Source organism: Amphibacillus xylanus NBRC 15112 (assembly GCF_000307165.1).
Classification (GTDB): Bacteria; Bacillota; Bacilli; order Bacillales; family Amphibacillaceae; genus Amphibacillus; species Amphibacillus xylanus.
Genome location: NC_018704.1, coordinates 2,364,528 through 2,422,198, shown reverse-complemented (window position 1 = coordinate 2,422,198; position 57,671 = coordinate 2,364,528). Strand labels below are relative to the sequence as shown.

50 protein-coding genes and 4 pseudogenes (2 of these 54 cut by a window edge) are annotated in these 57,671 nt (G+C 36.6%); 42 read left to right on the top strand and 12 right to left on the bottom strand.

Annotated elements, in window-relative coordinates:
* From AXY_RS11515 to AXY_RS11460, 13 genes are all read left to right on the top strand, one after another.
* Positions 1 to 1,081: the end of a beta-glucosidase gene (locus AXY_RS11515; RefSeq protein WP_015010998.1), read on the top strand. Its footprint begins 1,340 nt before the window's first position; 1,081 of the gene's 2,421 nt are visible here — the last part of the coding sequence; the start codon falls outside the window, past its left edge; its stop codon occupies positions 1,079 to 1,081.
* 31 nt (positions 1,082 to 1,112) lie between these two features.
* Positions 1,113 to 1,739: a GtrA family protein gene (locus AXY_RS11510; RefSeq protein WP_015010997.1), complete on the top strand. Its 627-nt coding sequence runs from the start codon at positions 1,113 to 1,115 to the stop codon at positions 1,737 to 1,739.
* Between the two features lie 11 nt (positions 1,740 to 1,750).
* A complete protein-coding gene (locus AXY_RS13120) occupies positions 1,751 to 2,284 on the top strand; it encodes a family 43 glycosylhydrolase (RefSeq protein ID WP_015010996.1) in 534 nt (177 codons plus the stop codon).
* A 13-nt stretch (positions 2,285 to 2,297) separates the two neighbouring features.
* Positions 2,298 to 3,200 carry a family 43 glycosylhydrolase gene (locus tag AXY_RS11505; protein ID WP_015010995.1) on the top strand — a complete coding sequence of 301 codons (903 nt, stop codon included), beginning with the start codon at positions 2,298 to 2,300 and terminating at the stop codon, positions 3,198 to 3,200.
* Between the two features lie 80 nt (positions 3,201 to 3,280).
* Entirely contained in the window at positions 3,281 to 4,297 is a 1,017-nt protein-coding gene (locus tag AXY_RS11500; RefSeq protein ID WP_015010994.1) for a glycosyltransferase family 2 protein, read from the top strand.
* Between the two features lie 83 nt (positions 4,298 to 4,380).
* The gene (locus tag AXY_RS11495) at positions 4,381 to 6,126 is read left to right on the top strand and encodes a methyl-accepting chemotaxis protein (RefSeq protein ID WP_015010993.1); all 1,746 of its coding nucleotides are present in this window, start codon (positions 4,381 to 4,383) and stop codon (positions 6,124 to 6,126) included.
* A gap of 246 nt (positions 6,127 to 6,372) precedes the next feature.
* Entirely contained in the window at positions 6,373 to 7,095 is a 723-nt protein-coding gene (locus tag AXY_RS11490) for a LytR/AlgR family response regulator transcription factor (RefSeq protein ID WP_015010992.1), read from the top strand.
* A 413-nt stretch (positions 7,096 to 7,508) separates the two neighbouring features.
* On the top strand, positions 7,509 to 8,396 hold the full coding sequence (locus AXY_RS11485; protein ID WP_015010991.1) for an ATP-binding protein: 888 nt from the start codon (positions 7,509 to 7,511) through the stop codon (positions 8,394 to 8,396).
* Positions 8,397 to 8,629: 233 nt separating this feature from the next.
* Positions 8,630 to 11,755 (top strand): beta-glucosidase, encoded by a 3,126-nt coding sequence (locus tag AXY_RS11480; protein ID WP_015010990.1) that lies wholly within the window; start codon positions 8,630 to 8,632, stop codon positions 11,753 to 11,755.
* Complete coding sequence (locus AXY_RS11475) at positions 11,752 to 12,183, top strand: hypothetical protein (protein WP_015010989.1); 432 nt, start codon at positions 11,752 to 11,754, stop codon at positions 12,181 to 12,183. Before AXY_RS11480 ends, AXY_RS11475 begins: the two co-directional genes overlap by 4 nt.
* Positions 12,184 to 12,263: 80 nt before the next feature.
* Positions 12,264 to 14,627 (top strand): glycoside hydrolase family 2 TIM barrel-domain containing protein, encoded by a 2,364-nt coding sequence (locus tag AXY_RS11470; protein ID WP_015010988.1) that lies wholly within the window; start codon positions 12,264 to 12,266, stop codon positions 14,625 to 14,627.
* Positions 14,590 to 15,303 (top strand): hypothetical protein, encoded by a 714-nt coding sequence (locus AXY_RS11465; RefSeq protein WP_231841354.1) that lies wholly within the window; start codon positions 14,590 to 14,592, stop codon positions 15,301 to 15,303. The genes AXY_RS11470 and AXY_RS11465 overlap by 38 nt, the downstream gene beginning before the upstream one ends.
* Positions 15,304 to 15,388: 85 nt before the next feature.
* Positions 15,389 to 16,405, top strand: a complete 1,017-nt coding sequence (locus AXY_RS11460; protein WP_015010986.1) for a glycosyltransferase family 2 protein — start codon at positions 15,389 to 15,391, stop codon at positions 16,403 to 16,405.
* 180 nt (positions 16,406 to 16,585) lie between these two features.
* Here AXY_RS11460 and AXY_RS11455 read toward each other — a convergent pair whose 3' ends face one another.
* Entirely contained in the window at positions 16,586 to 17,257 is a 672-nt protein-coding gene (locus tag AXY_RS11455; protein ID WP_231841352.1) for an RpnC/YadD family protein, read from the bottom strand.
* A 328-nt stretch (positions 17,258 to 17,585) separates the two neighbouring features.
* Between AXY_RS11455 and AXY_RS12855 the strand changes: the two genes are divergently transcribed.
* The 5 genes and pseudogenes from AXY_RS12855 (at position 17,586) to AXY_RS12935 (ending at position 20,894) form a co-directional block, all read left to right on the top strand.
* Complete coding sequence (locus AXY_RS12855; RefSeq protein WP_015010984.1) at positions 17,586 to 17,744, top strand: tRNA-specific adenosine deaminase; 159 nt, start codon at positions 17,586 to 17,588, stop codon at positions 17,742 to 17,744.
* Between the two features lie 483 nt (positions 17,745 to 18,227).
* Positions 18,228 to 18,922 (top strand): annotated as a pseudogene (locus tag AXY_RS11445) (RluA family pseudouridine synthase).
* A gap of 34 nt (positions 18,923 to 18,956) precedes the next feature.
* Positions 18,957 to 20,396: a polysaccharide deacetylase family protein gene (locus AXY_RS12370; protein WP_015010981.1), complete on the top strand. Its 1,440-nt coding sequence runs from the start codon at positions 18,957 to 18,959 to the stop codon at positions 20,394 to 20,396.
* 15 nt (positions 20,397 to 20,411) lie between these two features.
* Positions 20,412 to 20,537, top strand: a complete 126-nt coding sequence (locus AXY_RS13115) for a hypothetical protein (protein ID WP_015010942.1) — start codon at positions 20,412 to 20,414, stop codon at positions 20,535 to 20,537.
* Positions 20,538 to 20,669: 132 nt separating this feature from the next.
* Entirely contained in the window at positions 20,670 to 20,894 is a 225-nt protein-coding gene (locus tag AXY_RS12935; RefSeq protein WP_015010941.1) for an IS3 family transposase, read from the top strand.
* A gap of 60 nt (positions 20,895 to 20,954) precedes the next feature.
* Here AXY_RS12935 and AXY_RS11425 read toward each other — a convergent pair whose 3' ends face one another.
* Positions 20,955 to 21,866 carry a hypothetical protein gene (locus AXY_RS11425; protein WP_015010980.1) on the bottom strand — a complete coding sequence of 304 codons (912 nt, stop codon included), beginning with the start codon at positions 21,864 to 21,866 and terminating at the stop codon, positions 20,955 to 20,957.
* Positions 21,867 to 21,976: 110 nt separating this feature from the next.
* Here AXY_RS11425 and AXY_RS12955 point away from each other — a divergent pair, with 110 nt between their 5' ends.
* The 9 genes from AXY_RS12955 (at position 21,977) to AXY_RS11400 (ending at position 28,682) form a co-directional block, all read left to right on the top strand.
* Positions 21,977 to 22,237 (top strand): helix-turn-helix domain-containing protein, encoded by a 261-nt coding sequence (locus AXY_RS12955; RefSeq protein ID WP_155835511.1) that lies wholly within the window; start codon positions 21,977 to 21,979, stop codon positions 22,235 to 22,237.
* Positions 22,158 to 22,616, top strand: coding sequence for a hypothetical protein (locus AXY_RS12950; protein WP_015010979.1), 459 nt, complete (start codon positions 22,158 to 22,160; stop codon positions 22,614 to 22,616). The genes AXY_RS12955 and AXY_RS12950 overlap by 80 nt, the downstream gene beginning before the upstream one ends.
* Before the next feature lie 9 nt (positions 22,617 to 22,625).
* On the top strand, positions 22,626 to 23,033 hold the full coding sequence (locus tag AXY_RS13225) for an IS30 family transposase (protein ID WP_155835543.1): 408 nt from the start codon (positions 22,626 to 22,628) through the stop codon (positions 23,031 to 23,033).
* 382 nt (positions 23,034 to 23,415) lie between these two features.
* Complete coding sequence (locus tag AXY_RS11415) at positions 23,416 to 24,282, top strand: ROK family protein (RefSeq protein ID WP_015010977.1); 867 nt, start codon at positions 23,416 to 23,418, stop codon at positions 24,280 to 24,282.
* Between the two features lie 100 nt (positions 24,283 to 24,382).
* The gene (locus AXY_RS11410) at positions 24,383 to 25,174 is read left to right on the top strand and encodes an aldo/keto reductase (RefSeq protein WP_231841449.1); all 792 of its coding nucleotides are present in this window, start codon (positions 24,383 to 24,385) and stop codon (positions 25,172 to 25,174) included.
* A 209-nt stretch (positions 25,175 to 25,383) separates the two neighbouring features.
* Entirely contained in the window at positions 25,384 to 25,785 is a 402-nt protein-coding gene (locus AXY_RS12360; RefSeq protein ID WP_015010975.1) for a hypothetical protein, read from the top strand.
* A 36-nt stretch (positions 25,786 to 25,821) separates the two neighbouring features.
* A complete protein-coding gene (locus AXY_RS12355; RefSeq protein ID WP_015010974.1) occupies positions 25,822 to 26,259 on the top strand; it encodes a HAMP domain-containing protein in 438 nt (145 codons plus the stop codon).
* A gap of 24 nt (positions 26,260 to 26,283) precedes the next feature.
* Positions 26,284 to 27,102, top strand: a complete 819-nt coding sequence (locus AXY_RS12350; protein WP_015010973.1) for a methyl-accepting chemotaxis protein — start codon at positions 26,284 to 26,286, stop codon at positions 27,100 to 27,102.
* Between the two features lie 155 nt (positions 27,103 to 27,257).
* Complete coding sequence (locus AXY_RS11400) at positions 27,258 to 28,682, top strand: 6-phospho-beta-glucosidase (protein ID WP_015010972.1); 1,425 nt, start codon at positions 27,258 to 27,260, stop codon at positions 28,680 to 28,682.
* Positions 28,683 to 28,851: 169 nt separating this feature from the next.
* On the opposite strand, the pseudogene AXY_RS13220 reads toward AXY_RS11400, so the two are convergent.
* The 3 genes and pseudogenes from AXY_RS13220 to AXY_RS11390 form a co-directional block, all read right to left on the bottom strand.
* Positions 28,852 to 29,052, bottom strand: a pseudogene (locus tag AXY_RS13220) (IS3 family transposase); the annotation flags it as partial.
* A gap of 9 nt (positions 29,053 to 29,061) precedes the next feature.
* Positions 29,062 to 29,163 (bottom strand): annotated as a pseudogene (locus AXY_RS13215) (hypothetical protein); the annotation flags it as partial.
* Positions 29,164 to 29,246: 83 nt separating this feature from the next.
* The gene (locus AXY_RS11390; RefSeq protein WP_015010970.1) at positions 29,247 to 29,756 is read right to left on the bottom strand and encodes a helix-turn-helix domain-containing protein; all 510 of its coding nucleotides are present in this window, start codon (positions 29,754 to 29,756) and stop codon (positions 29,247 to 29,249) included.
* 361 nt (positions 29,757 to 30,117) lie between these two features.
* Between AXY_RS11390 and AXY_RS11385 the strand changes: the two genes are divergently transcribed.
* Positions 30,118 to 31,836: an IS1182 family transposase gene (locus tag AXY_RS11385; protein ID WP_015010969.1), complete on the top strand. Its 1,719-nt coding sequence runs from the start codon at positions 30,118 to 30,120 to the stop codon at positions 31,834 to 31,836.
* Here AXY_RS11385 and manA read toward each other — a convergent pair.
* Positions 31,799 to 32,755: a mannose-6-phosphate isomerase, class I gene (gene manA, locus AXY_RS11380; protein WP_015010968.1), complete on the bottom strand. Its 957-nt coding sequence runs from the start codon at positions 32,753 to 32,755 to the stop codon at positions 31,799 to 31,801. The two genes, AXY_RS11385 and manA, sit on opposite strands and share 38 nt — an antisense overlap.
* Positions 32,756 to 33,168: 413 nt before the next feature.
* On the opposite strand from manA, the gene AXY_RS11375 reads away from it, so the two are divergent.
* On the top strand, positions 33,169 to 36,705 hold the full coding sequence (locus AXY_RS11375) for a glycosyl hydrolase (RefSeq protein WP_015010967.1): 3,537 nt from the start codon (positions 33,169 to 33,171) through the stop codon (positions 36,703 to 36,705).
* 66 nt (positions 36,706 to 36,771) lie between these two features.
* Here AXY_RS11375 and AXY_RS11370 read toward each other — a convergent pair whose 3' ends face one another.
* The 5 genes and pseudogenes from AXY_RS11370 to AXY_RS11350 form a co-directional block, all read right to left on the bottom strand.
* Entirely contained in the window at positions 36,772 to 38,718 is a 1,947-nt protein-coding gene (locus AXY_RS11370) for a BglG family transcription antiterminator (RefSeq protein ID WP_015010966.1), read from the bottom strand.
* Between the two features lie 115 nt (positions 38,719 to 38,833).
* A complete protein-coding gene (locus AXY_RS11365) occupies positions 38,834 to 40,219 on the bottom strand; it encodes a glycoside hydrolase family 1 protein (RefSeq protein WP_015010965.1) in 1,386 nt (461 codons plus the stop codon).
* Between the two features lie 12 nt (positions 40,220 to 40,231).
* Positions 40,232 to 40,540 carry a PTS lactose/cellobiose transporter subunit IIA gene (locus tag AXY_RS11360; protein ID WP_015010964.1) on the bottom strand — a complete coding sequence of 103 codons (309 nt, stop codon included), beginning with the start codon at positions 40,538 to 40,540 and terminating at the stop codon, positions 40,232 to 40,234.
* A gap of 219 nt (positions 40,541 to 40,759) precedes the next feature.
* A pseudogene (gene celB, locus AXY_RS11355) lies at positions 40,760 to 42,052 on the bottom strand (PTS cellobiose transporter subunit IIC).
* A gap of 44 nt (positions 42,053 to 42,096) precedes the next feature.
* Positions 42,097 to 42,453 carry a PTS sugar transporter subunit IIB gene (locus AXY_RS11350; RefSeq protein ID WP_155835509.1) on the bottom strand — a complete coding sequence of 119 codons (357 nt, stop codon included), beginning with the start codon at positions 42,451 to 42,453 and terminating at the stop codon, positions 42,097 to 42,099.
* Between the two features lie 187 nt (positions 42,454 to 42,640).
* Here AXY_RS11350 and AXY_RS11345 point away from each other — a divergent pair, with 187 nt between their 5' ends.
* The 4 genes from AXY_RS11345 (at position 42,641) to AXY_RS11330 (ending at position 46,920) form a co-directional block, all read left to right on the top strand.
* Positions 42,641 to 43,819, top strand: coding sequence for an AGE family epimerase/isomerase (locus AXY_RS11345; RefSeq protein ID WP_015010960.1), 1,179 nt, complete (start codon positions 42,641 to 42,643; stop codon positions 43,817 to 43,819).
* Entirely contained in the window at positions 43,806 to 44,987 is a 1,182-nt protein-coding gene (locus tag AXY_RS11340) for a glycoside hydrolase family 130 protein (protein ID WP_015010959.1), read from the top strand. Before AXY_RS11345 ends, AXY_RS11340 begins: the two co-directional genes overlap by 14 nt.
* Positions 44,988 to 45,267: 280 nt before the next feature.
* Positions 45,268 to 46,287: a substrate-binding domain-containing protein gene (locus AXY_RS11335; protein WP_041450191.1), complete on the top strand. Its 1,020-nt coding sequence runs from the start codon at positions 45,268 to 45,270 to the stop codon at positions 46,285 to 46,287.
* 48 nt (positions 46,288 to 46,335) lie between these two features.
* Entirely contained in the window at positions 46,336 to 46,920 is a 585-nt protein-coding gene (locus AXY_RS11330; RefSeq protein WP_015010957.1) for a hypothetical protein, read from the top strand.
* 380 nt (positions 46,921 to 47,300) lie between these two features.
* Here the strand turns inward: AXY_RS11330 and AXY_RS11325 are convergent, their stop codons facing one another.
* Positions 47,301 to 48,554, bottom strand: a complete 1,254-nt coding sequence (locus AXY_RS11325; protein ID WP_015010956.1) for an IS4 family transposase — start codon at positions 48,552 to 48,554, stop codon at positions 47,301 to 47,303.
* 340 nt (positions 48,555 to 48,894) lie between these two features.
* On the opposite strand from AXY_RS11325, the gene AXY_RS11320 reads away from it, so the two are divergent.
* From AXY_RS11320 to AXY_RS11280, 9 genes are all read left to right on the top strand, one after another.
* On the top strand, positions 48,895 to 50,274 hold the full coding sequence (locus AXY_RS11320) for an ABC transporter substrate-binding protein (protein ID WP_041450190.1): 1,380 nt from the start codon (positions 48,895 to 48,897) through the stop codon (positions 50,272 to 50,274).
* 92 nt (positions 50,275 to 50,366) lie between these two features.
* Positions 50,367 to 51,245: a carbohydrate ABC transporter permease gene (locus AXY_RS11315; protein ID WP_015010954.1), complete on the top strand. Its 879-nt coding sequence runs from the start codon at positions 50,367 to 50,369 to the stop codon at positions 51,243 to 51,245.
* A gap of 1 nt (position 51,246) precedes the next feature.
* Positions 51,247 to 52,080 (top strand): carbohydrate ABC transporter permease, encoded by an 834-nt coding sequence (locus tag AXY_RS11310; RefSeq protein ID WP_041450379.1) that lies wholly within the window; start codon positions 51,247 to 51,249, stop codon positions 52,078 to 52,080.
* Between the two features lie 30 nt (positions 52,081 to 52,110).
* Positions 52,111 to 53,136, top strand: a complete 1,026-nt coding sequence (locus AXY_RS11305; protein WP_015010952.1) for a glycoside hydrolase family 130 protein — start codon at positions 52,111 to 52,113, stop codon at positions 53,134 to 53,136.
* A 75-nt stretch (positions 53,137 to 53,211) separates the two neighbouring features.
* Positions 53,212 to 54,141 (top strand): glycoside hydrolase family 113, encoded by a 930-nt coding sequence (locus tag AXY_RS11300; protein WP_015010951.1) that lies wholly within the window; start codon positions 53,212 to 53,214, stop codon positions 54,139 to 54,141.
* A 24-nt stretch (positions 54,142 to 54,165) separates the two neighbouring features.
* On the top strand, positions 54,166 to 55,140 hold the full coding sequence (locus AXY_RS11295; protein WP_015010950.1) for a glycoside hydrolase family 113: 975 nt from the start codon (positions 54,166 to 54,168) through the stop codon (positions 55,138 to 55,140).
* Positions 55,121 to 56,134, top strand: a complete 1,014-nt coding sequence (locus AXY_RS11290; RefSeq protein ID WP_015010949.1) for an aldo/keto reductase — start codon at positions 55,121 to 55,123, stop codon at positions 56,132 to 56,134. The genes AXY_RS11295 and AXY_RS11290 overlap by 20 nt, the downstream gene beginning before the upstream one ends.
* Before the next feature lie 23 nt (positions 56,135 to 56,157).
* On the top strand, positions 56,158 to 57,117 hold the full coding sequence (locus tag AXY_RS11285) for an acetylxylan esterase (RefSeq protein WP_015010948.1): 960 nt from the start codon (positions 56,158 to 56,160) through the stop codon (positions 57,115 to 57,117).
* 441 nt (positions 57,118 to 57,558) lie between these two features.
* Positions 57,559 to 57,671, top strand: the beginning of a protein-coding gene (locus tag AXY_RS11280; protein ID WP_015010947.1) for an ABC transporter ATP-binding protein. 1,675 nt of this gene lie beyond the right edge of the window; 113 of the gene's 1,788 nt are visible here — the first part of the coding sequence; its start codon is at positions 57,559 to 57,561; its stop codon lies off the right edge, out of view.

Genomic DNA, 57,671 nt, shown 5'->3' with positions numbered 1-57,671 from the left:
GTCAAGTGGCGCTGTAGTAGAAATGCCATGGATCGATAAAGTGAAAGGCTTATTACATGGACAACTTAGTGGACAAGCAGGTGCAAAGGCAATCCTCAGAATTTTGACGGGAGAGGTAAACCCGTCAGGTAAGTTAGCTGAATCTTATCCAATTCGTTATGAAGATACGCCTTCTTATCACCAATTCCCAGGAAAAGAAGTCAGTGTTGAATATCGAGAAGGGTTATTTATTGGCTACCGTTACTATGACACGGCAAACGTGGCTGTCAGATTTCCATTTGGGTATGGCCTAAGCTACACAACATTTGAATACTCTGATCTTGAAGTTGACCGAGCAGGCGCTACATTTACAATCACAAACACTGGTAATCTACCGGGTATGGAAGCTGCTCAATTATATGTCGGTTGTCAGTCTAGGGCAATTTTTAGACCTAAAAAGGAGTTAAAAGGATTTGTTAAAGTCAGTCTACAACCAGGGGAATCTAAAACAGTAACAATTCCATTTGATGATAAAACTTTTAGGTATTTTAATGTGAAAACAAATCAATGGGAGATTGAAGAAGCAGATTATGAGATTATGATTGGATCATCCAGTGTGGATATTCAGCTGAGTGGTGTGTTGTTTGTTGAAGGAACAGGTGCGCCATTACCATATGATCAAACAGACATACCAAGTTATTATTCAGGTCAAGTGAGCAATGTTGGATTAGAAGAATTTGAAACATTATTAGGAAGAAAAGTCCCCGATGCTAAATGGGATCGGACGAAACCACTTGGCTACAATGATACGATTGCACAATGTCAGTATGCAAAAGGGTTGTTTGCTAGATTTGCTTATCAGCTGATTAAGTTTTCTCATTGGTTTTTAAGAAAGATTGGCAAACGATCGACAGCCAATCTAATCATGATGTCAGTCTATCATATGCCATTTAGAGGATTGGCGAGGATGACTGGTGGAATCATGAATATGCCAATGGTAGACGGTGTGTTAATGATTGTAAATGGTCAATTCTATAAGGGCTTGAAGCATGTGTTACGTGAAAGAAAACAGATGATTAAAGCTGCTAAAGTAAACAATTAACACTATCGTTCGCTTGCGAAGGAGGAGTATAATGAGTAGTGAGATAAATAAAACAACTGTGCCAAAGTTAAAATTTTGGGCTAACTTTAAAGAGAAACACCCTAATCTAGCACAATTCTTAGTCTTTTTTCTGCTGAGTAATGGTGTGACGGTACTACAATTAGTATTAATGCCTGTTTTAAGAGGTCTATTTGAACAAACGTCATTAATAAACATCAATTTTCAGATCTTACAATTTGGTCAGAACTTTGATGGTAGCTCTTATTTTGTGTTTGATTATGCAGCAGGACCGCTGTCGTCTGGTGGTGGAGGTGGGCTAGCTTACTTCCTTGCTGTTCAAATAGCGATTGGGGTTGCACAGATTATTAACTTTTTTGCCCAAAGAAGTATCACATTTAAATCGAACTCTAATATTTGGAAAGCTGCCATGTGGTATGTGATTGCCTATTTTGTCATTACAATTGGAGCAGCAGCAGCTCAAGGCTTCTATAAAGCGCCTATTTATAATTTATTAATGAACACATGGGGTATGGGTTCATTTGGTGAAACAATGGCAGATATGGTAACGATGATTATTAACAGTGCGATTTCGTTCTGGGTTTTCTATCCTATCTTCAAAGTGATTTTCAAACAAGAACCTGAGAATCAAACAAAATAAGGATGTAGTTTATGAATCGACAAGTTTTCAACCCTTTTTTACCCAATTACGAGTATATTCCTGATGGTGAGCCATATGTATTTGGAGATAGATTATATATTTTTGGTTCCCATGATCGATTTAATGGTAAGTTCTTCTGCATGAATGACTATGTATGTTGGTCTGCTCCAATTGATAATTTAGCTGAATGGAAGTATGAAGGTGTTATTTACCGTAAAACACAAGACCCGATGAATAAACTAGGGCTATTTCATATGTATGCACCAGATGTAGCTCAAGGTGCTGATGGTCGGTTTTACTTATATTATTCTTTAAATTTCTTTGGTGTGATGGCGATTGCTGTGAGTGATACACCTGCGGGTCAATATGAGTTTTATGATTATGTTAGTCATTTGGATGGAACTAAATATTCAAGTAGGAAAGGTGATCCGTTTTTATTTGATCCTGGAGTTTTAGTAGATGATGATGGTGCAGTATACCTATATTTTGGATTTGCTCCTAGCTCTTCCAGCGTTAATTACCGGTGGGAAAAAGCGCAAATTTGAGGGTGGCTATGTGGTGCAACTCGCATCTGATATGAAAACTGTCATTGGAGATACGAAACTCATTATGAATAAAGTTGATGAGGCTTTCGGTACTGGATTTGAGGGGCATGAGTTTTTTGAGGCGAGTTCAATTAGAAAGATTAATGAAGTGTATTACTTTATTTATTCTTCAATTAACGGTCATGAATTATGTTATGCAACCAGTAAAAATCCTACAGGGCCTTTTAAATTTGGTGGAACAATTATTAGTAATGGCGATCTATATATCAATGGCTATTCTTCAGATCACGCTGCTGATAATTATATTGGCAATAATCATGGGAGTATCGTAGCGATTAATGATCAGTGGTATGTATTTTATCATCGACATACAAATAGACATCATTATTCTAGACAAGCTATGGCAGAACAAATTGAAATTAATAAAGATGGTTTTATTCCGCAAGTAGAACTAACCAGTCACGGTTTAAACAATGGACCGTTGAGGGGAAAGGGAGAGTATGGGGCCTATATTGCGTGTCACCTAAGATCAGCTGATGGTGCAGGTAGATATGGTACGTACTTTGGTAATATTACTTTCAGAAAACACCCATATTTTACTCAAACGGGTAAGGATCGTATGGGTAGACCAGATCAGTATATTGCTAATATGAGAGACGGCGCGTCTGCAGGGTATAAGTATTTTATGATAGATGATATAGAGGAAGTTGGTGTTTGTGTAAAAGCTAGTGGCTCAGGGATAATGCTGGTGGCTGAAAAACTCAATTCAAAGCCAAATGCAAAAATTAAGATTAGTCCAACGAAGGAATATAAATACTTCTATACAAAGCTACAGCTGGATAAAGGCAAGCAGGCGCTATACTTCACTTATCGTGGAACAGGGAAATTAGATTTCAAATCATTTATCTTAAATTAACAATATAGTACCATTTAGCTTTACAGGCAGATGCATCCCCAATAATCTGACAAACAAGCATAATAAGAGGTGGTGTAGCTATGAAATTATTATCAGTCATTATTCCTTGTTATAATTCTCAAGATTACATGAGAAATTGTATAGAGTCTCTATTATTAGCGAGAGATGACGTTGAGTTAATTATAGTCAATGATGGTTCTGTTGATCAAACAGCAGAAATTGCTGATAATTATGCAAACATGAATCCGAGCAAAATTAAAGTTATTCATCAACCAAATGGTGGTCATGGACAGGCGATCAATACGGGGCTTAAACATGCAACAGGTTTATATTTTAAAGTGGTCGATAGTGATGATTGGGTAGATACCCGGGCGTATTTAAAAATATTAGATACACTGAGTGGTCTGATTGATAGAAAGCAATATATTGATTTATTAATTAGTAATTTTGTCTATGAAAAAGAAGGGGCAAAATATAAGAAAGTTATGAAATATACGAGTGTCATCCCTAAGGATAAGATTTTTACTTGGGATGATACTAAGCCTTTTCGTAAAGGACAATATCTAATGATGCATTCACTAATCTATCGAACACAATTATTAAGAGAAATGCACCTGAGATTGCCAAAGCATACATTCTATGTTGATAATCTTTATGTCTATCAACCATTAGCACGTGTAGAGAGAATGTACTATTTAGACGTTGACTTCTATCGTTATTTTATCGGAAGAGACGACCAATCAGTTAATGAAAAAGTAATGATTGATCGAATTGATCAGCAACTAAAAGTGAACAAGTTGATGATCGACTATATCGATTTGGAGTCGATTCAAAATGAGAAATTACAACAGTATCTATTTCACCAGTTAGAAATAGTCACAACTATTTCTTCAATCTTACTCATACGTTCTCGTAAAAGGGAAAATCTGAAAAAGAAAAAAGAGCTGTTGCAATATATCAAAGAAAGAGATCGAAAGCTATTTCGTAAATTAAGGTATGGATTTTTAGGCCAATTGACTAACTTACCAAGTTGGTTTGGTCGTCAAATCTCTATGGGTGCCTATAAAATATCAAGAAGGATTTTTGGTTTTAATTAAATGGATCGTTAGAAGTAGTGAGAATATCATTTAGATGTTCTCACTGTTTTAAATTAACAAATGGGGTTGTTTAAGGAGGAAATATGCGCCAGTCAATAGCAAAACGAATACTATTTATTCTATCTTTACTTACATTCATTTTTATTTTAAACACGATTTTAAGCGGAATTACCAATTCGCAAATTAAATTATCAACAAGTTTAGTGGCAGACTCTTTTGTCACCTTAGAGTATGAGCAAGTAAAGTTAGCGAAAGAAATTGGTCAAGTAAATTTAGAAATCCAAGAATTCGTGTTAAGTGACGAGTCTGAACATGAAACCATTTCTGAATCAATTATTAATAGTGCGGGGGTGATAGAGACTAGTGTTGCTGAGATTGCCAAAATAACTGAAGACTTTTCAGATAAAGCGATGAATCAAGTACTGAATGATGCCTTTCTCCCTTATCAAACAGCTATGCAGGCATATTTGGATCAAATCTATACAGTTACCGAATATATTGAACAAAACAATCAAGTATTAGCGGCTAGTAATTATCAAACTTTACAACAATTAGCTGAGGAAATGGTGAGATCTGAAAGTGATTTTCAAGAAGTTTTAGATGCGAGTATTAATCATGAAGTCAATCTGATTAATTCGAGAGTCGATCGTTCAACAATGATTATCTGGATTATAGCTATTCTTTTTGTTCTATCAGCTATGGCTGCATTCTGGATAACTGTCAAGACAATCATTAGTCCGTTAGTGAGTGGAAACCGAAAATTAACAGAGATTATTAAGACGCTTGAAGATGAAGAGGGAGATTTAACTGTTCGAATTGAGACTTCATCTCAAGATGAAGTCGGTCAGATGATCGCAGGCATTAATCGTTTTCTTGATATATTGCAAGACTTAATGATTTCAATAAAAACAAGTTCCAGTTCAATCTATCAATCAACAGGAAACATAAGAAATAACATTGTCGACAGCAAGGATTCTACGGCTAATATTTCTGTTTCTTTAAACGAGTTATCCGCAGGTATGGAAGAGATAAGTAGCACGATACAGAGTCTTGAAGATGGTGCTCAAAGTGTATTACAATCGGCAAATCACATTTCAGAAGATGCGAAATCAAATGTTATTCGGGTTGAATCAATTGTTGAAAGAGCAGATACTGTTCGAAATCAATCACTTCAAAGTAAGAGTCAAACCGAGGAGATTATTCGCCAGATTAAACAGACAACAGAATCCTCGATTGAAAATAGCCGTTCGGTTCAAAGAATTAATGAATTGACTGCAGATATTTTAGAGATTTCAGAACAAACCAATCTTTTGGCTCTTAATGCATCGATTGAAGCGGCCAGAGCAGGTGAAGCTGGTAAGGGCTTTGCAGTTGTTGGTAATGAAATAAGAAAGTTAGCAGAGAGCACAAAAGAGACAACAAGTGCGATTCAAGCGATCAGTGCAACTGTCACAAATTCTGTAGAAGAGTTAGTTAGCAATGCCGAACAGATGATTAGTTATATAACAGGCAATGTACTTGATGATTATGATGAATTCGTTGAAGTGACAAACGCTTATCAAGAAGATGCTGAGACGCTTAAGGTGATTCTAAATAGATTTGCAGACAGTTCAGGTGAGCTTAATCTAATAACGAATAATATGGTCGAAGGCATGAAAGAAATATCGTCAGCTGTTGAAGGAAGTGTGATTGAAGTTGTAAAATCTAGTGAGAACACAAATGATTTATTGGATTCATTAACAGATATCACAACTGACACAGATCAAAACCAAGAAATTGTTGATCACCTAAACAAACAAGTACAAAAATTTAAAAAAGTAGAAGTTTAAGCTAGCTATTTGTTGCTGGAAGGTCATATGAAATCCCTTAATGTTCATGTTTGGAGAATCAGACATTTGAATTTGGAAGGGTTTCATATGGTCCTTTTTTATTATATGTGGGTAGTTAATACACTTATTAATAGTGGTTTATTCATTTTAAATTGCAAATCAAGAACTAGTGGTATTATAATGCATGTGAAAGCTATTGGTTTGTTTAACACTTTCAAACAGTAAATGAGAGAAAGGAGCAGATTAATGATAAGCATTGCAATTGTAGAAGACGATAATCGTGAAGCTAATATATTAAAAGCTTATATAAAAAAATACGGAAGTGAAACTGCACAATCATTTCAGATTACTTTGTATGATGATGGCTTTAAGTTGTTAGATAATTATAAGCCTATCCATGATATTATATTTATGGATATTGAGATGCCGCATCTTGATGGGATGGAAGCTGCAAAAAAGTTAAGAAAATTGGATGATGTAGTAACTCTGATATTTGTTACAAACATGGCGAATTATGCAATTAAAGGCTATGAGGTAGATGCCCTTGATTTTATTGTTAAACCAGTCAGGTATTCTACGTTTAGGATGAAATTCAAGAAAGCCATAGAAAGAATATCTACTAATGAGGATATTGAAATCGTAGTTTCACGGAGATCTGGGATAGTACGATTAACATCTAGGCAAATTATCTATATCGAAGTAGTTGGTCATAAACTCACATACCATTTGACCGATGGAGTTATAGAAGGACACGGATCGTTGACAGATTTAGAAAAACAATTGCATAACAACGATTTTTTAAGGTCTCATGCTAGTTATTTGATTAATCCCCAATATATTTCTCACGTTCAAGGATATACAGTGACTATGACGAATGGCGATGAATTACGAATTAGTCGACCAAGAAAGAAAAAATTTCTGCAACAATTAGCAGAAATATTGGGAGAAGGGCGGGATATGCAATTATAAACGTAATTGAAAACATATTTGAATTTCGTTTTATAATCGAGCTATTTATTTTAACTCTCTTATTTACGACATCATTTCAAAAACGGAAAAATTTTTCTGTTCGAGTTCTTATTCTCATTTTTCTATCATTAGTTTCGATAGTTGTGTTCTTAAATGTTGATGCAGATTACTGGATACATACGATACCATTTACTATCGCTCGTTACATCCTTTTGTTCTTTGTAGTCATGACTTGTATTCTTTTTTGCTATAAAATATCTACGTTAACTAGTATTTTCTGTGTTACTGGTGTATATGCTATTCAGCATTTAGTTTACAATTTTCACGAGATTATGATAGAGGGCCTTAATCTAAGCCAGTATGTTCTTAAGAATAACAGTACTTATATTATCTATATAATTCTTTATATTATTATGGTCAGTATAATCTATACATTATTATACTATTTCTTTATTAAGCAATTTGAAAAACCGGAAGGTAATAACTTCGAAAATAAGTTTATTCTTGTGTTATGTGTTTTTGTTAATTTATACGCAACAGTCTTCTCTGTTGTTTTTAGAATTACTCAGGAAAATGCACAAACTGAAATCTTTTTGATATGTGTATTTTTGGATATTTTGTGTTGTTTATTCACGCTGTACCTTTTATCCTATATTTATCGTACAAGTATATTAAAAGAAGAGTTAAATATTATTCAATCACTGCTAAAAAAAGAGAAAACACAATTTACAATTTCTCAGAATAATATTGAAATGATGAATATCAAATTTCATGATTTAAAGCATCAATTGACACATTTATCGAATCGAATTGACGAGACAGAAATGGAGGAATTAAGAAAGATCATATCAATTTATGATATTCCTCCGACAGGAAATGCTGTGCTTGATGTGGTAATGACTGAAAAAAAACTGCAGTGTGAACAAGAAGGTATTGAATTAACCTATATGGTGGACGGCAAAAAACTAAATTTTATGCGTGAAACAGACATCTATTCTCTATTTGGTAATGCATTGGATAATGCAATTAACTCTTTAAGGAATATTAAGAATAAGGAAAAGCGTGTAATGAGTATGATCGTTAAAGAAACAATGGGGTTAATCTCAATTCATATTGAAAATTATTATCAAGGTGATTTGCAATTTCAAGATGGATTACCTGTAACGACGAATACAGATCAGGACTTTCATGGCTTTGGTATGAAAAGCATGAAGTATATTGTTGAAAAGTATGGCGGGGAGTTGTCAATCAAACTAGATGATGATGTATTTAATTTAAATATTGCCTTTCCAAGTCAGTAAAGTCATTTTATGATGTTAAAATGACAATTTAGGAAAGTTGTATTGTCGAAAATCATGTAAGCACTTACACTTAGGCTAGTTTTCTATTTGAGGAAACTAGTCTTTATTATTTGGTTAAATTGTTATTAAACAGAAAAGGTTATCGTTAGGGGGGATAAGGGAGATCGATAATGTACAATGAAACGTCTCAATTAAAGTAACAAATTAGAAAACTTTTTTTAAGGAGGATGAAGATGTTTAAAAAAACTAAAATATGGCGGGGATTAGCTCTAGTATTTATTCTATTCTTTGCAATATCTGCAATAGCTGGAGTAACTTTAGAAACTTATCGTACAGCAGTTGATGCTTTTTTTGGGACGAATAGTAGTAAAACAGTAACGGAAGAAGTTGATGATTTAGAAGACACATGGACTTACAAATCTAAATTTACAACTGCTGAAGAAGCATTTGAAGGCTTAAAAGAATTTGCGATAAGGGAATCACAGGAAACGATTGTGTTATTAAAAAACGAAGGAAACGTTCTACCAATCTCTAATGAAGCTAAACTTACATTATTCGGTGTACGTAGTTATGCTCCTGTTTACGGGAGTAATGGTGGAAGTATAACTGATGGATACGCAACCGTAGAGATCTTTGATGCATTTGAAGAAAGGGGCTTTCAGCTTAACCCTTCTATGCTCGCTACCTATGAGCAGTATTTTTCAAATAAGGAATGGACAGTTCCGAGGTATGGTAGTGGTATTATTCCAGAATATGAAGAAATAACTTCATATTCAGATCCTTCTGAACTGACTCTAAATGAGTTGCGAGACCTAAATCCAAATTTTGATCAGGATTACGCAAAGTACAATGATGCAGCAATTGTTGTAGTGGGTCGCCCAGGTGGAGAAAATGGTGATGGATACTATCCGGGCGCTGCAGGACTTGCTGATGGCGTATCAACGGTGACTGGAAACATTTTTAGTCTGAGTGATGAAGAGTTAGAAATAATTGAAGAAGCAAAGGAGAACTTCGATACAGTTATTGTTTTGATTAACTCCGTTAATCAAATGGAAATTGCAAATTTAAAGGAAGACCCAGATATAGATGCAATCGTCTGGATTGGGTTTCCAGGGGCATATGGTTTTTATGGTGTTGCTGATGTTCTTAATGGTACTGTTTCTCCGTCCGCTTATCTTGGAGATATCTATGCGAAAAACAGCGCACTAGCACCAGCCATGAAGAACTATGGAAATATCCCATGGGAAAATGCTTCTGATTTTACCCCAGAGGAAAATGTAAATTCCTATTTAATTCAGGCGGAGGGAATTTATACGGGGTATCGTTATTATGAAACTCGTTATGCAGATATTGTTTTAGGTAATGGTGGTGAAGTTGCATCAGCAGGAACTTATGCTAATGCTGATGGTACTATTGCTACTGAAGATGGCATTTGGGACTATAAAAATGAAGTTGTTTATCCATTTGGATACGGTTTGTCTTATACGACTTTTGATCAGAATCTTGATGAAGTAAATATTCTTGGAAATAAAGAGACAGCTTCTGTTACTGTGACTGTGACCAATACGGGAGATGTTGCTGGGAAATCTGTTGTTCAAGTTTATGCCCAAGTACCGTATACGGATTATGACAAGCAATATAATGTTGAGAAATCTGCAGTACAGTTGATGGATTTTGAAAAAACCGATACACTGCAACCTGGCGATTCTCAAACAATCACAATGGAGATTGATCTTGCAAACCTTGCAAGTTATGATTCAGAAAATGCAAAAACATTTATCCTTGATCCAGGTGATTATTATTTAGCTATTGGTAGTGACTCTCATAATGCACTCAATAATATTTTGGCTAGCCAAGGTAAAACTACGGCTGACGGCATGACTGAAAACGGAAATTCGGATAATGTTTATACATGGACATGGACGGGTGATGTAGATGACAAGACCTTTGCTGTAAGTAAAGCAGGTGTTGAAATTACTAATGCATTGAGTGAAGGTGACTATGCCATGGATATTAATGCTTTCCTTCCTGGTACAGTAACTTATTTATCCAGAAGTGATTGGGATGGTACGTTTCCAAAAACATACTCAGGTTTAGTGGCAGATGAGAATTTGTCTAGATTACTCGGTAATGATTTCATTTCACTTAATACAGATGATGACGTTTCGGATTTAGTGTTTGGTGACACGACGAGTGACTTAATGCTTAATGATTTGAAGGGTGCAGATTTTGACGATCCTCGTTGGGCGGAATTAGTCGATAAAGTAACTATAGAAGAATTCTTGGCTTTTGCTGAAAATGCATTCCATAACATAGCGGCAATTGACTCTATTGGTTTGCCACAGCATCAGGCCGATGATGGTCCTGGAGGATCTGATTCACATTATTTACCAGAAGGTAGCTATCAAGGCGTCCCATTCCCTGATGCGGATGAATATGAATCTGGTACAAGAGTTGCACCTTCTCCAACGAATTTAGCATACAGTTGGAATAAAGAGTTGGCTTATGAAAATGGTGAGATCATTTTAGGTGAGAGTACTTTAATGTTTAACTTGCCAATTATGATTGGTCCAGGTATGAATATTAAACGCCATGCGTATAACAGTCGAGGTGTAGAATATTACTCAGAAGATCCAATTCTCTCTGGTTATATTGGGAGTGCAGTAGTACAGGGGGCACAATCTAAAGGTACGCTTGTCAACATCAAGCATGCAGCTTTTAACGATCAGGAAATTAACCGTTCAGGAATTGCTGTATTTATGGACGAACAAAAGGCTAGGGAACTCGAACTTCGAAATCTTCAGCAAGCTTTTGAGGCTAACGGAAAACCAGCATCGTTTGTTGGTGATGAGTCTAAAGACGACACTTATACTACTGGTGCTCTCGGTGTGATGACTTCTTACAACCGTATTGGTGCAGTAGCTCCGAGTGCAAACAGAGGTGTAATGGTACAAATTATGCGAGATGAGTGGGACTTTAATGGATATAGTGTCACTGACTTCACTGGTGTTACTTTAAAAGCGGCACCAAAGGAATCACTTTTAGCCGGAACAACAGCTTTTTGTGGTTTTGGTGATAGTGAGGTTAACTACTGGAACGCTGCAAGTTTAAGTGGTGACAGGGATATGCTTTTAGCTATCAAACAAAATATTCACTATCTATTATATTCTCTTGCAAATAGTGCGGCGATGAATGGCGTAAATGCTACAACACATTCAGTCGATGTGATGACTTGGTGGCGAGCCCTTTACACAGTAATGATCGGTGTTACTGCAGTCGGAGCAGTGGGGAGTGTCGCTGGCTACACTGTTATAAAGCACAAGAATAAGAAAACAATAATTGAGGAGGATATAAGATGATAAAGAACATGACGAAGTCTGGATTGGCAATTTGTGTTGCTATCATCACGGCATTTGTAGGATTGATTCTCTATATTATTACTTCAACTACAGGTTATCTCGCTGGAAGTGTCCTAGATCCTTTACCAATTATTTTTACAGTTGTGGCAATTATCTTAGCCTGTCTACTTGTGGGAGTAAAGAATAAATTCAGTTCGTTTCTGATAGACTTGTCCGTTTTTGCTACGGCGGTACTTCTTATTGCAAGTTTTTCTCTATTTGTGCTCGGAAGAATTAGTCTAGCTGCAGATGTCTATTTTATTCCGGTCAATTATCCAGAGGCCGAAGAGACGGCACTTAATATATCAATTGTTGGATTAGCAAGCTATATGATTTCAATAATCTCGATGATTGTTGTTGCATTCTCTGACAAAATTAAAAACGCATAATCTATTTGATGGGTCTGTATGCTATTGTGCAGACCCTACTATTCTATCTATGCAATAAATATAAGGAGTTAGTGAATAAAATGAAAATAAATTGGAATGATGATTGGTTATTTCGAAAGATTGATGAGGAAAAGGATCAATCAATAACCATACCGCATGATGCAATGATTCTTGAAAACCGTTCTCAAGATAACCTTAGTGGGAAAAATGCTGGATACTATGAAGGAAATGACTACGTCTATACAAAAAAGTTTTTTGCTCCTTCTCAATATGAAGATAAAAAGTTAATTATCGAGTTTGAAGGTGTTTATCATAATGCCGAAGTTTATCTGAATGAAGAAAAAGTTGCTTTTCGACCTTATGGGTATACCAACTTTTATGTTGATATTAGTGAAAAAGTCAGAATGAATGAAGAAAATGAAATAAAAGTTATCGCACGAAATTCGGATCAACCGAATAGTCGCTGGTATTCAGGAGCGGGTATATACCGACCTGTTCATCTTTATGTTCTTCCGAAGCAACACATTTTGTTGAATGGCGTTAAAATTCGCACTTTAAATTATCAAACGAGAACGATAGAGATAGAGGTAAAGACTAATATGCCTGGTGTCGTTGAAATCGAAATTCTGGATGATATAACCCCCCTTGCTAAGCACACAATACAAACAACAGGAAGTGGAATTCTAAAGCTTGACCTCCCGGATGCTAAACTATGGAATACCAAAACGCCACATTTACACACGTGTAAAGTTCGGTTTGGTGATCATTTAGAAACGATTGATTTTGGTATTCGCCAAATCGAGTGTAGTCGGGAAAAGGGCTTTTGTATCAATGGTGAAAGAGTTATCTTACGTGGGTGTTGCATCCATCATGATAATGGAATTTTAGGCGCACGAGCTTATGACTTCGCTGAAGAGCGCAAGGTCAGGATCATGAAGGAGGCAGGATACAATGCGATTCGTTCTGCCCATAATCCTTGCTCAAAGGCAATGCTAGATGCTTGTGACAGACTGGGTATGTTAGTTGTGGATGAGTATGTTGATGTTTGGTATATCCACAAGACAAAGTATGATTATGCGCTTTATTTTAAGGATTGGTGGCAACAAGATTTAAAAGATATGGTTGATAAGAATTACAACCATCCTTCTGTTATTATGTATTCCACTGGAAATGAAGTTTCTGAAACAGCGCAAAAACGTGGGATTGATTACACAAAACAAATGACCGACTATCTTCATTCTTTAGATAACAGTAGGCCAGTTACTTGTGGTATCAATATTTTCTTTAACTATTTAAGTTCTTTAGGTTTTGGAGTGTATACAGATAAGAAAGCTGAAAAAGAAGTTGAAAAAGGTAATCGTAAGGCAGTTGGTAGTGAGTTTTATAACAATCTTGCTGGTATTTTAGGAGCTCGAACGATGAAGATTGGGGCCACTCTACGCGGAAGTGATTTAAAAACGAGAGATGCCTTTGCAAATATGGATGTGGCTGGATACAACTATGGGATTTATCGCTATAAAAAAGATTTGAAGAAGTATTCAGATCGAATTATTTTAGGGACTGAAACTTTTTGTAATGATGCTTACCGATTCTATGAATTGGCTAAAGAGAATCCAGGTTTAATAGGGGATTTTGTTTGGGCGGGTATGGATTATTTAGGTGAAGTAGGGGTAGGATCTTGGGAATATAAAGACTATGCTCCAGATTTCAATCATGGTGTTGGTTGGGTAAGTGCAGGAAGTGGTAGGGTTGACTTGATTGGGAATGAATTAGCGGAAGCTAAATATACAAAAGTAGCTTTTGAAATTGATAAAATTCATATCGGTGTTGTTCCTGTTAATAATGCATTCAAGCCACATTCGCCATCTGCGTGGAAAATGACAAATGCGATTAATAGTTGGTCATGGGATGATTGGGATGGAAAGAAGACGCAAGTCGAAGTATATGTTAGAGCACACAAAGTTGCTTTATATGTGAACTCGAAAAAAGTAGGGGAAAAGAAAATAAAGAATGACTGTAAGGCTATTTTTAAGACGAAATACTATAGAGGTCAGGTAATGGCAATTGCTTTTGATGAAGAAGGGAATGAGGTTGCTAGAACTTCTTTGAAATCAGCAGGAGACGAAACTAAACTTACAATTACACCGGAAAATGAACAGATAAGTGTTAATGATCTTTCTTATATTCGATTGAAATATACAGATGATGATGGCGAGAAGAAGCCTTTAGCAAGAGGGGATGTTAAAGTATCTGTCGAAGGTGGCGAGTTGTTAGCAACAGGCCATGGCTGTCCTTATAACGATCAAAGTTATAATACGGACATCACTGATACTTACTATGGAGAAGCACTTGCAATAGTGAAACCTACAGGGGTTGGTAAAATTGAGGTTTTTGCAGAAAGCAAATATGGGAATGCACAAGCAAGTATCGAAGTCGTTGAGTGATAACATGGATAGAGTTCCTGAAAAGTCTATATATAAAAAGGAAAATAGTCTGGATATAAACGGTGGCAAAAAAAGCAGGGGTATTTTGAAGTTGTGGCATGACTTTCGTGCAAAGCATAAAGGTATTGCAGAGTTTCTTGTATTTCTCCTGCTAAGTAATGGAATCACAGTATTACAAATGATTCTTATGCCAATGCTAAAGTCTTTTTTAGATCAAACAAGCTTAATAGATATAGGATTTCAAGTTGGTCAGATTGGTCACAATTTTGATGGGAGTCCCTATTATATTTTTGACTATGCTGCTGGAAGCCTTGGTAATGGTGGCGGTGGTGGCCTTGCCTATTTTTTATCGGTACAGATTACCTTAGCTATCGCACAAGTGATTAATTTTTTTGCCCAAAGAAATATTACTTTTAAATCGTCAGGTAATATGTGGAAGTCGGCCGGTTGGTATTTGATTGCATTTATTTTAATTACCCTAGGGGCAGCAACTCTCCAAGGCTTTTATAAGGCGCCAGTTTATGATTTATTTATCAATACGTGGGAGCTTGGCAAAACTGGTGAAACCCTTGCTGATTTTGTTACGATGATTATTAACGCAACCGTCTCGTTCTGGGTGTACTTCCCTATTCTGAAGATTATCTTTAAAGAAAAAGATAACAAGAATAAAATTTGATATAATCATATGATTCCTATTATCTATTAATGGTAGATACTATTTTTAAGAACTAAAAAATTGATAAAGTAAAGGCAGTGTTTGAATGAAGTTATTATCAGTTGTTATTCCTTGTTACAATTCACAAGATTATATGAAAAATTGTATCGAATCTCTCTTATTGGCGAGGGATGATATTGAATTAATTATAGTCAATGATGGTTCTGTTGATCAAACGGCAGAAATAGCTGATAACTATGCAAACATGGAACCTAGTAAAATTAAAGTCATTCATCAACAAAATGGTGGTCATGGACAAGCAATCAATACGGGTCTTAAACATGCGACAGGCCTATACTTCAAAGTAGTTGATAGTGATGATTGGATAGATACGAGGGCATATTTAAGAATATTGGATACACTTAGTGGCTTGATTGGTAGAAAGCAATACATTGATTTATTGATTAGTAATTTTGTTTATGAAAAAGAAGGTGCAAAACATAAAAAGGTTATGAAATATACAGGCACCTTACCTCAAGATACTATCTTTACATGGGATGATGTTGGGGATTTTCGGAAAGGTCAATATTTAATGATGCATTCATTAATTTATCGAACACAATTATTAAAAGAAATGCAGTTGAAATTACCAAGTCATACTTTTTATGTCGATAATCTATATGTTTACCAACCTTTAACGCGGGTTGAGGAAATGTATTATTTAGATGTTGACTTCTATCGCTATTTTATTGGAAGAGACGATCAATCAGTTAATGAAAAAGTAATGATTAATCGAATTGATCAACAGCTAAAGGTTAATAAACTAATGGTTGATTATATTGATTTAGACTCGATTAAAAATATGAAATTGCAAAGTTATCTTTTTCATCAGTTAGAAATTGTTACGACGATTTCTTCAATTTTGTTAATTCGTTCTCGTAAGAAAGAAAATTTACAAAAGAAAAAAGAATTATTGCAATATATCAAACAAAGCGATAAGAAGCTGTACCGAAAGTTAAGATATGGGTTCTTAGGTCAGTTAACTAATTTACCAAGTTGGTTTGGTCGTCAAATCTCCATGGGGGTTTATAGGGTATCGAGAAGAATATTTGGCTATAATTAATATTGCTAGAAATAGTGAGAGCATTTTTGAGATGCTCTCACTATTTTAAATATGACACTTATTTATTCTATTTTTCTTCATAAGAAATTGGAATTTTAAAAATTTTATCTGCTCCTGGTAATTTGCTCGCTTCGTCCATCAATTGTTCCCCCCTTATGGGCAATTTTCGAGGACTGTTGATTATTGCAATTGTTGTTTTAAAACTACAATTTCATCAATATCTAAATGTGTGACTTCAGCAATGAAATTGAGATCAACATTTTTTCTCAGCATCTCTACCGCAACTTTTCTCACACCTATCTCTTTTCCAATTTCCTTCCCTTTTTCTTCATAAGAAATTGGAATTTCGAAGATTTGATCTGCTTCTGGTAATTTGCTCACTTCATCCATCAATTGTTCCTCCTCTTGTTTGGTTAGTTTTAAATAAGATTCGAAAAATCCGTAAATTAAGCGTTGTCTAGCTGGGTCGAGTTCCATTCTAGTAATCATTCGTAAAAATTCTTTTTTAACTTCGATCCGTTCTTCTTTTTGATAGCCCATTTCGCTAAGTAGTGCTGCTGCGACAGGATTATCAGAACGGATATAGTCACGCCAATTCATTTTGTGCAAGTGGAGTGTTAAGTAATTAAAGGTAAGGACATGGAAAAAATCAAATGCCATCGTATAATGATCCTCTACCGGCTGGCGGTCGTGACTGAAAATCGCAATTGGAATAATTGGTTTTCTGTACTTGTTGTAGAGCATACTAAAGTAATGGTACATCCGTTCGTTAAAGTCAGGTTGTCGGTAGCTTTGGGGTTCGATATGAACAATAATGACAACGTCTTGTTTCTTTAATTTTGTTTCAATCACCAAATCGAGTCTGCGCGTATCGCCATCGAGCATATTTGTCTAGGTTAATCGTGATGGGGGCTTTTCTTGGATCAGTAGTGGCAGGGTTGCCATGAAATCACATCCTTGTAGGTTATGATGCGAGGTCTAATATGTAGGTTCTAGCTATAATATAGCATGGTTTTGTGCCTCGGGCAGTATAGACAAAAGCGTCATATCTTATACTGGTTAGGTAATTAATCTTTAGTTGAATATTAAGACGGTGGGTGTTATTTTAGCAATAGGATAGTGATCAGTAATGACCGAAAGAGGAACGATTGATTGCTGAAATTCAAAGGAGGAGTCATTTATGATTAGTGAAGTTGATTTAAAGCATTTGCGTCGCTCTGTTGAGTTAGCCAAGATGGCACTGGATAAGGGAGACGAGCCATTTGGATCTGTGCTTGTGTCGCAAAAGGGCGAGGTACTGTTCAGCAAGACCGAATTCAAACTTTATTGGTGCTGTTAGATGTTTATTTTTCTGTCGATATGTAGCCTTGCTAATTTGTGATTCTTCAAAAGTGAGATCGTCATTTCGACCCCAGTAATGGGCACATTAAAGTGGTTATGGAGGAAAAATGAAACCCTTCCCCTGCCACTACCGAAATCAACAACGCGATCGGTCGGCTTTAGCTTATAATGTTGAATTAAGCTTTCTAGTGCTTGATACGGCGTTGCCTCATATCTATTATATTTGTCTGTTTCTTTCCGCCATTCCCTAAGGATACCTGTTTTGATTTGTAACATATGATCAATTTTTCTTTCTCCTAATCTTACATATTCACTCCATCTCTGTATAATTCTTCTACCAATCTATTAAGCCATACTTTTAGTGAACAATCAATTGACTCGAATCCGTGCATGAAATTTTAATCTTCAACAATAATATCGAATAAGCATAAAAGTCGCTGTAAAAATGGTATAATTAATGTAACAAGTTTTGAGGAGCTAAATAAAGAAGATATCGACTTTATTTGAAGGTAATCATCTATTGATCGTAGAAAAACCGGTTAATATTCCGGTTTAGGAGGATCGGAGTGCTGATCTTGATTTATTAACAATCCTGAAAGATGATCTGAAAATTCGTTATCAAAAGCCTGGTAACGTTTATTTAGGTCTTGTTCACCGGTAGGATCGTCCGGTGGGCGGTGCGATTGTCTTTGCGAAAACGTCTAAGGCGGATTCCCTATTGTCTGATATGATTCGAAGGCGCGTGATTAAGCGAACGGATTTAACTGTTGTTCATGGTGTTCCGAGACAGAAACAAGGTCAACTTGAAGACTATTTGTTAAAGGATAGCCGGAAAAATATTGTCCCTGTTGAGTCAGTTAAGCATCCTGATGTAAAGCAGGCAATTTTAGATTATCAAGTGCTTGAATCAAAAGAAGGGTTTAGTTTGCTGGCTGTCCAATTACATACGGGGGTTCACATCAAATTCGTGTTCAATTAGCGACAAGTACTCATCCGATTTATGGTGATCAAAAGTATGGTGAACGCGTTAATCAGCGTGGTCAACAAATTGCGCTATGGTCAAATGCAGTCTCATTTGAGCACCCTGTGTGGAAAGCGCCAATCACTGTGGAATCGGTACCGTCGGCAAACTTCCCATGGAATCTGTGGAGAGTTTTTCAGAAAAAAGATTTGTGATGTTTGTGAAAATTAAGGTTTAGGGGACAGTACTATGAAGCGATTTAAATTTATTTTTTACATATTGGCAATAGGTAGCTTGTTTGTCGGGGTCTTTTGGTTTTCGGCTTTTTTAAAGTTGGCTAATGCGAATGTGACAACAATTACTGTTGATGTGGCGCCAGTGCGGGTGTCTATGTCAGATGATCATTTAAAGGCAAGTCATTCAGCGTATCAGGGGATTGATATTGTCACGCTTGTAAAGGAGGAGCCGGATTATCAGTTGGCGATCCATTATCCTGAGTTTCGTGATGATCAATTAAATCAAGCGATTAGTGACTATGTTTCAATGACTAAGGCAGATTTTTTTGAGGAACTTGAGGCAAACAAAGAGTTTCTACAAGATCGGCCAGCATCTTTTTATTTATTGTTTAATATTTACCCGGTTGTCGACGATGTTTATTCAATTGTTTTTTCGAATGAGCGTTATCTTGGTGGAGCGAATGGTGAACAGAGCTCAAAAGTATTTATTGTTGATTTGAGTCAGAATCGGTTTATATCACAATTGGAAATGATCGATGATCATCAAGAGAATCGTGATTTGGTTTTTCAATTGCTAAAAGAGGAGTTTGAGCAGTCTGAAGATTATCGTGAGTTTTTCTTTCTGGATTATTTGGAGGAATGGGCTTATGCAGGTAATCAAACATATGAAAATGTTTATTTGACTGATCGGGCGTTGGTGTTTAAATTTAATAAATATCAGGTGACAGCTGGTGCTGCTGGTTCGCCGGAGATTAAGTTGCCTTTTGTGAAGGTGAAGGGGTTATTAACGGATGAATGGGTTAAAAAGTTGGAGATTGAGAAGAAATTGACTAATGGAGTGAAGCAAGATAATGGTGTAGATCAACAAGGCTCGTCTGAAGATGTAAAAATAGATGAAGATATAAAGAAAGTTGCGTTGACGTTTGACGATGGGCCTGATCCAACGCACACGATAGAGATTCTGAGATTGCTAGATGAGTATCAGGCGCGGGCAACATTTTTCGTGTTAGGAAATCGTGTGGATTTTTATCCGGGGATTGTCAAGGAAATCTCAGATCGGGGTCATGAAATTGGTAACCATACATGGAATCATAAAGATTTAACTACATTGGATAGTGCCGGGATTAAGGATGAACTTGGGTCCACCTCAAAAGCAATTAAGCAAATTACAGGAGAGTCACCTAAACTATTTCGACCACCGTATGGTGCTATAAATGACAATGTTCGTGCTGCCACTGATTTAGCGCCATCGCTTTGGACAGTTGACCCTCAAGATTGGCGCTATCGTGATGCGGATAAAGTTTTTAAGCATGTCAAGGCGAATGTGACTGATGACTCAATTGTTTTAATGCATGATATTCATGGTACGACGGTTGAAGCGCTAGAAAGGATTTTGGCATTTTTGGCTGAAGAAGGCTATCAGTTTGTCACAGTTTCAGAGCTTGATAGTTAATGGAGGGGTTTTTTAATGACGACGATTTACTTTGTTAGGCATGCTGAGTCAGACTTATCAATTTATGACGATTTAACGCATCCGCTGACAGAAGCGGGTTTACAAGCGATTAAGTCTGTGACGAAATTTTTACTCGAGTAAGAGATTGATCACGTCTTTTCAAGTCCATTTAAATGGGCAATTGATACAGTAAAGGACTTTGCTGATCAAGGCTGGCATTATCAACACACAAAGTGGATTACTACGCTGAAGAACACCAAAATATTTCAAAGCATGTCTAGAAAGGCAACTTGTGCTGACAACGCCGTGATGGAAAGTTTCTTCGGTATTTTAAAGCAAGAGATTTATTACGGTGAAGAATTACTATCTTATCATGAGTTGAAACAAAAAATTGAACAATATATCGATTACTACAATAACGATCGAAGCAAAGTAAAATTGGCTGGCTTAAGCCCGGTCCAATACCGAACTCAAACCAGCCAAACAGTTGCATTATAAAAACTCTAACTTTTTGGAGTCACTACCATTTACGATAAACAGTACCTGTTTTTTCTTATTTTACTTGAGTTCAGCTTTATATTTGTTGATAAAATCTGTTAAGATAAGCTCTAATTTAGGTCCATCGACTTCATCTAAATCATAGTGAATCCGGGCAGTTGGTTGATTAATTTTAATGACACGTGATAAGTCAATTGGTGTCCCAATAATTACCGCATCACAATCGACGTTGTTAATCGTTGTTTCCAGATCTTTTAGCTGTTGTTCGCCATACCCCATTGCTGGGACAAGATTCTCAATATGAGGATAGGTTATGAACGTATCCTTTAAGCTTCCTACAAGGTATGGAGTAGGATCGATGATTTCAGCAGCTCCTAGACGTTGCGCTGCGACTGTGCCTGCACCAATTTTCATTTCTCCATGTGTAAGGGTCGGTCCGTCTTCAACAATTAGGACACGTTTTCCTTTAATTAATTCTGGCTGATCTACTGTAATCGTTGACTCGGCTTTAATAATTATACTGTTTGGACTGACAGTCTTAATATTGTTTTCAACAATTTGAATCGCCTCAGCCGTTGCGCTATCAACTTTATTAATAATGGCTACGTCTGCTGTTCTTAAGCAAACCTCACCAGGATAATACTGTAACTCATGCCCAGGTCGGTGTGGATCAAGCACTGTAATCGCTAAATCAGGTTTGTAAAATGAGAAATCATTATTTCCCCCGTCCCAAACGATCACATCACATCCATCAGGGTCATTCTCTGCAGCTTCTAGAATTGCTTCGTAATCAACACCTGCATAAATAATATTACCTCTGGAAACATGTGGTTCATATTCTTCCATTTCTTCAATTGTACATTGATGTATTTTTAAATCTTCAATCGTTGCAAAACGTTGAACACGTTGAGCAGCTAAATCACCATAAGGCATTGGGTGTCTAATTGCTACAACTTTTAGACCTTGTGCCATTAGCGTTTCAATAATCTTTGGTGTGTTGTAAAATGAAACGCAACAGTTAAAAAAGACACGAAGATTCGTTATACTAAAGTCACCACAACCAGTATAAGGAGCGAATCTTCATGTCATGTAAACATTCTAACACAAAGAACGCGAATGGACATTTAAAATTTAAAGAGCGTGAGCTCATCGAACGATGGCTAAAAGAAGACAAGTCACAAGCAGAAATTGCACGATTACTTGGTCGGAATCGCTCGACTATCTCTCGAGAAGTAAAAAGAGGGACAGTTCCTCAAATTATTAATGGGAGAAAAAGTAGAATTATACTTAGCCGATTCTGGTGCTGCGATTTATTTAAAAAACAGACAACGCAGTATTTCTAAAGGATTAAAAGCTTATTCAGGTCGATTCTGGCACAAGCTCAAGAAAGCCTTTTATAACGGCTGGTTCAAAGGGAAAAATCGATTGTACAGTATTAAAACATTTGTCTTAAAATACGCTCGAGATAACCCAAAAGAAAAGGTCCCTTGTTTTAAGACCTTCTATCGATATATACGTCAAAATGCCTTAGTCATCAAGCCACATGATTTGCCGATGATGTATCGCTTATCACCAAGAAAGAACAAGCATAGTAAACCAAAAGGACACAATAAAAAAGTTCTAGGTAACAGTATCTCAACACGACCGACGGAGGTGCTCAATCGACAAGAATTTGGTCATTGGGAAGCCGATTTAGTCTTAGGTAAAAAAACAAAAGGGTAACCCACTGTACTGACACTTGTCGAGCGGAAAACACGTTATGCTTTAGCGCTTAAACTAAACGATTCCAAGAGCCAAACCATTTTTGATGATTGCCAGTCTGTTATCGAAAGCAACCCGAAAACCTTTAAAACAATCACCTTTGATAACGGTTCTGAATTTTCAAAAGTAGCTGAATTAGAAACAGCTGAATTATCCATTTACTTTTGTCATGCCTACGCCGCTTGGGAAAGAGGATCGAATGAAAATTTTAACAAACTATTAAGAGAATTTATTCCTAAGGGTCAATCGTTACATCAGTTTTCTAGTGATTATGTGAAAGAAGCAGCATCAAAGATAAACCAACGCATTCGGGAAATACTCGTTTTAGAAACAGCTCAAACGTGCTTCGACTATGAGCAAAAACAATTAAATAAGTGACTGAAGTAAGAAGCAAATCTCAAAGTGATTTTTTTCTCCCCCATGGGGGAGAAGTGCTTTCAACAACAATCAATAACCCCTATCTTAATTAACTAAAGAGTGTTGCATTTGATTTGACACTAGGGGATATTGATATTATAACAATAGAACGTGGGTTTCAATAATAGCAGATTAATTAGAATAATGAAAGGTTTTTGTCTGATTAAGAATTGCTAATTAGAAGAGATGATCCTAAAGTCGGAGTAAAGATAGGGAGGTAATCGTTTTATTATAGACGATTATTTCGGTTTAGGTGAGATAATATTAAAAAATGTGTTAAAATTTAATCAAACGAAAATTTGAAAATATAAATTGGACGATATGATGTAGAAAGGGGTTTTTTATGTTGTTAGGAGCAATTGAAGCAGGTGGCACAAAGTTTGTGTTAGCAGTTGGTAATCAAGATGGTGAAATTTTAGATAAATTGACAATCCCAACAGAACATCCAGATCAAACAATTCCAAAGGTGGTTAACTATTTTAAGGATAAAGGGATCAAAAAACTTGGTTTAGGAGCATTTGGACCAATCGATTTGAATCAAAAAAGTCCAACATATGGTCAGCTTCAGAAAACACCAAAAACAGATTGGGTTGATTATCCTCTAGGTGCGGTGTTGCAAGAGAAGCTTTCTGTACCTGTTGTGATTGACACAGATGTTAATGTTGCCGCAATGGCTGAAGCGAAATTTGGCAATGCAACAGATGTTGATTCATGCTTATATATTACGGTTGGTACAGGTATTGGTGGCGGCTTTTATTACCGTGGCCAAACATTAAATGGTTTGTCACATCCTGAGCTCGGGCACATTAAAGTGCGACGCCATCCAGATGATCGTTATCAAGGAACGTGTCCATCGCATGGTGATTGTCTAGAAGGTCTAGCTGCGGGACCAGCACTTGAAAAGCGCTGGGGCAAAAAAGGCGATCAATTGGTCGGTGTTGACGAGGTTTGGGAAATGGAAGCTTTTTATTTAGCACAAGCCCTGACGATATTTATTTATGTGCTCTCACCTGAACGCATCGTTTTAGGTGGTGGAGTGATGAAACAGAAACAGCTTTTCCCATTGATTCGTAAGTATGTAATCGACATGTTGAATGGTTATGTGAGTTCGCCTTACTTAACAGCTGATCAAATTGATCAATACATTGTTGCACCAGGATTAACAGATGAAGCAGGAATCAAAGGGGCACTGTATTTGGTAATGGATTGATCGAATCATTTAATCACGGTTATTTTTCATAAATAAGAACAAAGGAGATGTCTAATTCATGAGTTTAGCAACGACAAGAAAGCTCAGCAATGGAGTATAAATACCTGTTATCGGATTAGGAGTTTTTAAAATGGATGATGGTGAGTCGGTATATGATACCGTAAGTTCTGCACTTGAGATTGGCTATCGCCATATTGATACAGCATCGACTTATAGAAATGAAGAAGGTGTCGGACGAGCGATTGCGGATAGCGGTATCCCTCGCGAGGAGATTTTTGTCACAACGAAAGTGTGGAATGATGAACAGGGCTATGAGGAGACATTAGCAGCTTTTGACCGGAGTTTAAAACGATTAAATCTGGATTATGTTGATCTCTATCTTGTTCACTGGCCGATTCCTGGTATGTATAAGGATACATGGCAGGCGCTCGAAAAAATTTACCGCGATAAGCGTGCGCGTGCGATTGGTGTGAGCAACTTTCACCCACATCATTCAGATGATTTAATGAAAGATGTAACGATTAAACCGATGATTAATCAAATTGAATTGCATCCACAGCTTTCTCAAGTAGAAGTGAGAGAATATTGCAAGGAGCACGGTATTGCCGTAGAGGCCTGGTCACCGATTGGTAAGGCAACTTATCTTGATCATCCTGTGCTCAAAGAGTTAGCTGAGAAATATAATAGGACAGCTGCGCAAATTATGATTCGTTGGGATTATCAAAACGATATTATTACAATCCCTAAATCCGTTCATGCTGATCGGCAAAAAGAAAATGCTGATATTTTTGACTTTGAATTATCTAATGAAGATATGGAAAAAATCGAAAGCTTAAATAGCGGCAACCGTCTAGGTACGGATCCTGATACAGTTAGTTTAGATTCGTTTTAATACTGTCCCTGATTATCGAATGAGATAATCAGGGATATTTTTTTGACTAAGCCGATCGGCCTATTGTTAACAGTAAATTTACAGTCTGTTAACTAAAACTTCATCTTCTTTTGCTAGTCTACTAATAAGGAAAAGTGGTTGCTCTGCGCCATTATTTTTGAACACTCCTGTTTGGTTGTGCCTTTTTTGTTAAGGGGGGACTGAGAAAGATGAAGAAAAAGAACTGGAATCGATTTAATTTAAATAACCTATCAATTGCATGGAAATACGGTCTAATCTTAATTACGATTTTTATTTTGTTAATTACAGCAACAACTTTTGTCTCAAAAGCAATTAACCAAACAAATCAGGATCTGGATATCCTTAATCGAGATTCTGATCGTGCGCTTCTGATCAATGAATTAAATGATCTGATTCAGTCAAAGGCGTTATCCGTGATGGGATATGCTCAGTTCGGTAGTCAAATTTACATAGATGATATTGAAGTGAAGGATCAGGAGATTGCAGAGCAGGTTGATAAATTGACGACACAAATGACGAGTGATGAGCAAAGTAATCTTTTAAATGTCATTACTTTACTTAATAAGCAATTGAGTGAAATGCTCTATTAAGAGTTTATGACGGTTAGTGGCAATCGGGGATTTGTGATGCGACTACATAGTAATCGATATATTCAATTAACAGAAGAGACGATTTCTCAGTTGGAAAATTTGCGCGATTTAATTATAGCAGATCGGGATCTTGCGCTTGAAAATACTAATCAGAGCCAAGTTTTTGCCCAGCTGATTTTATTAGTTAGTATGTTTGTTGCGATTGTGATTGCTGTTATTTTAGTTTTGATTATTAGTCGTCATGTCTCTAAACGTCAGCAAAAGGTCGTTGTAGCAAGTGAGCGAATTGCAACGGGTGATTTGACTGAAGCAAGTAATCATTTGCAAGGAAATGATGAGATTGGTCAACTCAACCAAACGATTAACCAAATGCGCTTACAATTAAGACAGATGACTGAGTCGATTAAACAAACATCAGGTGTTGTTGACCGTCAAAGTGAGCAGTTAAATCAATCGGCAGAGGATGTTAAGTAAGGGACACAACAAATCGCTGCTACAATGGAAGAGATTGCTTCAGGATCAGAAACGCAGGCAACTTTTGCAAATCAGTTAGCTAAAATGATGACTACTTTTGTTGAAAGAATTGCTGATATCGATCAGAGCAATGAAACGATTCAAGGCTCGTTAACGAGTGTGCAATCGGAAACAGATCAGGGACAATTTTTCATGAAAAAATCCGTTGAACAAATGAATGTGATTGATCAAATTGTTCATAATGTCATCATTCAATTGGAAGGACTTGATCGTCAAGCGACACAAATTACGAAACTGATTTCTGTAATTAGGGATATTTCGGAACAGACCAATTTATTGGCGTTAAATGCATCGATTGAAGCCGCCCGTGCTGGAGAGCATGGTTTAGGTTTTAATGTAGTGGCGAATGAAGTACGTAAATTGGCTGAAGAGGTGAATGATTCGGTCAGTGAGATTACGGCGATTGTTCAGGATAATCAGACGGAAACGAAGGCTGTTTCATTGGCACTGAAGCAAAGTTATGATGAAGTGCGTCAGGGAACGGAAGATATTAAATTAACAGGTGTTCGTTTTAATGCGATTGAACAAGCAGTTGAAACGATGACGGCCAATGTACAGTCGATCATTTCTGATTTAGCAATCCTGAATCGAGACTCAGCATCTGTCAATCAAGCTGTTCAGGAAATTGCCTCAATATCACAACAGTCAGCAGCGGGTGTTGAAGAAATAAAGTCATCAGTTGAACAAACATCGAGTGCGATGGAGCAAATCGCAAGTAGGGCACAAACATTATTTGAATCGAGCCAAGCACTCAATCATTTTGTTGAACAGTTTAAAATATGATTGAAATTTTGGCATTTGAGCACAAACTCAAATTACCGTTCAAACAGTCTGATTTTGTTCGACAATTGTTGTTAGTGTTATTGAAAATAGGGAATACTACCTCTATGATTAAGAAAGAATGTGTTAGATTTTTAAAATATGAGGAGGGCTAGAATATGTCGTTACGCGCTGATTTTTTATGGGGTGGAGCAATTGCTGCCAATCAAGCTGAAGGTGCCTATCAAAAGGACGGTAAAGGAATGGGATTGGTTGATATTTTACCGGCGGGTGGTGAGCTGCGATGGCATGCATTAGAAAATCCAAAGCAAGCAATCGAAACAACGTATGATCACTATCCAAGCCATGAAGCAATTGACTTTTATCACACGTATAAAGAAGATATTAAGTTGTTTGCTGAGATGGGTTTTAAAGTGTTCAGAACATCAATTTCATGGCCGAGAATTTTCCCTAAAGGTGATGAATTAGAGCCGAATGAGGCTGGGCTGAAGTTTTATGACGATTTATTTGACGAGTGTCACAAATATGGAATTGAGCCATTAGTGACGTTAAATCATTTTGATACACCATTATACTTAGCGACAGAGTACGGGGGCTGGCGCAATCGGAAATTGATCGAATTTTATGAGCGTTATGCTAAAGTTGTTTTGGAGCGCTATAAAGATAAGGTGAAATATTGGTTAACATTTAATGAAATTAATATGGTGCTACATATTCCGTTCTTCGGAGCTGGGTTAATGTTTGAAGAAGGAGAAAATAAGGACCAAATTAAGTTTCAAGCTGCACACCACCAGTTAGTTGCATCGAGTTTAGCGACTAAAGCAGCGAAAGAAATCGTTGGCGAAGACGTGATGGTTGGTTGTATGTTAGCAGCTGGGGAAGTTTATCCTTACTCATGTCATCCAGACGATATGCTGAAGGCCGTTCAAGAAAATCGCAAGCAATATTTCTTTATCGATGTTCAGTCACGGGGTGAATATTCGACGTATACGAAGCGGATGTTTGAAGAGCTAGGTGTTGAGGTTGAAATGGAGCAAGGAGATAAGGAGCTCTTGAAAAAGTACCCTGTTGATTTCATTTCCTTCTCTTATTACTCATCTCGCTTAACAGTTGCTGACACTGACAGACAAGTCGAGCAATCGGCAGCAAATGCTTTTGAATCAGGAAAGAACCCGTATTTAGAAGAATCGGAGTGGGGTTGGCAAATTGACCCGGTTGGTTTACGGGTCACGATGAATAATCTTTACGATCGTTATCAAAAGCCACTTTTCATTGTTGAAAATGGTTTAGGAGCAGTGGACGAGCTAGAGGACGATACAGTTGAAGATGATTATCGGATTGAATATATGCGTGACCATCTTGAGCAAATGATTGAAGCAGTTAAAGATGGTGTCGATTTACTTGGGTATACATCTTGGGGCTGTATCGATTTGGTTAGTGCTGGAACAGGTGAGATGAAAAAACGGTACGGCTTTATTTACGTTGATCGTGACAATGACGGTAACGGGACAGGTAAGCGCTATAAGAAAAAGTCATTTGATTGGTATAAAAAAGTGATTGAATCGAATGGTAAGCAACTCTAATTACAAAATGTTAGACAAAAATGAAATTGGTTTGCATCAATTGGCGATCAATTTCATTTTTATTTTGGCAAAAATGGATTAAGTAATGTTCAGCTTGACTAGACTGATAGTGAAAAAACACATTGATGAAGGGAGTAATGTACTGAACCCATAAAGTTAGACTTAATATTTAAGCTACTAATTGGCTGGCTTGTTTCCGGTATTCAACCGGACTCATGCCAGTCAATTTTACTTTTATTCGTCTATTATTATAATAATAAATGTATTTATCAACTGCTTGTTTCAACTCTTCAAATGATTCGTATATGACTCCATAATACATCTCCTGTTTCATTAAACCAAAGAAATTCTCCATTGGAGAATTATCCAAATAAATTCTTCGGTAACCATAGTTACCGTTGTTTTCCTTGAATATTTCTTTAATTAGATGTTCAATCTCTTCATCTGGATTCGATTCGTTGAATCGTTTTTGCCAATACATGTACGTAGCCTTTGGAAATCCTGTCGCTTCAAGAATTACTGCTAGTTTAAAATCTTCACGAAGAGCATGAATAATTCTAGATTCTACTTTCGCATTCGGCTCGGAATATTTATTCCTGAGGCTCGGAGCTTTTTTAAGTAAGCATTTTCCGCACGAAGTAATTCAATTTCTCGTTCAAGCTGTTGTACCCTAGTTAAAGTGTTATCGTTTTTCTTTTGCTTTTTCTTTTTTGACATAGGAGGACGCCCCTTTGGTTTAGAGAGTCCATCAATGCCTTCTTTATTCCAAATACGCATCCAATTGGCGACAATCGATGGTTCGTGCATATTGAACTTCAAGGCAACATCTTGATAAGACTCTTCTGTTCTTAATTTATATTGTAGAACATCTAACTTAAATTCAACAGAATAAGTTTTATGTGACTTTCTCTTTTTTAGACCTGATTCACCCATCGTTTCATAAACTTTAACCCATTTTCTAACAGCGCTTTTATCAGAAATTGAAAATTGATTAGCTAATGATTTATAACCTCCTTTACCTGCTAAATAAGCAATTACTACTTCTAATTTAAATTCAAAATTATATTTCACCATAAGAAACACCCCTAAGGTTAGATTTTCGGTCTAACTTTAGGGGTGCACAGCAAAACACAATTGAAAATGAAAAGAGGCTGGGACAAAACCCAGTAAAATAACAACGGTGTTCAGTATAAGACTGTACACCGTTGTTTTATGAAAAATATTGACCTCCACTTCAGACATTTGCTTTCCGCGGGAACGGCCTCAGCTTCTGTATCGACTCCTCCAGAGTCGATACAGTGATCTTCGGACACGTTCTTTTCCCGCTGGAGTCAAATGTCTTTCGTTCCAGTCAATATACATAATTTTATTCAACAAAAAGAGCACCTTTTGGTAAAATTAAAGTACCACACAATAACTACCGGAGGTGCCCTTTATGTATCAAAATTATAACATGAATCAATTGGTTTTGCCTATAGATTTGGAAGTGAAACTTCAGGAAAATGATATTGCTTTTGTCATTAATGATTTAGTAGAGAGTATTCCTGAAGAAGCTTTTGAAAATTTTCTTCGAAAAACAGGTCGTCCTTCATATCATCCACGAATGATGTTAAAAATAACATTATGTGCTTACTCTCAATCAGTATTTTCCGGCAGGAAAATCGAAGCTCTCCTCAAAGACAGTATTCGTATGATGTGGCTTGCACAAGGTTATGAACCAAGTTATCGCACAATCAATCGTTTCCGAGTCGATCCAGATGTACAAGAATTATTACGACAATTATTCATCCAATTTCGCTGTCAATTGGTTGAAGAAAAAATCATCGATCATGATGCAATATTTATTGATGGAACAAAAATTGAAGCTAATGCAAATAAATTTACTTTTGTATGGAAAAAAGCAGTTAAAAATTATAGTGAGAAGTTAATCGAAAACTCAAATAAAATATATGATGAGCTACTTGAAAAAGAAATTATCCCGGAAATTAAACGTGAAAGTCCTGACGAACTTTCCATTACTGAACTTGAAGAAATAGCTGAAAGATTAGAAGAAACGGTGAACGATTATAATAAAAAAATTGAGGAATGTGAACTTGGAAGTGAACGTAAAAGAATTCGTTCAGAGAGAAAGTTTCCTAAGCAAGCATTGAAACGAATAAAGGACTTTATTGATCGAAAGAAGAAATACGCACAAGATATGGATATATTTGGAGAAAGAAACAGTTATTCTAAAACCGATCATGATGCTACTTTTATGCGTATGAAAGATGACTATATGAGGAATGGACAATTGAAGCCTGGATACAATGTTCAAATCGCAACAGAAGGTCAATACACGCTTGCTTACGATGTTTTTCCGAATCCAACGGATACACGTACATTTATTCCTTTTTTAGATAAAATTGAAAAGCACTTTTTTGATTTACCTGACTATATCGTCGCTGATGCTGGATATGGTAGTGAACAAAATTATCATGATGTTTTAGAGAATCGCAACCGGACACCTCTTATTACATATAACAGTTATAGGAAAGAGCAGAAAAGAAAATATAAGAATGATCCATTTAAGACGGACAATTGGGAGTACAATGGAGAGCATGACTATTACGTTTGTCCGAACGGACAAAAATTAACTTTCCAGTACTTTTTTAATCGTACAGATCGTTATGGATTTACAAGGGAATTTAGGGTATATCAATCTGAAAATTGTAATGATTGTCCATTACGCTCTCATTGCACAAAAGCAAAAGAGGGGAACAATCGAAGGTTGTTTATTAATAAAAAGTGGGAAGAGCAAAAAGAATATATAAGAACTAAGCTTTCGGAAGAAGAAACTGGAGACATTTATAAAAAACGCAAAATAGATGTTGAACCAGTTTTTGGATTCTTGAAGGCTAATTTGTCGTTCACTCGATTTTCCGTTAGAGGAAAATCGAAAGTAGAAAATGAATTAGCATTTGCCTTAATGGCGGTAAACTTAAGAAAGTATACCGCCAAAATCCAAAATGAAAATAATCCTAACAATCCAAAACAAAATAGAAATTGCGGAAACAACAATTCAATGTTGATTCCGCAATTTTTCTCATCTAAGACTGGTTATGTCCCAGCCTCTTTTTTTAAGGATGTGAAACGATCAGTTCTGCTGTTCCGTTGATTTCGAATGTGTCAATCGTAGCTGGAATAACAAAGTGGTCACCTTTTTTAATTGAAAAGGATTTGCCATTTGTAATGATCTCAGCCTCACCTTCGATCATGCTTAGTTGAATAAAGTCCGCTTTTCGAGTAGAGCGGCTTAGGCCAGTTAAATTCCAGTGGTAAACCGTGAAATATTGCTCTTCAATTAATTTTTTAATCATCAAATTATCTTGTTTTGTTTCTGTTTGTTCAAAGTCAGCAACTTGATGAGGCACAGTTGTCACCTCAATTGATGAATCTAAATGTAATTCACGAGGATTCCCTTCGTCATCTGTTCGGTCATAATCATAGACACGATATGTTATATCGGAACTTTGTTGGGTTTCTAAAATAACGATACCCGCTCCGATTGCATGAATCGTTCCGCTTGGTACATAAACGAAGTCACCTTTTTTTGCTGGGATCCGGCGGAATAACTGCTCCCATTGGCCTGTTTTAGCCATTTCCTCTAGTTGTGCTTTTGAATTAGCGTGATGCCCAAAAACAATTTCAGCTCCTTCTTCAGCATCAAGTACATACCAGCATTCTGTTTTTCCGTAGGGTTCATTTTCAATCTCTTGCGCATACTTATCGTCTGGATGAACTTGAATTGATAAATTATCATTTGCATCAAGAATCTTTACGAGTAAAGGATACGCTTCATTGTGTCCAGTTGTTTTATTGAATAATTCGGGATGCTTTTCCCAAGCGTCCTTCAATGTTTTATTAGCTAATGGGCCGTTTGTAATTTGACTCGGTCCATTTTCGTGTGCAGAGATGACCCAAGCTTCTCCAGTTTTGTCGTTAGGGATATTATAATTGAAAATGCTTTTTAATTTGTCGCCACCCCATATTCTTTCTTGAAAAACAGGCTTTAAAAAAATCGGTTCATTATACATTGTCTAGTCTCCTATCTGTTTTTTTAAAATTAAGCCACATTAAAATTAAAAAAGTTCATGCGTATTGTTTAATAAAGTTAATATAACCTTAAAATTGAACAATATCATTTGCTAATTAAATTGTAGCAGTAGCATTGTCTAGAATCAACTATTTATCCAAGCTTAATTAAGAATATTTAGTTATCGATAAACTAAATTTAAAGTAAGTAAACATCAAGCAGTAGTGATGAACGATTATAAAATCCATTTAATTTTTCATTAATAAGCTAATAAATTAAGTAATATTTATTTTTTATTAAGTTTTCTATTGAATTTATAAGGTTATGTATTATAATTGATTGTGTTAACGCTTACAAGGTGAGGGGAGGGAAAACTCGCAAGACCATTGTTAAGTAATGAATGAGGAGGAGTTTATGAAAATGAGAAAAAAGTGGTTACCAATTTTAATGGTTCTTATTCTTATTGCAAATCTATTCCCAGTTAATCAAGTTGTGGAAGCGAGTGAAAGTCATGTTTTGAATCTATCAAATCCAAATGCATCACAATACACAAAAGAATTGTTTGCCTATTTAAAAGGGCTTGGTGATGATGAAATCTTATTTGGTCAACAGCATGCGATGGATGAAGGCCTAACTTTATCGGGGGAAGGAAATCGAGTCGGTTCAACAGAATCTGAAGTAAAAAATGCTGTTGGTGATCATCCAGCGATTTTTGGTTGGGATACGAATAGTCTGGATGGTCGAGAGCGGCCAGGTAATGCAATTGATGACGTTGTGTTATCCCAAGAGCAACGGACGCGGAATTTAGCTGACTCGATGATTGCCGCGCATAAGTTAGGTGGGATTGTTACGTTAAGTATGCACCCAAATAACTTTGTTACAGGTGGGTCGTATGGGGACACATCAGGAAATGTCGTTCGTGAAATTTTGCCTGGTGGTAGCAAGCACGATGAATTTAATCAATGGTTAGATAACTTGGTTGATTTATCACACTTAGTTGTTGATGATAATGGTGAAGCAATTCCAATTATTTTCCGCCCGTTCCATGAACAAACAGGTGGTTGGTTCTGGTGGGGTGCAACAACAACGACGCCAGAACAGTATAAAGCGATTTTCCGTTACACAGTTGAATATTTGCATGAGCACGGAAATAATAACTTCCTAATTGCTTTTTCTCCAGGAGCTGGCTCAGCGGGAGATTTGGAGCGTTATCTACGCACATATCCTGGTGATGATTATGTTGATATCTTAGGTATTGATAAATATGATGAAAAGAATAACGCAGGATCACAAGCATGGATTAATGCAATGGCAGCTGATTTATCGATGATGGCTCAAGAGGCAGAAGCACGTGGTAAAGTTTCAGCTTTTACTGAGTTTGGTTACAGTGCAGAAGGTATGAATCAAACGGGTAATAATTTAGAGTGGTGGACAACTGTACTAGATGGAATTATGAATCACCCTGATTACCCAGATGCGGCTAAAACTTCTTACATGTTAACGTGGGCAAACTTTGGTTGGCCGAATAACATGTTTGTCCCATATAAAGATATCAATGGTGATTTAGGTGGCGATCATGAATTGTTACCTAATTTTACAGAATTTTTTGAAGATGAGCGAACTCTATTTAGAGAACAAGTAGCGGGTGTTTATGGTACTGGAAAACAGTATGAAGTTGCTCCACATGAACCGTTTATGTATTTAGTCTCGCCGACAAATGGTGATCGAATTGTTTCAAGTCCGCTTGAATTTAAGGCACGTGTCGTCAATGGTGTCGATCCGTCTGTCACATATAGTGTAGATGGTGGCGATGAGGTTCACATGGAATTAGATGGTCAATATTATCAAGCAAGTTGGGCCCCGACTGCAGAATATAATGAATCTGCTGTAGATGTTACGGTTCGTTATTATGAAGGTGATCAACTGATTAATGAACAGACACATCGCTATTACATTTTCTTGTCAGATGTGTTAATCGAAGAATTAACATTTGAAGATGGAATTGATGGGATCAAGAGTAACGGCACATATCCTGACGATGGTGTTGATTTTAGTCTTAGCCCCGCCCAATTAAATGGAAAGGGTATGCTTGAATTAACGGTAGAAGGAATGCCAGCAGAAGAGTGGTGGCAGGAATTAAAATTAGAATTGACCCAATTAGATGATGTCAATTTAGGATTAGTAAACCAACTAAGGTTAGATGGTTATGTTCCTGTCAGTGCAGGGGAGGGCAGTTTTAATACAGTTGTCCAATTACCTGATAATTGGGATGATAAATACGAAGCCTCGGTTGTGTTGGGCTCCCTGGATACTGTTACAATTGATGGAACTGATTATTATCAATACGAAGCTACGGTTAATTTCCCGCACGCGGTTGATGCAAGAACGATCGCAGTGTCGCTAGTAGGGGTCCAATTAGAGTTAGATGATCCTATTTATGTTGAGCGGATTCAATTATTGAACAGTTATGTACCAGCTCCAGAAGATCCATTCTTAGTCGATGATTTTGAGGGGTATATGGGTGATGATGCTTTACTAGATAGCGCTTATGGATCGAATGGTGATCCGATTACATTATCATTGACAGATGAATACAAATCAAATGGTGGCTATGGCTTACGATATGACTTTACGATTGGCAGTTCTGGTTATTCTGGACGTGAAATCAACTTTGGCCCTGTAGATTGGACAGGTGCGAATGCGGTTTCGTTCTGGATGAAGCATGACGGGCATCCGGGATTACATCTGACACTTCAGATTAACATTGGTGGCGTTGCTTTTGAATATTATGTTGATTTAGATGAAGCTTATGAAGGTATAGTTGAACTCCCGTTAGTTGACTTTGCGCCAGCGCATTGGGAAGGTAACCAAGACGCGATTGTCGACCAAAATCGAATTGGTCGTGTCTCGAGCTTTGCTTTTTACATGGGTAGAGAAGATGATGCAAACCATGAGGGAACGATTTATTTCGATGAGATTCGTGCAGTTGACTTAGAAGATGCACCAGAAATACCGGCAGTAGAAGATAGTGGACCAGCTGAGCCGATTGTTTATGACTTTGAAGAAGAGTTAGCTGGTTGGGTAGGTCCTAACGCATCGATTAAAGACGGTCATTTAAGAGTGGATATTTCATCTGGTCGCAATACAGAAGTTAAGAAAACATCAGGCTATGATCTGAGTGATTATAATTATATGGTTGCTCGGGTTAAGGTTGATGCATCCTTAAGTGCTAAAATGTTTATTAAAACTGGAAGTGATTGGTCGTGGTCTGATTCTGGTGAAATTGCATTAGACAATGATGGCTACACAGAGATGATTTTTGATATTTCAGAAATCGATACTCGCGAAAATGTTCAAGAAATCGGATTTGAATTCCTCGGTGGGGAGTTAGAGAATGACATTGAGGTTTTAATTGATTCGATCCAAATTGTTAATGATTTAGATGATTTAATTAGCGGAGAAGACACGGAAAACCCGGTTGATCCTGAAATACCAGAAGAAGATATGACTAAGGAATTAGAAAACAAAATTGCAGAGCTTACAAAACGTATCGAAGAATTAGAAACGATGGGTATAGATATTGCTGAGCTAAATCGACTGTTAGCTGAGCTTAAAGCGGAAGTTGAGGCTCTTGAGTTGAATGATGACAATCTCTCGGCTAAAGTTATGGAGCTTCTAACTCGAATTGAAGCACTTGAAGCTCAACTTGCTGAGCGAGAAGATGAGCAAGGTGTAAATGTTCCAGAAGGTGAAGGTTCAAATGATGATCAAGCTGGAAAAACAGAAGATGATCAGTCAGGAGATGCAGAAGAAAACGAAGCAACAGATGGTAAGGGTAATCCATTACCATCAACAGCTACAGCTCTTTACAATTACTTGTTAATCGGAGCCTTAATTCTCATAGTTGGTGCTGGATTAGCATTGTATAGCTACAAGCGTAAAAACGCATAATCAATTAGAGTAACTTTTATTAAATATTATATCCCCGGCGGCTGAAAACCAGCTGGGGATATTGTTTTAAGCTTCAAGTGCTAATAATATCTTGACAAAATCACGATAATTTTTTGTCTGGATCAGCTGTTGAACAATATTTGGATCCTCTACAATTCTAATAAGTCCTTTATACATAATCTCTAAATCTTGGTGTCCATCTTTCTCCACGTTTAATAAACAAATAAATTGAACGCGTTTACCAGCCCAGTTAATCGGTTTTTGCAATGTGCAGATTGATAAAAAGGTCTCCTTAGCCTGTGCTGTAATTGGATGCGGGATTGCAATCAAATTACCGTACGCGGTAGGTGCTACTTCCTCACGTTCATAAATTAAATCTAAATAATTATCGGGTAGACTCATTTTTTCTTGAATTTGATCAACTAAAAAGCTTAAAGTAGCTTCTTTAGTGGCAAATTCTTTATTTAAGAAAACAAAATCTTCTTTAATAAAATCAATCATACTGTTTGTTTTTCTGTTCAAGTGAGTTTCAATTTTATTGAGATCTTTTTTTGATAAAATTGTATTGACGACAATAACCGGTACTTTTAGTTTTTCTGAAATCGGTACAGAACTAACAATAAAATCAATTTCATTAAAAGGAATTTGGTTTAACTTATAGTACTCAGTTATTCCAGCTATATTCATTTGTGACCCGAAGACAGATTTTAATTTGTATTTAATTAAATGGGCGCTTCCAAGACCGGAGGCACAGACGATATAGCAACTTTTCGGCCCTGTTTTTAACTTTTTTCGTTCAATAGCTGCACCGATGTGTAAGGCGATATAACCAATTTCATTTTCATCAATTGAAACATTGATCTCATTTTCAAGTACCATTCCTGCAATAACAGCTGCTTCAAAGGCAAGTGGATAATTTAGCTTAATATCAGTAAGCATTGGATTTCTAATGTTCATCCCGTATTTATAACGATTAATTGCTGGTTTTAAGTGTAAGCCTAGCCCAATAATTAATTCCTTGTCGTTCTGAATATCTAATTTCATTTTTGCTTCAATTAGATCAATGATTTTTGTTGTCAACACTTGTGTTTGCTTTTCTAAAATATTTTCTAAATCACTATTAGATAGATTCGTTTGCTGGACCATTTTTGTGCCAAGTAAATGAATCGAAATATAGGCGATTTCTTCTATTGGGAATGCAACGGTTAATATTCTTTCCGTCGCTGCAACAATTGTTAAAGCAACTTGATATTCCTTTTGCTTTTTTATTTCTTTTAAATCTTGATTAATAAGAGAAACGTAATGACCATCTTTAATCCTCTTATAAGCGATAATAATATGAATAAATAAATTATGGATTGCAATATCTGAAAGGGAGATCTGATTGTCTTTAATTTCTTTGATAATGACAGACCACACATCTTCTAAGCTATGCATCTCGATATTTGTAATTTGGGCAAGTTGTTTCTTCCAAACTGTTTTTGATACCAGTTCACTTCGATCGAAAATATGCTCTGACATGGCAAAGCGCATCTTCACTTCATTGCCAGACAACTTTAAGCCGTAGTTTGGTTTTTGTTGTAGTGAGAGGTCGTAGTTGCTGAACAGATCTTTAACAGATCGTAAGTCATTTTGAATTGTTGACTTACTAATATGCATTTCATCACAGAGATCATCCAGTTTTAAATAATTTTCAGCAAGCAGAAAACGCTTGACTAAATACGTGATTCGCTCATCAGGTGAGTTAGGTAATGCTTGTTCATTCAATTCTCTTTTCAATAGTTGGTTTAAAAAGTGTCTAAACTTTTTATCGTCATTAATCATCAGTTGATAGCCTGTACCACGAATTGAATTTATTTTAGCGCCATGCTTTTGTAACGTATAGTCAAGAATCTTAATATCATCACGAATCGTTCGTGATGTTACGTCGAGAGTTTGAGCAATGTATTCGCTAGTGATGGCTTGGTCAAAGGCCATCAATTCTCTTAAGATTGAAAAAACCCGAGCATTCATTGAACCGTCACTTCCTTTTTGACCTCTCAATCTACTGCTATGATTAAATGTTATCAGTTATAAGATAGGCGAATGAGCGTAGTAAAAATAATCACTACGCTCATTAAATATGGAATTAATCGTTAAATCCATTTTGCTTAGCAATTTCCGCAAACCAGTAGGCGCTTTTCTTTGCGGTTCGTTCTTGTGTTTTGATATTGACAGAGTAAAAACCGTAACGATTTTTATAAGCGTTCATCCAAGACCAATTGTCGATAAATGTCCATAGGTGATAACCTCTAACATTGCAACCAGCTTCGATAGCTTTGTGTAACCATTTTAAATGTTCTTTAATAAACTCAATTCGATAATCGTCTTCGATTTGACCATTTTTTAAGAAGCGCTCTTCGTCTTGAACGCCCATCCCATTTTCTGAAATGAATGATCGGATGTTATCGTAGTTATCCCTCAGGTTAATCATAATATCATAGATTCCTTTTTCGTAGATTTCCCAGCCACGATACATGTTCATTTTTCGACCAGGCATCTCATAATAACTAAAGAACCATTCGGGCATAATCGGACTATCGGGATTTGGTAAGTCCTCTTTGGCCTTTACCCGCCTCGGCTGATAATAATTAACGCCCAAAAGATCAATTTTATTACTTTCAATTAGCTGATTATCACCAGGTTCTGTTTCTGGCAACAAATCATAGTCAGCTAAAAGCTCAATCAATTCATGTGGATATGTCCCTTTAACAGCGGGATCAAGAAAACTTCGATTAAAAATCAAATCGCAAATGTTGGCTGCCTTTAAGTCAGCTGGATGTTGACTCCGTGGATAGGAGGGAGTTAAATTTAAAATAATCCCAATCTCTCCATCCTGATTTTTATGATAGATTTGCACTGCCTGTTTATGGGCGATCATCGTATGATAAGCGACTTGAATTGCCTTTTTGAAATCAATGATATTAGGATAGTGAAAATCGTATAAGTATCCACCCTCAACAGGAACGATAGGTTCGTTAAAGGTAAACCATTTTTTAACCCGATCGCCAAAGAGATTAAAAGCAATCTCAGCGTACTTAGTATAGGCGTCAATTACTTTTCGATTTTCCCAACCGCCAATGTTTTGTAATTCAAGTGGCATATCGAAGTGAAATAAGTTAACAAATGGTTCAATTTTATGAGCGAGTAACTGATTAATCACATCATTGTAAAACTGCACTGCTTCTTGATTGACTTCACCAGTTCCGCCTGGGATCAGACGTGCCCATGAGATCGATAACCTAAAGCTATTATGGCCGATGCGCTTCATTCGTTCGATATCTTGTCGATAATGAATAAAAAAGTCAGATGTTTGACTCGGTCCAATTTGATCGAAAAAGCGGTTAGGCTCTGTTTGGTACCAGTGATCCCAAATATCTCTGCCTTTTATTCCATTATGTGATCCTTCAGATTGTGGAGCGGATGATGCGCTACCCCACCAAAAGTTTTCTGGAAATGAGTAGTTTAATGTCATCAGTGATCCTCCCTATAATCTTCGGTATAAATCGATCATTTCAATCGCTAAATCACGAACGGTCATTGACGTCATTAAATGATCTTGAGCGTGAATTAAGATGATGGTAATCTCTTTATCTGAACCGTTTGCTTCATCCTGAAGTAATTTTGTTTGAAATTGATGTGCTTTTCTTAAATCGATATTTGCTTCCGTTATTTTTTTATCGGCTGCTTCAAAATCACCTGATTTTGCCTCCTGAATTGCCTCCATCGCATTTGCTTTTCCGTTTCCGGCATGTAAGATGATTTGAAATGCTGTTTCAGTTATCGTTGATTCCATAGTTGTCCTCCTATAATGTCTGTTTTTAATTAAGTGAAAAGGTGGGAGGTAAGGAACCAGCCCACCTTAATTTTTATCGCAGTGCAACTGTCAGTAAGACTCCCACTTCAAGCATTCGATGGAAGCTAAGGGGCATAAGTGGGAGATCAACTGACAGTAGCTGCCCGATTGGTTCAACTAACAATCAGTGAAGCCCGCACTGATTGAAGTTTCACTTTATTAGCTTACTATTTTCTCGCTTCGTTCATTTTCATAATACTGTTTATCCATTATTTTAAGGAATGGGAACCAAATCGTAAAGACAATCACCATATTTATCAGTTGCATCACTGAACCCATAATATTATTACCCGTTGCGAGGTAACCACTTAATAGAGCAGGTGTCGTCCATGGAACAATCACTCCTGCAGGCCTAGGTGCGAATCCAATTGACATGGCAAAATAAGTGACTGCACCAACGACGACTGGTGCGAGCAACCATGGAATGATCGCAAGTGGATTCATAATAATCGGCAAACCGAAAATGACGGGTTCATTTACGTTAAAAATACCAGATCCGATCCCAAGTTTACCCATTTCACGCATTTGTCTACTTTTTGCGATCATGAAAATTGCGAGTAAAACGGCTAAAGTCATCCCAGAATCACCAATACCAACAATAAATGTATCTATAAATTGCTTAGTCACGATATTTGGTAATTCTTCACCCGCTTGAAAAGCCTGGAAGTTTTGATCATTTAAACTAAATCAGATTGGGTCAAGTACCGAGTTAATAATAATTTGTCCGTGTAAACCAAAGAACCAAAAGATTTGAATTAATAAAATCGCAACAAGTGTAGCTGGAAGACCACTTCCTAAAACTGTTAACGGCTCTTGGATAATTGTATAAATAAAGTTTTGGACTGTTTCAAAAGGTGTATAGCTAAAGATGATTCGTACTACTAAAAAGATCGTTAACGTGAAAGCAATCGGAATTAATGAGCTAAAAGAACGTGAAACTGACCCAGGTACACCATCGGGCATTTTGATCGTCAATTTTTTCCTCACAAAAAACTGATACAGCTCTGCTGCGATAAAAGCAGTAAAGATTCCTAAGAATAAGCCCTGTACACCAAGTGCTGATGTGGGGATAACGCCTGAAGTTTCATCTAACACTTGTGGTGTCAGAATTAAGAAAGCTCCGAGCGCAACAGCTACGCCATAAATTGATTCGCCCCCTCTTTCCTCGACCATTTTATAACCGATTCCTAAAATAACGAATAGTCCCATAATACTCAGAGTTGCGGCAGAGGCAGGTCCTAAAGCATTTTGAAATGTGGCATAAGCTTCCTCGCCGATCCAACCATCAATAAAGGGTAGGTTTGCTATAACGACGAAAATAGAACCAAAGACAATCAGTGGTAAAGCAACTAAAAAACCATTCCGTAAGGCGGTTAAATAACGATTGTTATTTAACTTGTCAGCAACAGGCATAAGCACGTTTTCGAGCTTATCCATAAAAGCATTGTTCATGATAGAATCCTCTTTTTTGATTGAACCATTTAGGTTAACTAAAATTATCCTTGCTCAATTAAATTTAAAGCGGCATCTAGAACTGCCTTCCCATCAATTCTGCCATATGAAACAGGATCAATTACATCTAATGGAATACCAACCTCCTCGGCGACTTTAGAAAACTTTTTCTTCATAAAGCGCATTTGAGGGCCAATTAACAGGACGTCTGCTTGTTTCATATCTTCGGGCGCTTTGTCTTGCGCGACTGCCCAAATCTTGACGTCTAGATTACGTGCCTTTGCTTCTTCTTCCATTTTTGATACTAATAGACTTGTTGACATGCCTGAAGAGCAAGCTAATAAAATTCTTTTCATTGAATGACCTCCATTTAAAATAATTAAATTCCTTTCACCTTTGATTTTATGGAATAAGCGCTTACATTACCACGTGTTATATTTCCATTATAGTAACGGAAATTGTTAGCATACTAATAATAAAGAAGCGAAATTAAAACAGGAAATCGCTTACTGTTGACAGTTTAGTTAAATTTACTTAGAATTAAATTATTAGGTTATCGATTAACTAATAAAAGTTAGGAGGGGTTTCGTGCTTAGAGAAGAAATGGAACGAGAATTAACGGAACGAATCTTACCCTTTTGGATGAAACTTAAGGATGAAACGCACGGCGGTCTATACGGGAGAGTTGATTTTGATTTAAATGTTGACCAAAATGCTGATAAGGGTGGCATCGTAACAACACGATTTTTATGGACATTTTCAGCTGCTTATCGTGTGACTAAAGATAAACAATATCTTGAAATGGCCAATCATATGTATCAGTTTTTAACAGAGAAGTTAATTGATCGTGAGTATAAAGGAATCTATTGGTTGTTAGATTATCAAGGTCAACCAAAAGATACACGCAAGCATATTTACGCTCAATCATTTGCTGTTTATGCATTGAGTGAATATTATCGTGTGACGAAGAAACAAGAAGTGATTGATTTAGCATTAGAAATATACGAGTTAATGGAAACAGTTGGATTTGATCAAGCAAGCCAAGCTTATAAAGAAGAGTTTAATCGTGAGTGGGAAGAGGTTCCAAATGAAATGTTAAGTGAAAACGGTGTGATCGCTGAAATCACGATGAACACACACATTCATATTTTGGAAGCCTATACGAATTTATATAAAGCTTATCCAACTCCAGAACTAAAGGCACGATTAGAAGCGTTGTTACAAATTCATTATGAAAAAATTTATCAAAATGATACGCATTTTTTAGGTGTATTTTTTGATAAGCAATGGAATAGTATTATTGATTTGAAATCATTTGGTCATGATATAGAGGCGGCATGGCTCATGGATGATACGATTCGTACATTAGGTATTGAAAACGAACAATATCATCAGATGATTATTGATATTTCCTACAATATCTCTAATTATGCGATGCAACCAGATGGTTCATTGATTAATGAGGAGGAAAATGGGAAGTTAGACTATACGCGTGTTTGGTGGGTTCAGGCAGAAGCGATTGTTGGCTTCTATAATGCCTATCAGCGAACAGGAGATCACGTATTTTTAGATCGAATTGACGGACTATGGAATTACATTAAAGCGTCCATTCATGATCCGCGTCCAGGTGGTGAGTGGTATTGGTCAATTGAGCCGGATGGAACACCGACTGCAAGAGATTTAGTTGAACCATGGAAAGCATCATATCACAATGCACGGATGGCATTAGAATTAATTGAGAGGATGGATAAAAATGATCCACAATAAATATTATCAACTATTAGAAGAGCAAGAGAAGCTAATTACAAGGAAAAATAAAAAAGATCAGCAATTTTATAATGGGGTTTATGACCGTTACCAATATCCAGTTGTGACTCGTCATCATGTACCGATCCATTGGCGTTTTGATTTGAATAAAGAAACTAACCCAAATTTCCAAGAGCGACTTGGTATTAACTCGACATTTAATGCGGGTGCAATTTATTTTGAAGGCAAATACTATTTAGTTGTTCGTACGGAGGGGTTAGATCGTAAGTCAATTTTCACACTTGCTGTGAGTGATAATGGCATTGATAATTTCAGATTTATTGGTACACCATTAACTTGGGAAGATATCGATAAAGAAGAAACGAATATGTACGATATGCGCCTTGTAAAGCATGAAGATGGCCATATTTATGGTATTTATTGTTCTGAAAGTAAAGATCCAGATGTTTCGGCATCAGATACATCTAGTGCAGTTGCTCAAGCGGCTCTAGTAAGAACAAAAGACTTAAAAACATGGGAACGACTACCGAATATTAAAACACCTTCTCCACAACAACGTAATGTTGTTTTACATCCAGAATTTGTTGATGGAAAGTATGCTTTCTATACTCGCCCACAAGATGGTTTTATTTCAACGGGTACTGGTGGCGGGATTGCATTTGGGGTCTGCGATGATATTGAAAATCCAGTAATTGATGAGGAAATTGTCTTGCATGAGAGAAAATATCATACTGTTTATGAAGCAAAGAATGGTCAAGGTCCTGCTCCGATTAAAACGGACAGAGGTTGGATTCATATTGCTCATGGTGTAAGAAATACGGCAGACGGTCTACGTTATGTGCTTTATACATTTGCTACTGACTTAGCTGATCCGAAAAAAGTGATCGCTGAACCAGGTGGACATTTTATTGCGCCTTACGATGATGAGCGTGTAGGGGATGTTTCAAACGTTATTTTCTGTAACGGAGCGATTGTAAATGATAATGATGAAGTATTTATTTATTATGCTTCAAGTGATACGCGGACACATGTGGCAACGACAACAATTGATAAATTAGTCGACTACACATTTAATACACCAGCAGATCCATTCAGATCAATTGAGAACGCTGAACAAAGAAAACAACTAATTGAGCAAAACGAAGCATTACTAGAGCAAACAAAATAACATTTGAATTGCAGTGTATTAACGAACAAACTTTTGGTTAAAGTGGTAATTTACAGATCACGACTTAAATAAATCTGATCTCTTAGAAAATTATGATAAAGCCACTGACAAAATACAACTTATTTTGCTATCATCATTGCTAACATAAACTTCTTTTGGTAGAATTAAGTTAAAAGTTCAGTTAGTTTAGCCGAGCGACTAAGTTAAGTTTATTAATCGTTCGGCTTTTTAATAAAAAGCACGTTTATTACAGATGTGGAGAGATGGGAAATGGTAAGTCGTGAAGAAAAATGTAACAATGAAGGATATAGCTGATCGAATTGGGGTCAGCAGTGTTACTGTGTCAAAAGCCTTAAATGATAAGGATGGCGTCAGTGATAAGTTAAAAGAAAAGATTAAACGATTAGCTGATGAAATGGGTTACCGCTATAATACCATGGCTAAATCGATGAAAAATGGAATGTCATATAACATTGGTATTATAATGCCTGAGCGTTTTTCGGGTGGGATTTCTCAATCTGTTTACTTTAGAGCCTATCAAAAAATAACGACTACCTTAGAGGGCTATGGCTACTATGGTATTATGAATATATTATCGAATGAAGATGAAGAGGCACTGAATTTGCCGAAAATTTATCAAGAGAAGAAGGTTGATGGCATTATATTTCTTGGGCAACTAACGAGTGATTATATTAAAGTTGTCAAAGAAATTGATATGCCAATTGTTTTTCTCGACTTTTATGATGAACACGATGAAATTGATTCTGTTATAACAGATAACTTTTATGGGGCTTATGACATTACGAACTACTTAATAGCTGAAGGGCATCAAGAAATCGGTTACGTCGGAAATCTGTATTCTACAAGTAGTATTCAGGATCGGTTCTTAGGCTATTATAAATCATTATTGGAGCACCATATAAAGTTAAATGATGAATTTATTATTAACGATCGTGATGAGAAGGGTAAATTTATTGAGTTTAATCTCCCTGAACAATTACCAACAGCTTTTGTTTGTAATTGTGATCAAGTAGCCCATGAATTAGTTAGTAAACTAAATGATATCGGTTATCGAGTTCCTGAAGATTTTTCCGTTGTAGGTTTTGATAATGACATCTATGCGACAATTACTAATCCGCAATTGACGACAGTAGACGTTGATGTTGATGAGATGGTCAAGCAAGCTGTTCGGTTAATTGTCAGGAAGGTTCAAGGGGAGAATAAACGTTATGGCCGTATGTCGGTAAAAGGAAATATAATTAAGCGGAATTCCGTTAAAAAGCTAGGACGAGATGAGTGAATCATTCATCCTTCTTAGCTTTTGTTTGATATGAATGAAGGTGATTGTTTGAATAATAAAATAGCAGGACTCGTCATTAAGTTGTACCATTATATGCTAGTAAGTTTTTATTTCTGGCTCGGTTTATTGAAGGGGATATTTATCTATGCCCTTATTCCAGCGTTAGTCGCTTTATATTTAACGCTCGATCATATGAAGCAAAATCCAGAATATGCTGAATCAGAATTGAAACAGGTCTATCAACAAAACTATAAAAAATATCAACATCATAAATTGAGTTCGTTCTTAATTAGCTTTATGTTCATTTTATTAGCAACAGTAATCTTCTTTTTGTATAAAGCTGAGGCGAATTGGATATGGATCGGAATCGTTAGTTACTTTTCATTGTTGCTATATACGACGGTTAGTTATGCAACTTTTTATTTTGCTTTTAAAACAAACGAAATCAAGACTTCGTTTGCATTAGGGTTTGTCAGTGTGGTTAAAAATTTGAGTATTACCGTATCAATTGTTGTTTTATTTGTATTGATGTTATGGTTAGCTTTTTATAATCTTATTTTATTTATTGTCTTATCACCGCTGTTATTTGGACTAATGGTTGTCTATGTATTCCCTAAGAAACTGCATAATTAAATCGGAGATGCAAATACTTACCTAGAGCGTGTAACTGTGCTCTATTTTTTTTGTTGTACGGAATTATCAATCAATTAACAAGATGAAATATGAACCTAATTGTTTATCTTTTATCCTCAAGTTAAATAAGTTTAGGATAAAGTAGTTCGGGAAAGAAGAAAGAAGAAGGTGATAACCTAATAATCGCTTAATAACAACCTAATTTAATTTATTATGACTCATTAGCGTTGCATAAAAGTGTTGTTCACTTGTCAAATCAATAAATTACTCTTAAGTTACTTGAAGTTAAAATTTACCATCTTCATTTTGTTTTTAAATTAAAAAAAGTGAACAGTGAACGAAGAGTAGCTCTTATCCACAATTTGGAATATAATTATTTATTAAACAAACAATGGGTCAAAATCAAGTGTATCTAAGTGATCCACCTCGCCTTCGCTGTATTGTTTCATAAGGATGCGAAATTCGTGTTCAAAATCATATTTCCGTCGGCCTTTCGAAGTGCGTGTAGGTGGGCGAAACAATGCTTTGACAAACGTCTCGTAACTTTCGAACAACAGATTCTCCAACGTTTTTTTGACATCGAGAAGCTGGCCACTGTGACCCGTATTATGTTGGATTAAAACGGTTAAACAGTAAGTAATTAAGGCAATCCAGATTTGATTGTAAACCGCATTTTGACTTTTACCATAAAATGTTTTTAGTTTTAAATGTTGTTTCATCCATTTGAAAAACGTTTCTATTTTCCAGCGATAACGATAGAGATCACCAATTTCTTTGGCGGATAGCCCAAAACAATTTGTTACAATCGTAACGCTGTTGCCTTCGGCGTCTTCTGTTTCAATTAATCGTAGTGGCTGACTCATTTTCGTTCCAGATACGTCGTTACCTAAATAGACATCTTGGTCTTTAAAAATAAGCTGATCTGGATCAGGAACTTGTTCTGAAAGGACTTCGATTTCAGCATTCTTTTTGAGCCGTGTCAAAAATTGTGTTTCCGAAAGACAAAGCTTTTCAAATTGCTTATAGTCGATGTAACCTCGATCAAATAAGTAAATGGTGTCTAAATCAGTATCGATTAATTCGTCCATTTGTGAGCGGTCCGAATGGATCGCTGGTAATAACTTCGCTCGATCAGGTATCGTGTCATCTTTGGTAACAACGACTCTCGCATGTAGTCGAACACCTGCTTTCGTCTTTCGAAATGTCGCCCAAGGATATTGGCTAAGACACATGCTCATTGTCGTTGAATCAATCACTTTTAAACGGGTAATATGACGAATAAGTGGTGACGAATAAGACATTTTCAGTTGGATTTTATTTGTTAAATATAAGAAAGTATTCTCGAATAGTACAGATGGTAATTGACTTAATTTTCGAGACAATTGAGACGTACTGATACTTTCAAACGCTAATTGTCGTTTCATGTCTTGCTTATCTTTCGTTTGTTTCGAAACACTTGTTAAACTTTTAATTTCATAAATTTGTGCCATGATCATGAGTTGAAAGAATCGGTAAGCCGTCAGCTTTTTGACATACTTATCGATATCCATGCCGTTGCTTAACTCTAAAAATGTTCGTTCATTAATCAGTTTAATTAGTTCACTAATTGTAGATTTTGTGGTATTCTTGTCCATGTGATTGCTCCTTATTTTTTGGGATTTGGACAGAGCTACCAAACCTAATTATAAGGAGTTTTTTCTGTTTTTAGAAATATTTCGAATAACCACTTGACATTTCGGAAATATGTTTATGCAATACTAATGATTGTGACTAATTGAATATGAACTTTTTTAATGTATTTAACGCTTGATAAAGGTGGGATTAGACAGGTTTTGGATAAGTGATAAGTGATAATAATAAAAAAAGTTTAAATAAACTGTTGACTAGTAACCGTTTTCACTATAAAATGGACTTATTAGCTTAGCGATAACCTAATATTAAGCTAAAAAATAAAAAAGGATGGGTGTTAAGGAAATGAATAAAAAACTGATTACTTTATTACTTAGTGTTCTGATGGTTTTATTTTTAGCAGCTTGTGGCTCAAATGATGATTCATCGGCTGATACAGATGATTCAAACGGAACAGAAGGAAAGACTGATGAGACAACAGATAGTGATCTTCTTCCTTACGAGCAGTGGAAAGAATTAGATCCAGAAGAGATAGAGGGAGATCTAGTTGTTATTACACACCGTACAGATATTGTAGATAGTGTTTATCAAGACTACAAAGCAGAATTCGAGGCTATGTATCCTAATGTAACTGTTGAATTTGAAGCGTTGGCTGATTATGGTGGTGAAATTATGCCGCGTATTAATACTGAAGACTTTGGTGATGTTCAGTACTTGCCGATCCAAGTACCAATCCAAGATATTCCGAACTTTTTCGAGCCATTTGGGCCTATTGAAGAGATGAATAATAGATATTTAGGTGTAGAAGAGCGTGCGGTGAACGGTACTGTCTACGGTATTCCAATTGCTTTAACTTATACAGGTGTTATTTATAACAAAGCTGTTTTTGAAGAAGCGGGTGTTGAGGAATTACCTACAACACAAGAAGAATTCCTTGCAGCTTTACAATTAGTTAAAGATAATACGGATGCTATTCCGTTGTATACAAACTATGCTGATGCATGGCCATTAGCGCAGTGGGAAGGTGCTGTAACGTCAACGGCGGGTAGCGAAGACTATTACAACGTTGATATTTTAGATGACCCACGTCCATTTGACGCTGGAGATCCACATTATGAGCACTACAAATTAATGTATGAAGTAGCTAAGCGAGGTTTAATTGAAGCAGATCCATTAACGACGGATTGGGAGTCATCGAAAGTGATGATGAACAATGGTGAAATTGCAACAATGGTCTTAGGTTCATGGGCTTTAGAGCAAATCCAAGATGCTGGACCAAATGGTGATGATATTGCGATTATGGCATTCCCATCAGATGCAGAACGTACACTGTTCTCAATGGGTGCTGACATGAATATCTCAGTAAGTAAATTTAGTGATAACAAAGATGCTGCTTTTGCGTGGGTTGATTACTTCATCCACAAGTCAGGTTATTCTGTTGAGCAAGCTGGTGGTATCAGTGCTTCAGTAGATGTACCTCGTCCAGATGCATTAGCAGAAGCTGAAGAAGCTGGTGCAGAGTTTGTCATGTTAACACCATCACCAGAAGACAAGTTAGGCTTATTAGACGAAATTGATAAAGAGTCTGAAGTTGGTCTTTGGTTGGAAGATGAGAAACAAATTCTAATTGAAGCTGCAATTGGAAACCGTGACATGTCATTTGATGATGTTATGAATCGATGGAACGACGCTTGGGAAGAAGCGTACAACAAAATTGTTGAATAATTTTTTATAAGAAATAGACTTGAGGAGAGCACACTTAACGTGCTTTCCTCAAATTACTTTAGGATTTGCAGAAATACAGGGAGGTGCGGCGCTTGTTTGGGTTATCTCGATTATCTTATGAAACTCAGAAAAAAATTATCATCGTTTCTTTTCTCGTTGTTCCATTGGGATTATTAGCGTTATTCGCTTATTTACCAGTTCTTAATATGATTTGGTATAGTTTTACTGATTGGAACGGCTATAGTGCAAAAGAGTTTCTCGGTTTTGAAAATTATAAAACAATTTTTACCGATCCAGAATACTTTAGAGTTTTTAAAGTGAGTTTGTATTACTTTTTTGCAACATTTATTCAATTGGCGATAGCGTTATACTTTGCAACAATATTATCGTTTAAAGTTAAATTCAAAAATTTCTTTAAAGGGGTTCTATTCTTCCCCTATTTATTGAATGGTGTAGCAATTGGTTTTATGTTCTTATTCTTCTTCAGACCAGATGGAACACTTGATACTGTTCTAACTGCAATTGGTTTAGAGGGATTAATTACACAGTGGTTAGGAAATCCGAATGTAATTAATTATTCTTTAGCGGGTGTATCTGTTTGGCGTTACATGGGCTTTAACTTCATTATTTTCTTAGGAGCGATTTCTTCAATCTCTGGCGAAATCTATGAAGCTGCAGAGATGGATGGTGCCAACCGTTGGCAACAATTTAGATATATTATTTTTCCGAGCATCAGAATTATCATTTCGTTAAATTTAATTTTGGCAATAAGTGGTGCGTTAAGTGCCTTTGAGATTCCATATATTATGACTGGAGGCGCGAATGGCAGTGCGACCTTCGTGATCCAAACTGTCAATACAGCCTTTAAGTACGGTAAGATCGGATTAGGGTCTGCCATGGCGGTGCTTCTGTTGATTATTGTCGTAATTGTATCTAGTATTCAGAAAAAGTTTTTCGGTGAGGGGGAGTAAAATCATGAAATTGAAAAGAACTTTAACTTCAGTTGGTAAGTATGGCTCCCTCTTGTTGGGTGCCTTTGTCGCGATTATTCCAATTGTTGCTGTTTTCTTTGCATCATTTAAAACGGGTACGGAATATACGACAACGGGACCATTAACGCCACCGAGTGATTGGACGAATTTTGATAACTATATGAGAGCTTTTGTTGATGGAAATATGTTGACTGGTTTTAAAAATACCGTCATTATCTTAATCATTTCGGTCATCGGTACAACAATTATCGGTTCGATGGTTGCGTTTGTATTGCATCGTTTTAAATTTAAAGGCAGTCAATATATATTGGGTGCATTTTTACTTGCTACTTTAATTCCGGCGGTAACAACACAAGTTGCGACGTTTCAAATCGTTCATACATTAGGTTTATTTAACACAATTTGGGCGGCGGTTATCCTTTACTTAGGGACAGATATTATCGCGGTATATATTTTCCTGCAATTTATGGACTCAATTTCTGTATCGTTAGATGAGTCAGCAATGCTTGACGGAGCATCTTATTTTACGATTTATCGTAAGATTATTCTCCCGTTATTAAAGCCGGCGGTCGTGACTGTTTTTATCATTAAAGGTGTCAACATCTATAATGATTTCTATACGCCGTTTCTTTATATGCCAAAATCAAGCTTGCAGGTTATTTCAACAGCCCTATTTAAATTCCAAGGACCATTTGGAGCGCAGTGGGAAGTTATTACAGCGGGCGTTATGATAGCGATTATCCCAACGCTAATCGCATTTATTTTCTTACAAAAATATATTTACAATGGTTTAACAAGTGGTTCAGTAAAATAAAAATGTTTTTAGAAGGGATGTAATGTTATTATGTCAAAAATAAAAATTATTGCAGATAATTTATCGAATATTCCTTGGGAAGATAAGCCTGAGGGTTATCATGGGCCAGTATGGCGTCATAGTCAAAATCCAGTAATTGATCGTAATCCTGCCAAAGATATTTCTCGAATTTTCAACAGTGCGGTAATCCCGTATGAAGGAAAATTCATTGGTGTCTTTCGTGCAGAAACAACAAATGGTCGACCACACTTGCATTTAGGTTATAGTGATAATGCTTTAGATTGGACGATCGAAGAAGAGCGAATTGAATTTGTTAATGAAGCTGGCGAACCATTCCAGCCGAATTACGCTTATGACCCTCGTTTGCTAAAGGTTGAAGACACTTACTATATTATTTGGTGTACAGATTTCTATGGTGCTGCAATTGGTTTAGCAGAAACGAAAGATTTTAAAACATTTACTCGTTTAGAGAATCCGTTTTTACCATTTAACCGTAATGGTGTATTATTCCCACGTAAGATCAATGGAAATTATGTGATGCTGTCCAGACCAAGTGATAGCGGGCATACGCCGTTTGGTGACATTTTCTTAAGTGAAAGTCCGGATCTTGTTTACTGGGGCAAGCATCGACATGTCATGACTGGTGAAGGTGCTGAAGGTTGGTGGCAAAACGTTAAAATTGGTGGCGGCCCTGCACCGATTGAAACGAGTGAAGGTTGGTTAGTTTTCTACCATGGCGTAACAGGTACGTGTAATGGTCTTGTTTACAGTATGGGTGTGGCTATTTTAGATATTGATGAGCCTTCGAAGGTCAAATACCGTTCGAAAAACTTTGTCTTAACACCTGAAGAAAGTTATGAAACAACAGGTTTTGTAGATAATGTCATTTTCCCATGTGCGACATTGCATGATGCGGAAACAGGAAAGATTGCGATCTATTACGGCTCTGCTGATACAAGAGTTGGTTTAGCGTACACGACAGTTGATGAAATTGTTGAGTATACAAAAGCGACTCATGAAGCTGTACCTGGAGATAATGAAATCGGAAAAATGTAAAAAAATAAACGGCTAGGAAAGGTTAAAAAAACTTTCCTAGCTTTATTAATATAAAGAGTTTTTAGGGGGATTGTGATGGAATTTATTAAGGGTTTTACATTTGGTTGGGATAGCCAAAAAGGCTACTTTAAAACTGAGCGAGCGAAAGAGAGTTTACGCTTAATGCAAGAAAGAACGGCGAGTGAATATGTAATTGTTGCTTTAGCGGCGTTGCAGGATACGGCTCACTCGACTGAAGTTGATTTTCAGGGCTCGCACATGGTTGATGATGACGAACTGATTGAGCTGATTGATTATGCGAAATCCTTAGGTTTGAAAGTAATTTTAAAGCCAACAGTAAATTGCCGTAATGGTACGTGGCGAGCTCATATTAATTTCTTTGATATGGATATTCCGGGTGAACCAACGTGGGATGAATGGTTTGAAAGTTATATTAATTATCAGAAACATTATGCGAAAATTGCCGAAAAAACGAACTGTGAAATGTTTGTCGTTGGTTGTGAGATGGTACAAGCGGAAAGAAGAGAAGATAAATGGCGTGAACTCATCGCAGAAGTGCGTAAAGATTATCGAGGTCTTGTGACTTATAATACGGATAAGTATCAAGAGGATAATGTGAAGTTTTGGGATGCACTTGATGTCATTTCATCTAGTGGGTATTACCCGATAAATGATTGGGATCGACAATTAGATCGGATTGAAGCGGTCGTAAAACAATATGATAAACCGTTTTTCTTTGTCGAGGCAGGTTGTCCAAGTCGCTCTGGCTCTGCTTTACTACCGAATAAATGGGATTTAGAAGGTGCGATTAATTTACAAGAGCAAGCAGATTATTACCAAGTCATGTTTGAAAAGACAGCGTCGAGATCGTGGGTTGGTGGTTTTGGTTTATGGGACTGGCAGACCTATTTATACGACGAGAAAGATGCAACTAAAAATGATGATTACGGGGTATTTGGTAAGCCGGCGGAGCGGGTTATTAAAGCTTATTACCAATCACGTTAATATAGGTGAAAGAGGGATTTATCGATGCAGGAAGTTTTTATTAAAGGAATGACTTATGGTTGGGAAAGTAAACGGGGGGATTATCGTACAGTAGAAGCAGTTGATTCATTAAAAAAGTTAAAGGAAACAGGTAGTGAATGGATTGCTTTATCCTTTTTTACTTATCAAGAAACATATTGTTCAACTGAAATTACATTTGATTATAATCATACAATGACGGATCGTGATATTATTTTTGCAGTTGAACAGGCTAAAGAGTTAGGTTTAAAAGTCTGTTTAAAACCTGTAGTTAATTCACGTGATCAAATTTGGCGTGCTCGGATTGGGTTTCCGGAAGAAGCAGAAGATAAATGGCAAGCGTGGTTTCAGTCTTATCGACATTTCTTGAATCACTATGCTGAATTAGCCGAAGAGTTAGCGTGTGAAATGTTTACGATTGGTTGTGAAATGGTTGCGACGGAACATCGTGTATCTGATTGGACAAAAGTAATAGAGGAAGTTCGTCAGCACTATAGTGGACCGATTATTTACAACGCAAACCACGGTAAGGAAGAGGGAGTTGAGTGGTTCAATCTTGTTGATTTTATTGGGACAAGTGCTTATTATCCTGTTGCAGATAAACCAGGTGAAAGTGTGGAAGTCATGAAGAAAAACTGGTTGCCAGTTAAGGAAAAGCTTGCTAAACTACATGAGAAGTTCAATAAACCAATCGTCTTTGTTGAAATTGGTTGTCGAAGTGCGCAAGGGTGTGCGACGATGCCTTGGGATTTTGAACATGTTGATTTACCGGTTGATCAAGACGAGCAAGCTAATTTTTATCAATCTGTTCTAGAGGTTTTCTGGGATGTACCTTGGTTTGCTGGATTCTTTTGGTGGGATTGGTCAACAAAGCTTTACCCTCTAGAAGAGGCTGCTACGAATAACTGGTTTGATATTTATGGTAAAAAAGCTGAGCAAGTGGTCCGTGAGTTTTATTTAAATGGGAAACGAGGGAGATAGTTTGTCACATCTAGCGAATCCTAGTAGATATCAAGAGATGATTTATCGGCGGTTAGGCCATTCAGGTCTTAAAGTTCCGGTGATTTCTTTAGGTTTATATCGCAACTTTGGTGAATCGTCTCGTTTTGATCAAGCGACTGAAACGATTTTAACAGCATTTGATCTTGGGATTACCCATTTCGATCTCGCGAATAATTATGGTGAACCAAATGGAAGTGCGGAAGAATTTTTCGGTCAAGTTTTACGTGATAACTTAGCTGGTTATCGAGATGAACTATTAATATCAACAAAATCTGGTTATGACATGTGGCCGGGTCCGTACGGTGAATGGTTATCTCGCAAGCATTTGATTGCCAGTTTAGATCAGAGTTTGCGTCGTCTCGGTTTAGATTATGTCGATATTTATTATGCCCATCGCTATGACCCGAAGACACCGATTGAGGAAACGGCATATGCGCTTGATCAAGTTGTCAGGCAAGGGAAGGCACTCTACGTCGGAGTTTCTAATTTTCCTGCTGAAGCAATCGAGGAGATCGATTCGTTTTTTGACGCATTAGGTACACCTTTTATCGGCAACCAGTTGAACTACTCGATGTTTTTGCGTCAGCCTGAGGTGGATGTATTTCCAGTTCTAGAAAAATTAATCAAAGGTGCGGTTGTCTATCAACCACTTTACCAAGGCTTGCTGACTGAAAAGTACTTAAATGATATTCCTAGTAACTCTAGAATGGCGCAGAATGTTGATTCTTTATCAAGGGGTCAATTAACGCAGGATCGGATTAAAAAAGTACAACGATTATCTCAAATTGCTAAAGAAAGAGATCAAACAATGGCGCAATTAGCGATCGCATGGACATTACAACAAAAAAGTGTTGCGTCAAGTTTGATTGGTGTCAGTTCAAAGCAGCAGTTAATTGAAAATGTCGCTTCGATTCAAAATTTAACGTTTACCAAAGATGAAATGGACCAAATTGAACTGATTTTGTCGAATTAACGAGTAAGAGTGGAGGAACATGTATGCATGTTGATATGTCAATAGCTGAATTATACAAATATACTGGAAAAAGCCCTTTACCTGCTGATTTTGATCAATATTGGGACAGAGCGCTTCAGGAATTAAAACAACAGTCATTAGATTATCAATTAGTTGAAAGTGATTTTAAGAGTCAGATTGCAGATTGCTATCATCTTTATTTTACTGGAATTGGTGGGGCGAAAGTTCATGCCAAATATGTTCGTCCAAAAGAAAACCTTTCGACGGGGCAGGGTGTTGTCATGTTTCATGGTTATACCGTTGATAGTGGTGACTGGTTAGATAAAATTGCTTATGCTGCTGAAGGGATTACGGTGATTGCTTTGGATTGTCGTGGTCAAGGAGGGTTATCAACGGATACAGTTGCGGTTAATGGGCCGACAATAAAAGGTCATATTATCCGTGGTTTGCATGATGACAATCCTGACCAGCTTTATTACCGACATGTTTATCTTGATACGGTACAAGCAAGTTGGATTTTGATGAATATGGAACATATAGATCAAGGACGTATTGGTGCGTATGGTCAATCTCAAGGCGGGGCATTAGCAGTTGCATGTGCGAGTCTTGAACCGAGGATTAAACAGCTTTATGCGGTTCATCCGTTTTTGGCTGATTTTAAGCGTGCTTGGGAAATGGATGTTAATAACTCCGCTTATGAAGAGCTATCGTATTATTTCCGAGCGGTTGATCCGACTCATCAGACAGCTGATCAAGTCTTTAATCGGCTCGGCTATATTGATATTCAAAATTTATCACCAAGGATCAAAGCTGATGTTCAATGGGTGACGGGATTAAGAGATCATATTTGTCCACCGTCAACGCAATTTGCTGCTTATAATAAAATAACTGCAAATAAGGAAATGACCTTTTATCCTGAACACGGTCATGAATTTTTGCCGAGACATGGTGATCAAGCACTCCAATGGTTTAAGCAATTGTAAGAAAAGACCTCCAGTTGCCCGATTGGCAATTAAAGGAGGTCTTTTCTGATCTATATAATTATGAAAGGGGTAACAGATTCATTTTGTAATATCGACACCTGATTTAATTTAATAAAGATACATAACAGTATTTCCTTGTAAATTAGGTTATCGATAAGTTACTATAAATAAATCATAACACATTTATTTTGAAAACGCTACATATTCGATCAAATCATCACTATCAATAGTTTATCCTAATTTATCAAAATTGATAGACTTTTTAAAGCAGACCCTTTATAGTAGATGTTGATGATAGTTTAATTAATTAATTAAGTTAATAATCTGCCGTCGAATTAAGTTAAACTCAGTCTTATTTGAATAATTGAGCTTGATTTTGTTGAGGATACTCTAAAACCTGAACGAGCTTATTATTAGTTACTTATAGAAAGGGGATAGATCATGGAAAAGGGTGTCTCGCTAGATTTTGAAGAACGCTTTCAAGAAAGTGAAACGATTAAAGGGCGTTCATTTAAAGTTTTAAACATATTGTATTCAGGTCACTATTTAAAACT

What these genes read in the sequence shown, in the direction of transcription:
- AXY_RS11295 (WP_015010950.1), top strand. Translation starts at nt 54,166, where the DNA reads ATGCAGGAAGTTTTTATTAAAGGAATGACTTATGGTTGGGAAAGTAAA.
- AXY_RS11320 (WP_041450190.1), top strand. Translation starts at nt 48,895, where the DNA reads ATGAATAAAAAACTGATTACTTTATTACTTAGTGTTCTGATGGTTTTA.
- AXY_RS11375 (WP_015010967.1), top strand. Translation starts at nt 33,169, where the DNA reads ATGAAAATGAGAAAAAAGTGGTTACCAATTTTAATGGTTCTTATTCTT.
- AXY_RS11300 (WP_015010951.1), top strand. Translation starts at nt 53,212, where the DNA reads ATGGAATTTATTAAGGGTTTTACATTTGGTTGGGATAGCCAAAAAGGC.
- AXY_RS11425 (WP_015010980.1), bottom strand. Translation starts at nt 21,866, where the DNA reads ATGGCACAAGGTCTAAAAGTTGTAGCAATTAGACACCCAATGCCTTAT.
- manA (WP_015010968.1), bottom strand. Translation starts at nt 32,755, where the DNA reads ATGTATAATGAACCGATTTTTTTAAAGCCTGTTTTTCAAGAAAGAATA.
- AXY_RS11290 (WP_015010949.1), top strand. Translation starts at nt 55,121, where the DNA reads ATGGGAAACGAGGGAGATAGTTTGTCACATCTAGCGAATCCTAGTAGA.
- AXY_RS11495 (WP_015010993.1), top strand. Translation starts at nt 4,381, where the DNA reads ATGCGCCAGTCAATAGCAAAACGAATACTATTTATTCTATCTTTACTT.
- AXY_RS11400 (WP_015010972.1), top strand. Translation starts at nt 27,258, where the DNA reads ATGTCGTTACGCGCTGATTTTTTATGGGGTGGAGCAATTGCTGCCAAT.
- AXY_RS11470 (WP_015010988.1), top strand. Translation starts at nt 12,264, where the DNA reads ATGAAAATAAATTGGAATGATGATTGGTTATTTCGAAAGATTGATGAG.
- AXY_RS11360 (WP_015010964.1), bottom strand. Translation starts at nt 40,540, where the DNA reads ATGGAATCAACGATAACTGAAACAGCATTTCAAATCATCTTACATGCC.
- AXY_RS11465 (WP_231841354.1), top strand. Translation starts at nt 14,590, where the DNA reads ATGGGAATGCACAAGCAAGTATCGAAGTCGTTGAGTGATAACATGGAT.
- AXY_RS12360 (WP_015010975.1), top strand. Translation starts at nt 25,384, where the DNA reads ATGAAGAAAAAGAACTGGAATCGATTTAATTTAAATAACCTATCAATT.
- AXY_RS11460 (WP_015010986.1), top strand. Translation starts at nt 15,389, where the DNA reads ATGAAGTTATTATCAGTTGTTATTCCTTGTTACAATTCACAAGATTAT.
- AXY_RS11485 (WP_015010991.1), top strand. Translation starts at nt 7,509, where the DNA reads ATGGTCAGTATAATCTATACATTATTATACTATTTCTTTATTAAGCAA.
- AXY_RS11510 (WP_015010997.1), top strand. Translation starts at nt 1,113, where the DNA reads ATGAGTAGTGAGATAAATAAAACAACTGTGCCAAAGTTAAAATTTTGG.
- AXY_RS11365 (WP_015010965.1), bottom strand. Translation starts at nt 40,219, where the DNA reads ATGACATTAAACTACTCATTTCCAGAAAACTTTTGGTGGGGTAGCGCA.
- AXY_RS12855 (WP_015010984.1), top strand. Translation starts at nt 17,586, where the DNA reads ATGATTAGTGAAGTTGATTTAAAGCATTTGCGTCGCTCTGTTGAGTTA.
- AXY_RS11305 (WP_015010952.1), top strand. Translation starts at nt 52,111, where the DNA reads ATGTCAAAAATAAAAATTATTGCAGATAATTTATCGAATATTCCTTGG.
- AXY_RS11370 (WP_015010966.1), bottom strand. Translation starts at nt 38,718, where the DNA reads ATGAATGCTCGGGTTTTTTCAATCTTAAGAGAATTGATGGCCTTTGAC.
- AXY_RS12950 (WP_015010979.1), top strand. Translation starts at nt 22,158, where the DNA reads ATGGGAGAAAAAGTAGAATTATACTTAGCCGATTCTGGTGCTGCGATT.
- AXY_RS12935 (WP_015010941.1), top strand. Translation starts at nt 20,670, where the DNA reads ATGTCTAGAAAGGCAACTTGTGCTGACAACGCCGTGATGGAAAGTTTC.
- AXY_RS11325 (WP_015010956.1), bottom strand. Translation starts at nt 48,554, where the DNA reads ATGGACAAGAATACCACAAAATCTACAATTAGTGAACTAATTAAACTG.
- AXY_RS12370 (WP_015010981.1), top strand. Translation starts at nt 18,957, where the DNA reads ATGAAGCGATTTAAATTTATTTTTTACATATTGGCAATAGGTAGCTTG.
- AXY_RS11385 (WP_015010969.1), top strand. Translation starts at nt 30,118, where the DNA reads ATGTATCAAAATTATAACATGAATCAATTGGTTTTGCCTATAGATTTG.
- AXY_RS12355 (WP_015010974.1), top strand. Translation starts at nt 25,822, where the DNA reads ATGCGACTACATAGTAATCGATATATTCAATTAACAGAAGAGACGATT.
- AXY_RS12955 (WP_155835511.1), top strand. Translation starts at nt 21,977, where the DNA reads ATGTCATGTAAACATTCTAACACAAAGAACGCGAATGGACATTTAAAA.
- AXY_RS11285 (WP_015010948.1), top strand. Translation starts at nt 56,158, where the DNA reads ATGCATGTTGATATGTCAATAGCTGAATTATACAAATATACTGGAAAA.
- AXY_RS12350 (WP_015010973.1), top strand. Translation starts at nt 26,284, where the DNA reads ATGGAAGAGATTGCTTCAGGATCAGAAACGCAGGCAACTTTTGCAAAT.
- AXY_RS11415 (WP_015010977.1), top strand. Translation starts at nt 23,416, where the DNA reads ATGTTGTTAGGAGCAATTGAAGCAGGTGGCACAAAGTTTGTGTTAGCA.
- AXY_RS11500 (WP_015010994.1), top strand. Translation starts at nt 3,281, where the DNA reads ATGAAATTATTATCAGTCATTATTCCTTGTTATAATTCTCAAGATTAC.
- AXY_RS13115 (WP_015010942.1), top strand. Translation starts at nt 20,412, where the DNA reads ATGACGACGATTTACTTTGTTAGGCATGCTGAGTCAGACTTATCAATT.
- AXY_RS11490 (WP_015010992.1), top strand. Translation starts at nt 6,373, where the DNA reads ATGATAAGCATTGCAATTGTAGAAGACGATAATCGTGAAGCTAATATA.
- AXY_RS11390 (WP_015010970.1), bottom strand. Translation starts at nt 29,756, where the DNA reads ATGGTGAAATATAATTTTGAATTTAAATTAGAAGTAGTAATTGCTTAT.
- AXY_RS11340 (WP_015010959.1), top strand. Translation starts at nt 43,806, where the DNA reads ATGATCCACAATAAATATTATCAACTATTAGAAGAGCAAGAGAAGCTA.
- AXY_RS13120 (WP_015010996.1), top strand. Translation starts at nt 1,751, where the DNA reads ATGAATCGACAAGTTTTCAACCCTTTTTTACCCAATTACGAGTATATT.
- AXY_RS11475 (WP_015010989.1), top strand. Translation starts at nt 11,752, where the DNA reads ATGATAAAGAACATGACGAAGTCTGGATTGGCAATTTGTGTTGCTATC.
- AXY_RS11480 (WP_015010990.1), top strand. Translation starts at nt 8,630, where the DNA reads ATGTTTAAAAAAACTAAAATATGGCGGGGATTAGCTCTAGTATTTATT.